Below are 40,932 nucleotides of genomic sequence, written 5' to 3'. Positions count from 1 at the left end.
AGATCGAACCGTCGCCGCTATGTCCGAATTCCGCCAATTGTTCGGCGGCATACAGGGCCGACGGCGTACAGGGGCGAGCAAACCACGCAGCCTTGTTTGCGGGAGCATCGAAACGGAGGACGAAATCACGGCCGAGTTCGGACGGATCGAGCGCGCCATTATTCACGGTAGCCACTAGCGTTCGCAGTCTTTCCGGAATGGGAATGCTCGAAGAAAAGGCGAGATCCGGTTTTAGTTTTTGTGTCATCACGATCGTCGTACGCAACATTGCTTTTTCAGTAGTTTAACTGCAGTGGGGCGGTGTTACGATGCGCGGGGCCTGATTAAAATTCAGAAAGCAGGCATTAACCAACCCATAGTGAACTGTACGAGGGGAAAATGAAGCCGAACGGTTCATTGCCGACCTCGCGGCGATTCTCGGGTATCAGGAGGTTGCAAGTGCACCGAACGCTGACGGGATTTTCAGGAAAGTCTGACGCCAATGCCCCTAGGGTGATGGCCGGTCTGCAACGTACACTAAGCTGGTCTCGTTACCTTGCGCTTTCATGGCGAAGCGCTCACGGTCACCGTTCGTCCGACTCTCAGTCGCTGGATTCCTCCCCGGATCCAGAGGCCTTGCCGCGTCATGCTTGCGTGACGCGGCCTTTTCTGCATCGGAACGGCACCTTCTGTACGGCGCAGATGGGCAAAGCTGCTTCACTGTGGCCGTCCAATATGCGCATCGATCTGCGATGACTACAAGACCCTCAGATTCCGAATCTTTCCGATCTGAGGCGACTGGCTCAGAATTATCTCGGTGATGAATTCCGGAAGCAACGCTCGCGGGATGTTCGCTGGTACGTCTTCCACAACTTGCGCCGAAACATTCACGACAAAGTCATCTGGGGCGATCTTCAGGCTGTGCTCGTAGGCAACGTCCGCGGCCTGGCTCTCTGCTTCGAACAGCGAGTCCTCGTCGGCAAGCGGACCTTCATATAGCACAGACCAGAGCGGCTCACCGACTACACTGTACGAGGACTGGAATCGCCCGTTCTCGAACGAAATTTTGTTTTTGAGAGGGAGGAAATTGCTTTCGCGAAATCGTCGACATCCACAAACCGCATGTCGAGGCGCCGCTGGAAGCCAACCTGAAAAATGCGCGAGGCGCAAGCCGGTGCTCGTAGTACGGCCGCTCCCAAGAGCCGCGTCCGTATCGCCTACACCACTTTCAGGAAATCCTTACCTAAATTGAACCTTACGGCAGCCGTCAATCAGATTACAGATCCCAGTGGTGGCTCAGCGTGCATTTGTGGGCCACGAATCAATCGGCCCACCTTTTCAAACGAATTCCGCGCGAAGAACCCCATGGTGCAACGTTTCCTCCGCCTCAACATTTCAGCACAGCTCCTTGTCTCGTTCGTCGCTGGCATTCTATTGACGATCGGCTTGGGTGCCTTCGCGATCTTGCAATTGGACGTCGTCAATCAAATTTCGACCGAGATGGAAGTCAACTGGATGCCGAGCGTCCGCCTTTCTTCGGCACTCAATACGAACGTCTCCGATTTTCGCATCGCAGAGCTTCAGCACATCCTGTCTAGCGACGACGGCGAAATGGCCAAGTACGAAAAGGATATGCACGACGTATTGGCCGATTTCGAGAAAAACCGCTCGGCGTATGCCAAACTGATTTCATCTCCCGACGAGCAGCGCCGCTACGACAAATTCAAGGCCGAGTGGGACGACTACATGGTGCGGCACCAAAAGGTGCTGGAACTGTCGCGTCAGAACAAGAACACCGAAGCGAGAGATCTCATTCGCGGGGCCTCGCAGAAACTCTATGATCAGGCCGGCGATGATTTGCAGAATATCGTCGATCTCAATGTGCGTGGTGGAGAGGAGGCGAGCAAGCGTGGCGATACCATTTACGACACCGCACGCTATAAGGTCATCGCCCTTTTGGCGGGAACAACGTTGATAAATCTGACTATCGCCCTTTTGCTCGCCAAATTGATCCTCAAGCAGTTGGGCGGCGAACCGCGGTACGCAGTACGTGTGGCCGAGCAGATTGCCGGCGGCGACCTCACGGTTCCCATCAACGTCAACAACGGGGACACGAGGAGCTTAGTTTATTCAATGAGCAAGATGCGCGACCAGTTGACGACGTCTATTCGTCAGATCCACGGTTGCACGGACAACATAACGATCGGCTCCAGCGAAATCGCAGGCGGAAATACCGATTTGTCAGCCCGCACTGAAGAGCAAGCTGCGTCGCTCGAACAAACCGCGTCCAGCATGACCCAGCTGACTGAAACCGTGAAGCAGAATGCCGACAATGCGCGGCAGGCTAACGCGCTGGCGACTCGCACATCGGAAATGGCCGACGCCGGCAACGACGCGATGCAGGGAATGGTTCAAACGATCGGGCAGATCAGCGGCAGCTCCGCCAAGATCTCCGAGATCACCGGCGTCATTGAAGGCATCGCATTCCAGACGAACATCCTCGCACTCAACGCGGCGGTGGAAGCGGCTCGCGCGGGAGAGCAGGGCCGCGGCTTTGCAGTCGTAGCCAGCGAAGTTCGTAGTCTTGCTCAGCGCTCCGCTGGGGCGGCTAAGGAGATCAAGGAGCTGATTGGGTCGTCGGTGGCAATCATCCACAGTGGGGCGCAGCAGGCTGCGCAGGTTGGAATGACCATGGACGAGGTGAAGCGAGCTATCAAGCAGGTTTCGGATATCGTCGGCGAAATCGCAGCGGCTTCCGAAGAACAAAGTCGCGGTATCGAGCAGGTGAATCAGGCCATCATGCAGATGGACGCGGTGACGCAACAGAACGCATCACTCGTTGAAGAGGCCGCCGCCGCTGCGCAATCGCTCGAGGAACAGGCGGGCGGGCTCAAGAATGCAGTGGCCGTGTTCAAAATCGGCAATCCCGGCAACGTCGTATCGAGCGAGGCGATGCAGTAAGTAGTGTAGCAGTACCCATGAGCTGAGATTTCCCGCCCGACCGGACAAGCCTCTGCGGGCGGTGGGAAGTGTCCCGTGAGAATTTGAGAACCGTAACGTGAGACTTGTCGTGTGGCGGGCGTTCGTGATCCCGCTGCCAGCCACTGCTTACGAACGTGCCGGAGGAGCCGTAGAGCCGCGAATGACGAGCTCGGGCGGCGAGGTATGGATGACCGTTTTGTCCGTGGCCTCGCCGTTCATGAGCGCAATCAGGAGATCGATTCCTTTCTCTGCCAGTTCAGCCGTAGGAATGGCTACTGTGGTCAGTCCCGGCCGCGATTGGCTGGCCGGAACGATGTTGGTAATGCTGACGACCGACAGGTCCTGAGGCACGGCGTAGCCGAGGTCCGAAGCCGCATTCAGCACCCCGAGCGCCGGAAGGTCATTGGAAACGAACAAGGCCGTCAGATCGGGGCGTGACGATAGCAACTCCGTAGCGGCACGGTACCCGCCTTCATAGGAGTCTTCGGTGAACCGTTCGTCAGCGGCTACCCGACGGATCTTGGCCTCGCGCATGACTTCCTGATATCCGGCGAAGCGCGCACCATGGATACCTTGCTTCGGACTGCCGATGATGGCGCCGATTCGCCGATGCCCGAGTTCGATGAGATGCCCGACGGCCAGTTTCGCCGCGCCCTTGGCATCGAACGTCACGCAGGCAATGCCGGGTGGTTCGTCCGGCCGTTCCCATACGGAGATGACGACCGGAATGCCGCGCTGCTCGAGCGCCCGTAGATCCTCGATCGGCAAATCCCCATAGTTCGCCACCAGCACGCCATCGGAAAGCGAGCCGGCTACTTGCTGCAGAAACGATGTGCCGCGGTCCGCCTCGTGATCGGTGTTGCACACCAGCAGATGACGCTCATGCTTAAGCGCCGACAGATTCGCAGCGAGCGTGAATTCAGGATAGAACGGGTTCGTGATGCAACTGAGCATCAACGCAAGCGTCGGCGCTTTGCGCTCGACGAGTGCGCGTGCCGTCAAGTTGGGCCGATAGCCTTGTCGCTCCACGGCAGCGAGCACACGCCGGCGCGTTTCTTCACCCACACGCCCCCGGCCCCGCAGCACGTTCGAGACCGTCATGACGGATACGCCGGCTTCTTCCGCAACCTCTCTAATGGTGACGGCCGGGGCGAAATGTTTGCTGCTCATGACAGAGTGGAGTGGAGATATCGAGCATGAATGGATCGTGACGCAACATTCAATAGGCGCGGGGAGCGCTTGTCAACTCGTCATCGGAAGAAAACCTATTGCGTCGACAAAAAATCCGGCGTAGAGTCCGTCGAAACAGTAGCTGGATGACACTCCGACAGGCCCCGCGGCCTTTTTTTAGAGTCGGTTGATGTAACGTTAAATCAAGCTGGATGGAGACGATTCGGACATGGCTGCGATCACCTTGAAAGGCGTGACGAAGGCATACGGCGACCACGCGCCAGTGCTACGCGGAATCGACCTGGATATCGGGAAGAACGAGTTCTGCGTATTCCTGGGGCCCTCGGGATGCGGGAAGTCCACGCTGCTTCGAATCATCGCCGGCCTTGAAGATGCGACCTCGGGCGACGTGCAAATCGGCGGGCGCCTCGTTAACGAAGTGCCTCCGGCCAAGCGGGGCGTAGCGATGGTCTTTCAGAGCTATGCGTTGTTCCCGCATATGACGGTTGAGCAAAACATGGGGTTCGGCCTGAAGCTGTCGGGACTGCCCACCCATGAGATCGCTCAGCGGGTTCAAACGGCGGCGAAGACGTTGCAGCTCGATGCGCTGCTGAAACGAAAGCCGTCGGCGTTGTCTGGCGGGCAGCGGCAGCGCGTGGCAATTGGGCGTGCGATCGTGCGAGAGCCCGGCGTGTTCTTGTTCGACGAACCGCTATCGAATCTCGACGCCATGCTGCGGAGCCAGACTCGAATCGAAATTGCCAGGCTTCATCGGCAGTTCGCCCAGGCCAGTACGGTGTATGTGACGCATGACCAGGTTGAAGCGATGACACTCGGCGACAAGATCGTACTGTTACGCGCGGGCGCGGAAGCCGAACGTCACGGAAGCATTGCGCAAATCGGTTCGCCGCTCGATCTCTATCATCGTCCGAACAGCCGCTTCGTGGCGGAGTTCATTGGCAGCCCCAAAATGAATTTCATCGGGGCGATGGTTCAGTCCTCGAATGACGAAGAGGTGGTCGTGAAACTCGACAGGTCGGACGATCTTGTGCGGGTCGATGCCAACGGCGCGTCACTGGATGTCGGCCAGACCGTGCAGCTGGGGATTCGGCCAGAGCATTTCGATCGCGTGACCGATGCCGGCACGCACGGAGCCGATGGCGTGAACCCCGGCATGCAAACGCTCTGCCGCAAGATCGCTCTCGTCGAGCGCCTGGGCGAGCACAGCTATCTCCACCTGGACGATCTTACCGGCACCACGATTGTCGCCAAGCAACTTGGCGACGCGGCTTACCGACCCGGCGCGCACGTCAAGGTGCAATTCAATTCCAGCGCTTGCCACTTGTTCGTGGCGGACGGCAGTGCGGTACCGAAGCTTCATTAAAAACGACATACGGAGACATCCATGAAACGAATCATCGCGCTCTCAGTGCTCAGTGCCGCACTTTCCGTCGCCACGGCGGCGAGTGCAGGAACGCTGCGGTTAAACATCGCTTTCAAGGGCGCCGAGACGCGCGCGGTATGGGAGAACCTGATCAAGCAGTTCGAGCAGGCCAATCCGGGCGTCACGACGAAAGTGGCGTTCGTCGAAGAGGAAACGTACAAGGTGCAATTGCCGGCATGGCTCACGTCGGTGGCTCCGGACGTCGTGAATTGGCACGAAGGGGAGCGCATGGCCTACTACGCGAAGCGCGGCTTGCTCGAGGATCTATCGGCCGACTGGCGCAAGAACGGCTGGGATGATCAGTTCGCTTCACTGAAGGCACCATCCTCATACAACGGCAAGCAGTACGCGATGCCGACGCAGTACTTCGCCTGGGGCGTGTACTACCGGAAGGATCTATTCGAGAAAGCGGGCATCACAAAAGAGCCGACGACCTGGCAAGAGTTTCTCGACGATTGCAAGAAGCTCAAGGCCGCCGGCATCGCGCCGATTGCGGTGGGCGGCCGCGATTCGTGGACCCTTGCCGCGTGGTTCGACTACCTCGATCTGCGAATGAATGGCTACGCCTTCCACATGTCGCTCATGAACGGCGAGATTCCCTATACCGACGCGCGTGTGAAGAACGTGTATCTGGCCTGGAAGACGCTGATCGACAATAAGTACTTTATCGACAATCCGCTTTCCTACAGCCTCGATTCTGTTCAGCCGCTCTATATTCAAGGGCAGGCCGCCATGATGCTCATGGGCACGTTCCTTTCGCCGGGCCTGCCTCCGGCGACAAAGGCGCAGACGGGATTCTTCAAGTTCCCCACGGTCGACCCGAAGGTAACCGCGGCCGAGGACGGATCCGCCGAATGTCTCAACATCCCCGTGCGAGCCAACAACAAGGCAGATGCCGGCAAATTCCTCGCCTTCATCGGGCAGCCCGACAACGATGCAGCGTTGGCCAAAGGCGTCGGTACCTTGCCGGCGAACAACAAAGCTGCGATGCCTGACGATCCGATCGCCAAAATTGGCTTCCAGATCCTGTCGCACACGACGGGGGGTGTCGCGCAGTTTTACGATCGCGACATGACGAAAGAGATGGCCGACGAAGGCATGAAGGGGATGCAGCGGTTCATCAGCGATCCCTCGAAGCTCGACGCCATCCTCAGCGACCTCGAAAAGACGCGCAAGCGCATTTATCACAAGTCCTGACTACGCGAGGGTTCCGATGACCACAGCCGAAACGAGAACATCGGTGAGCGCGGGCTCACCCTCAGATTCTGCCAGCCCGACCAGCCGCTCGCGAGGTGTTCGGGTATCGGCGCCCCTTGCGCAACAGCGCAAGCGTGCAGCGTTGCTGTTTCTTCTGCCCGCTTGCGTGATGTTTTGCGTCTACGTGATCTATCCGATTCTAAGCAGCATCGCGTTGAGTTTTTATAGTTGGGACGGCATGAGCGACAAGGTATTCGTCGGGCTCGCGAACTACAACGAGCTGATCCATACGGATACCTTTTACGTCGCACTGAAGAACAATCTTTTGTGGCTCGTGCTGTTCTTGCTGGCTCCGCCGATCGGGTTGGCCTTCGCGCTCTATTTGAACCAAAGCGTGCGCGGCATGCGATTGGTCAAGTCACTGTTCTTTTCGCCGTTCGTGCTGTCGGGCGTGGTGGTCGGTCTGGTATTCAGCTGGTTCTACGATCCGGCATTCGGCTTGTTGAAGGTGATCGTGGGGCATGGGAGTCCTGTGTTGGGCGATGAGCATTACGCCACATTCGGTGTGATCGCCGCCGCGCTGTGGCCGCAAATCCCGTTTTGCATGCTGCTCTATCTCACGAATCTTACGGGTATCAACCCGGAGGTTATCGAAGCGGGCCGCATGGAAGGCGCGACTGGCTGGGCGCTGCTTTGGCATGTCGTGCTTCCGCAATTGCGGCCTGCGACGTTCATGTCGGTCGTGCTGACGATCATCGGTGCACTTCGTAGCTTCGACTTGATTGCCGTGATGACAGGCGGAGGCCCATTCGATAGTTCCACCGTATTGGCCTATTTCATGTACGACCAGGCCATCAAGTACTTCAGGTACGGCTATTCGGCTGCGATCGCGGTCGTGCTGTTCCTGATCATGCTGGTGTTCATCGTGTATCAGTTGCGCCGGCTCCTGCGCACTGACCGATAACAGAGGACGAACCTATGTATCCCACTCCGGTACACCGTTGGAGCCCGATGGGCCGTGGCGTCTATAAAGCTTCGCTGCCGCTCGCCCTCGTGATCTGGTTGCTTCCGTTGATTGCCGTTTTTATTACGTCCATGAGATCGACGGACGAGCTCATGCGCGGCAACTACTGGGGCTGGCCCGAGCGGCTGGCGCTCTTGGAGAACTACCGCACGGTTCTGGTCAGTTCTCCGATGCTTCACTATTTCCTGAATAGCTGCCTCATTACCGTGCCTTCCGTGATCGGATCGATCGCGCTCGCTGCAATGGCGGGCTTTGCGCTTGCCACATACCCGTTCAAGGGCAACAACGGCATCTTGGGCGTGTTCGTCGCCGGCAATTTCGTGCCGATCCAGGTGCTGATGATTCCTGTCCGCCAACTGACACTTCATCTCGGGCTGTTCAACACGGTTGAAGGGCTGATCCTCTTTCACATCTCGTTCCAGACCGGGTTTTGCACGTTGTTCCTTCGCAATTTCATCAAGGAACTGCCTTACGAACTCATCGAAGCGGCGCGCATCGAGGGCGCCAGCGAATGGCAGTTGTTCTGCCGGATCATCCTGCCGCTGATCGCGCCGGCATTGGCCGCGCTCGCCATTCTCGTCTTCACGTTCGTTTGGAACGATTACTTTTGGGCGCTTTGCTTGACGCAAGGCGACGATGCAGCGCCCATCACCGTTGGCGTGGCCGCGCTGAAGGGACAGTGGACGACCGCGTGGAACCTCGTATCGGCAGGTTCGCTCCTCGCGGCGCTGCCGTCCGTCGTCATTTTCTTCGCGATGCAAAAGCACTTCATCGCCGGCCTGACGTTCGGCGCAACGAAAGGCTGAACGCTTGCCCATCATCGACCGGATGCGAGCGCGGCCTCGCAGGGCGCAGTGCATCCCTCATATTGATAAAGGAATCTCTCCATGAAGGTAGGTGTCGACTACTATCCCGAGCACTGGGACGTTTCGCTGTGGGAGCAAGATGCCCGGCAGATGCGCGATGCGGGAATCGGCATTGTTCGCCTGGCCGAATTTGCATGGTCGCGGCTCGAGCCCGTCGAGGGCCAGTTCGATTTCGCGTGGCTCGACCAAGCCATTGATTTGCTGGCGCGGCACGATATTGACATCGTGCTCGGCACACCGACTGCAACGCCGCCTGTCTGGCTTACGCATCGCTACCCTGATGTGCTTCCCGTCGACAACAAGGGCAATGCGGTCTTCGCGGGCGTGCGGCTGCACCGCTGCTACAACAGCCCTTCGCTGCGCACGTTCGGCGAACGCATCATCGAACAGATGACGCGGCGGTATGCGTCTCATCCGGCCGTCATTGGTTGGCAGACCGACAACGAACTCGCCGCGAACGACTGTCACTGCGAGTACTGCACACGGTCGTTCCGTGGCTGGTTGCAGAACAAGTACGGTTCGCTGGAAAAGCTCAATCGTGAATGGGGCACGGTGGTCTGGAGCGGGGAATATAGCGATTGGAATCAGGTGAAGACGCCGCTGGGCGGCTCGCCTTATCTGAATCCTTCGTTCCTGCTCGATTTCCGGCGCTTTTCGTCGGATGCGGTGGCGGACTTCAACCGCTTTCAAGCGGCGTTGATCCGGAAGCACAGCCCGGGCAAGTTCATCACGCACAACCTGTGGGGTTACCCGACCACCGCCGACTATTACGACATGTTCGACAGCATGGACTTCGCGTCTGTCGACTACTATCCGGCTACCGATTTTCTCGATGATTCGAAATCGAGGATGTATCACGGTGCGCTGACGCTCGATCTGACGCGGGGCGTCAAGCGCCGTAATTTCTGGGTGATGGAGCAACTGAGCGGAACACCGGGTTGCTGGTATCCGATGTCGCGTACGCCGTTTCCGGGCATGATCCGCGCGTATGCGTGGCAGAGCGTGTCGCGCGGCGCCGACACGATTGTGCAATTCCGCTGGCGTTCGGCCCGTGTCGGCGCTGAGCAATTCTGGCACGGTCTGCTCGATCATCATGGGCAGCCGGGCCGCCGGTTCAACGAGTTCGTCCAGTTCAGCAGCGAGATGAAACGGCTTGCGCCGCTGCTGGACGGCACGGAGCTCGAGCATGACGTGGCGATGCTCTTTTCGCATGAACAACTCAATGCATTCCAGATTCAACCGCAGGCCGACGGGTTTGACTATCTCGGCAACTTCAAGCGTCTTCATTCCGCTTTGCTACGCTTGGGGGTGGGCGCCGACGTCATCAATTGGAAGGAGCCGTTGGACGGTTACAAACTGGTGATCGCGCCGATGCTGTACCTGATAGATGACGAGATGGCCGCGAAGCTGAAGCAGTATGTAGAGAATGGCGGACGACTCGTGCTAACGACGCGGTCCGGCGTCAAGAACATGAACAACGTCTGTTTGCCGGATCGTCTGCCGAATCTGTTGACGGAACTTGCTGGTGCGTATGTCGAAGAATACGATCCCGTCGGCAAGGATGCGCAGACTCTGACGCTCGACAGTGGCGAAGTCCTATCGAGTAGTCAATGGTGCGACATCCTTACGCCTGTGACGGCGGACAGTATCGTCACCTATGCGAGCGAGTACTTCGCGGGCAGTGCGGCGGCGACGCGAAATGCGTACGGTCAGGGTATCGTTTATTACATCGGTACCGTTCTCGACGAAGCGGCGAGTCGCGTGCTCATGCGTCGCATCGTCCGCGATGCAGGTATCGATTGTGACTTTGAACTTCCTGACGGCGTGGAAGTGGCGACGAGACGCGCAAGCGATAGGCGAGTCACGTTCGTGCTGAATCTGGGCAAGCAAGCGAGGCAAGCTTCGCTGCCGATCGGCGACTATACGAGTGCGTTGACGAATCGGCGCTTTGGGGGAGGTAGCCTCGAACTTGAGCCGGGCGGCGTGGAGATCTTGGTGGAGCGAAGCGTTGCGGCGCGGGATACGGGTAGGGCGAGCGGCGAGGCAAATGTGCATTGAGTCGGCGGTGGCTCCCGGGTACCGCAGGACGAACCGCGCGGCCTGTTCCGCATCATTCTTGCGCGCCCGCCGCCGCAGCCACGAAGCGGGGCGCGCGCTTTTCCAGGTTAGCCGCCACCGCTTCGCGCTGGTTCGCGCCTCCGATCAGCATCTGCTGCTCGACGGATTCGGCTTGCAGCGTCGCTGCCGCATCGCCGCGCGAGGCAACCCGCATCAGGCGCTTCACGGCGCGAATCGCGTCGGGACTCTTCTGCGCGATTTCGCGTGCAGTCGTGTAGGCGAGGGTAAGCGGATCATCGGTCACGCGCGTGGCGAGCCCCAGTTCGACGGCTTCCGCACCCCCGACGATTCGTGCGGTATAGATCAGTTCGCGTAACCGGTCGTCGCGGATCAGATCGCGCGTGAGCACCATGCCGCCCATATCCGGGACGATGCCCCATTTCGTTTCCATCATTGAAAGGCGCGCGTCGGGCGCCACATAACGCAAATCGGCACCCAGCGCGAGTTGCAGCCCTGCGCCGAACGCCACGCCGCGTACCGCGGCGATAACGGGCACGGGCAGTTCGCGCCATAGCGTACACAGGTACTGGAAATCGTTGCTGACGCCGCGCGTTCGTTCAACTAGCGGCGTTTTGCCGCTCGCTTGTGCGAGTGCGGCCATGCTCTCCAGGTCGAGGCCTGCACAGAAGGCTTTGCCATTTCCCGAAAGCACGATCGCGCGCAGATCGGCGGCCTTCGCAAGCTGTTGACCTGCCGCGATGATTGCGTCAAACATGGCGGGGTTCAGCGCATTCATCTTTTCAGGGCGGTTCAGGCGCACATGGGCTACGCTATCCGCGATCGTGATATTGATCAATGCGCTGCTACCGATACTGCTGATGCTCATGGCGTGGCTCCTGATGGCTCACCGATGTTGGATGTCTAAATCAACTGCGCCGCGTCGTGAAGCTTGAAGACGCCGATGGCTTCGTACAGTTTTCTGGCTTGATCCTCGAGCAATCGCGCGGAGGCTGTAGACTCCTCGACCAGCGCGGCATTTTGCTGGGTCATTCTGTCCATCTGTGCGACCGCTTGCCCAATCTGATCGATGCCGCGGCTCTGCTCGCTGGAAGCGGCGGCGATCTCGTGCATGATCTCGGTCACGTGAGATATTGAAACGCTGAGTTCCTGCATCGTTACACCGGCACCGCTGGCCAACTCGGCGCCCGCACTGACCTGGCTGACAGACGCATCGATCAACTCCGCGATCTGCTTCGACGCGCTAGCTGAATGCTGCGCGAGCGCGCGAACCTCTCCGGCCACCACCGCGAAGCCACGCCCCTGCTCGCCGGCGCGCGCGGCTTCCACTGCTGCATTCAACGCAAGAATATTGGTCTGAAACGCAATCCCTTCGATGATCCGAATGATTTCCGAAATTTTGGACGACCCGGCGTTGATCTCAGTCATTGTGCCGACCACGTTTGAGACGACGCAGGTGCCACGAGTCGCCGTATCCACTGCTTTGGCGGAAAGTTCGACAGCGTACCCCGCATTTTCTGCATTGTGGCGCACGGTGCCGGTCAACTCTTCCATGCTGGCGGCGGTTTCCTGCAGCGATGCCGCCTGTGATTCTGTGCGTGCTGACAGATCCATACTCCCAACGGAGAGCTTGCCCGAAACCGAGCTTAAAGATTCCACCGTTGCGGACACCACTAACATTGCCTCGGCGATACGATCCATCAACGCGTTAAACGCGCTCGCCGTCAGGCTGATTTCGTCGTTTCCCATGACTGGAACTCGCACGGTCAAGTCGCGGTGGTCGCTCGAATTCTGCAGTGCCTGTTGAAACTGACCAAGCGGCAGTTGAATCGAGCGGGATAGGGCGAGGATCCACGGTACGATAACAACGGTCATCGATAGGACGATTGAAGCAACGGTCCAGATAGCGAGGCTGCCTGCTCGATTCGCGTGCTCCGTCGCATCGTCGCTGCGCGTTTTCGCAGTGACAAGCATTGCCTCGAGCACTTCGTACATCGAGCCGAACACTTCATGACGAAGCTGCGCGGCCTGAACGCGGGCCCCGTCCTCACCCTGGATTGACGACGAGTGCAACGCGCGCAACGTTCGGTCATATTTGTCCCAAAGCTCACGAAGTGATGTCCATCGTTGCCGCTGGTCCGCGGAATCGAATAGCACAGAAATACCTTCCTCGTTCGCGGCAAGGTTCTTTTCCGCGATTTTGATGATTTCGTTTGCCTGGTCGGACTGCGCGTCCAGCGCAGCCGTCGATAATATGCTGGCCTTGATATCCATAAGCGCCCGGATTTGCAGCTCCCGGCGGTGCGCATCGGCGTGTGCGTCCTTGACCGCGTTAAATCCGAATGTCGTGATGCCTAGCGCGAGAGGGACGGTGAGCAGGGTCGCCAGAACAACGAAGCGAAGCTTGAACCTGATTGTCATTTTGGGGCACCGGTGAGGTCGGTATGCAGCACGAAACCTACGCAGCTTGGCTGGCCGTTACTGAGGCGATGCGGTGCGTCGGGTCATTGATGCCGGGCTCAGATAATGGCGGAGACGCCGCCGTCGATCGCCAGCACTTGGCCGGTAATGTGCTTGCCGGCATCCGACGCAAAGAGGGCGGTCGCACCCTTCAGGTCTTCTTCATCGCCGAGCCGCTGGAGCGGCGCGCGCGCCAGCAGTGAACCGTGCTCGCTATCTTCGAGAAAGGCGTGGGTGAGCTTGGTGGGAAAAAAGCCAGGCGCCAGTGCATTGACGGTGATGCCATATTGGCCCCATTCGCCTGCCAACGTGCGGGTGAAGTTGATCAGCGCACCCTTCGACGTGTTATAGGCAAGCGTTTGCATTGTCCCCGGTGCATTGCCGCCAAAACCGGTAATGGAGGCGACGTTGATGACGCGTCCATACTTTCGGGGAATCATCGTGCGCTTTCCGATCTCCTTGGACAGCAGAAAGACGCTGCGCAGGTTGAGGTTCATCACCTTGTCCCACGCCTCGGGAGGATAGTCTTGCGCCGGGGCATTCCAGGTGGCGCCGGCGTTGTTGACCAGAACGTCGACGTGCCCGAGTTGTGCGAGCACGTCATCGACCAGCGGCGTAATCGATGCCTCATCGCTCAGATTCGAGGAGATCGAGCTGGCGTGAATGCCCTTCTCCGTGAGATGTGCCACCGCTTCGTCGAGGTCTGCTTGTTTGCGTGACGTCACGACAACCCGTGCGCCTTGCTCCCCGAGCGCTTCGGCAATTTGAAGCCCTAGGCCGCGCGATCCACCCGTCACTAACGCTGTCTTACCGGTCAAATCAAACAGCTGCTGCACTGCTCTCATGCTGGAGCTCCACTCGGTGTATCGTATCTGTAGATGGGAAGGAACGTCTTCTACCTGTAGCGGCCGGGGATCAGGACCGTCCTGGCAGGCACAAACCGTATCTGCTTTCGCGTCAGAACCATTCGATTGCCATGGCGAGCGGTGTCGTTTCCACGGGATCGAGGACGGCAAGCCAAGATTCGACCTTTGGTATCTCCCAGCCAAAGTGGTAGCCGCAACTGGCAAGCTTTCCGCGATAAAAGTCACTGTTGGGGGTGTCGTCCATAAGTTGTTCGGCGACGATAGCCTGGTCGAGTAAAAGCCATCCGACTACGACGTGGCCATATGCTTCGAGATAAGGCGCGGCATTCGCCAACTTCAGGTCGATGTCTTCGAGGCGATTAAGCTTCTCGGTGACTTCACCAAGCCGATTCCATGTTGCTCGCAGCTTTTCGGCGTGTGCTTTAAGCGATGCCGTTGACGCGGCAGCGGCGATCGTCTCGAGTACGCGTGCTTCGAGCAGACGGACGGCAGCGCCATCGCGAATCTGTGTTTTTCGCCCGAGCAGGTCGAGCGCCTGGACGCCGAAGGTGCCCTCGTGAATAGGGTTGAGGCGGTTATCGCGATAGAACTGTTCGACGTTGTATTCGCGCGTGTAGCCGTAACCGCCATGGACCTGGATTGCGAGGTCGTTGGCGACCAAGCCCCATTCGGAGGACCAGCTTTTCACGATCGGCGTGAGCAGATCCAACAGCAACTGCGCATCTTCACGGGCCTTGGCATCGTCCAGCGAATGGATGTCGTCGCTCAGTTTTGCCGCATACAGGCACAACGCGAGCGCGCCGGACGCGTATGCCTTCTGTGCAAGCAGCATCCGGCGGACGTCGGCATGCTGCACGATCGCCACTGGCTTCGTGGCCGGATCGCGTTCACTGCGAAGACGGCCCTGAAGGCGCGTTTTGGCGTAGTCGAGCGCGTGAAGAAAGCCTGTATAGCCGAGTGCTGCTGCGCCCAGGCCGACGGAAATCCGTGCCTCGTTCATCATGTGGAACATATAGGCCAGTCCACGGCCCGGTTCTCCCACAAGCTCGCCGATCGCCCCTGCCTCGCCATCGGGTTGATAACGGCCTTCGCCGAAGTTCAGGAGACAGTTGACTGTGCCCCGGTACCCCATTTTGTGGTTGATGCCGGCCAGGGTGACGTCGTTGCGTTGGCCCAGCGTGCCGTCCGCATGGAGAAGACGGCGCGGAACGGTGAAGAGCGAAATACCTTGCACGCCTGGCGGTAGTTTCCCGTCTTCATCGGGGATCTTCGCCAGCACGAGATGGATGATGTTCTCCGAAATCTGATGATCGCCACCGGAGATCCACATCTTGTTGCCGAAGAGCCGGTAGCGACCGTCAGCGGGCGGGACCGCCTTCGTGCGGATATCGGCAAGGCTGGAGCCCGCTTGCGGCTCGGAGAGACACATCGTACCGAAGAATCGCCCCTCGGCCATGCCGTGGATGTAGGGCGCCACTTTGTGACGATCTCCATACGCCATGAGCAGATTGGCGTTGGCGATCGTCAGAAACGCGTACCCGGCCGTACCGGGATTGGCGGCCATCAGATAGGCCATGCCCGCACGTTCGACAACGGAAGGCAGGCTCATGCCGTTCCACTCCGACGGAAAACCCGCCGAAACGAGGCCGGCTTCAGCGAAAGCCTTCAGCGCCGCACCAACTTCGGCATTGACGGTGACGTGCTCGCCGTCAAACGAGGGTTCGACGTGGTCATTCTTCTTGTTATGCGGCGCGAAAAGTTCGGAAGCCAGCTTGCTGTAGACGTCGAGAACCGATTCGTAATCGAAGCGGTCCTGCCCCGCGTACAGGGCTCGCTGGCTGAGCGAATCGATACGCAGCCAGTCGAACAGAATGAAATCGAGGTCTCGACGCGAGAGAATCAGATCGCTTGACATGATGTCCAATGATGGAAGTTCATGCGGGGCCGCGGCCGATGCCGTTGCCGTGAGACTGCTGTCCCAAGGCGGCCGTCGACCCCGCAATCGGCTTAGACGTTGGCGATAATCACCCACTCGCCGACGAGTGCGGGTTTTACTTTCTGCTCGATTTCCACGGAGACGCTTACAGTCAGCTGATAGCTGTTTTCGCTGCGACGGGTGATCGCTTTTAGACCGAATCGGCCTCTGACGTGTTCGCCGCTCCTCACGGGGCTGACGAACCGCAGGCTGTTGAAGCCGTAGTTCACGGACGAGGTTGTACCCGCAAGCGTGGGAATGACCCCAGCGGACATAGCCGATAACAACGACAAGGTCAGAAACCCGTGCGCGATCGTCCCGCCGAACGGGCCATTGCGGGCAGCCTTTTCGTCCACGTGGATGTACTGCCAATCCCGTGTTGCGTCAGCAAAGGCATTGATGCTCTCCTGGCTGACCAGTATCCATTCGGATACGCCCAGTTCCTTTCCCTCCAACGCGGAGAACGCTTCCAGAGTCAGTGTGTTCATCGCCGGTCCCCCAATTGCAGTGCGACAAGGCGCGGATAAGCGCCGTGAAAGCGTTTATGTGCGAACAAGATCCGCTCCAGCGTTCTGCATATTGAAGCCCGCCTTGGAGAGTTCGACATCGCCCTGAACAGAGCCCGCCGCGGGGACCGTTTCACCGTGACGATCAACGATTTCCGGCAGGCGTTGCGCGAGTTGGTGAGTGACATCGTCACCCATGCCGAGATAAATGCCCGGTGTCAGCGTGATATTGGCGGTTTCGAAGCTGCCAGCGCCGGCGCAAAGGATCATACGCGTGGGTGCGTCTTCGCCGACGAGAACCCCGATAGCCGGGCTGACCGCGGCAGGCGAGAGGGTGTCGAGCATCGCCTGCGGCATGAGGCCCTCGAGCATGCGCGTGCCGGCGGTGGGCGCGACGCAGTTGACGCGGATGTCGTACTTTGCGCCTTCGAGCGCAAGTGTCTGCATGAGGCCGACGAGCGCGAGCTTTGCCGCGCCGTAGTTCGCCTGACCGAAATTGCCATACAGACCCGACGAGGAAGTCGTCATGACAATGCGCCCGTATTTCTGTTGACGCATCAGATCCCAGACGGCTTTAGTGCAATTGACGGCCCCCATCAGGTGAACTTCCAGCACATCGCGGAAATCCGACAGCTCCATCTTGCTGAAGGTCTTGTCGCGCAGGATGCCGGCATTGTTGACCAAAATGTCGACACGGCCCCAGCGCTCGACGGTGTCGTCGACCATTTTCCGAACGGCTTCGAAGTCAGTGACCGACGCGCCGTTGGCAATCGCTTCGCCCCCGAGCGCCTTGATCTCTTCCACTACCTTCTGAGCAGCCGATCCGGAGCCGCCCTTGCCATGGACATCACTGCCCAAATCATTGACCACGACTTTGGCGCCCAGGCGCGCCAGCAACAGCGCATGTTCACGTCCAAGGCCTGCACCAGCGCCGGTAACGATGGCGACCCGATTGGTCAAATTGATTGTCATGGTACGAACCTATGGTGAGAAGTCGACGTGAACTGGCCTGAAGATTGGCCAGTTCCCAATATCCATCCGATCTTCGAGCCATTGAGTCAGGTAATGAGGTCAGCGCGAGGCCAGCTCTCGTTCGGAGAGTCGAACTCAGCGAAAACTGCTCGTTTGTACCAATTTCAAGTGATAGATGACCGGTGAACGACAGCGCGCAAAGACATGCGCCGATGCATGAATCCTAGGCGCTCCTCGAACGACGGTCAACAAGTTTTTGATCGTTTGTGCAAATTCAAGAGACGCCCGGATGGTCTACCTGGGGATGCGGCTGAAGCGCCCGCCAGAATTCCGATCGAACCTGGGCGATCGCTAGAGAGTCCGCGCCGGTGGAGAGCAGTCGAATCGCTATGCCGTTGTAGAGTGCGCATGCCATGAGGGCATCCGCCGGTTGCGTGCGGACATCGGTATGCGAGAGCAGGCGAAGCCAACCGCGGGTCCTGTCGATGAACCATTTGCCGACCATACTTCGATGTGCCGGCTGGCGGGCGGCTTCAACCTCGACAGACAGCGTTGCGATGTTGAGTTCGCTGTATTGCGTGACCTCTCGCACAAGAACCGCCGCGCTGAGGTCGACCATTTGCTCGAACGACATGGAGCGCGGATCGATTTCCGACACCCCCTCCCGATATCGCGCCTTGGCCGCCTCATAGAGCTGCTCTCTGGCGGCGTCAAGGAGCGTCGATATGGGCTTGAAGTAGTTTGCGGGCGTGCCCGGCGCGAGCCCGGCCTCGGCGGCTACCGCGCGGCCGGTCACCGCGGCGGCGCCGTGCGTCGCCATGATGCGCTTCGCGGCATCGAGCAGTTGCTGTCTTGTCTCGCGGGCCTTCCGGCTTTCAGTGGCGGGCGCAATGGGCGGCGCGAGTGGTAATGAATCGATCAGGGCGGGGTCGAGGCCTGCCGTCAGTGCCGCTTCGGCCTGCTCCGGAGGCAAGCCAAGCGGGACCATGATAAACAGCAGCCCAACGGTGCGATCGATCGCGGTCTGCACGTCAAGCGGATCGGTGCTTGCGCCCAGCACCGCAAAGATCTCGGTCCAGATCTCTTGAAGATTGGCGTACCAGGTTCGCGCGAGCGCCCGCGTTTGGGCGTGGCGGGCACACGCAAGCATGATTTCGCACCAAGCGATCGTAAGCAGCCGGTCCTTGCCGGTCGCACGACGCAACAGACGTGCGAAAAACGCCTGCACGGAGACACGTCCCTCGACTTGCGCAAGTTGTCTTGCCGCGAACTGGTGGAATCGGTCCACATAGTTCGTCAAAAGCGATGCGGACGCATCGGCAAGCAAACTGTCTTTCGAATCGTAGTAGTAGGTGGTGGAGGCAAGAGAAACGTTGCCGCGCTCGGCAACGGCACGATGAGTCACACCCGCTTCGCCCACCTCGCCGAGCAGTTGTATCGTAGCTTCGGCAAGCCTTTCCTTGGTTGCGAAAGAGCGTTGTTGCTTCGGGGTCTTGGACGTTGAACCGGTGGGGGGCATGTCGGCGAGGCAGTGTAAATAGGGCGCTTGCTGCTGACAGATTGTACCTTGGCAAGCCCGCGCGCCTTGCCGAGGGTTGGGAGGGCGGAAAACCAGGAAACGTAGGGAAAGCCCGCGATTGACGCAAAGGTGTCAGGGGGCCTAATCTCCTTGGATCTTAGCATTGATAAGATTGAAGATAAACCGCTGGATGCCGGGTGAGGGAAGACCTCAGAAGCAGGGCTGGCTCCATAGAGATCATGCAATCAGATAAGGATCACCATGAGCAAGGACATCGTTATTTGCGCGCCCGTTCGTACGGCTATCGGCAGTTTCGGAGGTTCGCTGAAGAGCACCTCGGCCGCGATGCTGGGTGCGCATGCCATTGCCGCGACGCTGCGCCGCGCTCGACTCGATCCCGAGCGTGTGGACGCGGTCGTGATCGGCAATGTCGTGCAAGCAGGCAACGGTATGAATATCGCTCGGCAAGCCGCCATTCATGGCGGCTTGCCCGTGACTGCTCCCGCGCTGACGGTCAATCGGGTGTGCGGTTCGGGCGTGCAGGCCGTGGCGACGGCTTATGCCGAAATCGCAAGTGGTCTTTCGCGTCTGGTTATCGCTGGCGGAACCGAGAACATGGAGCGGGCGCCGTACTTGTTGCCCGGACTGCGTTCCGGGGCGCGCATGGGCAACACGGAGGCCGTGGATTCGATACTGTTCGACGGACTGAACGATGCATTTTCTGGCAAGCATTCGGGCTGGCACACCGAGGATCTTGTGCTGAAATTCGCGATCACGCGCGAGGCCCAAGATGCATTCGCGGCGCAAAGCCAGCAGCGTTTCGCCACAGCCAAGGCCGCCGGCTGGTTCGAAGCCGAGATCGAACCCCTGACGGTGAAGGGGCTGAAGGGGGCTGTGATTCAGTTCTCGGAGGATGAAGCCAACCGGCCGGAAACGACGGCCGAGACGCTTGCCAAGCTTAAGCCGGCCTTCCGTCCGGATGGGACGATTACCGCGGGCAATTCTCCCGGCGTGAACGCGGGTGCTGCCGCGATGATCGTTTGCGACGAGGCCATGGCTCGCGAGCACGCGTTACAGCCCATGCTCGCGATTCGCGGTATCGGCATTGCAGGAGTCGAACCGGGCTTCTTTGGACTTGGGCCACTTCCCGCCGTGCGGCAGGCACTCGGCCGGGCAGGGTGGAATGCGCAGGACGTTGATCGTTATGAGGTCAATGAAGCCTTTGCCGCCGTCGGGATCGCCGTGCGTGACGAGCTCGGCATCGATCCGTCGAAATTCAATGTCGACGGCGGCGCGATTGCACACGGACATCCGATCGGCGCCACCGGCGCGATCCTCATCACGAAGGTTGCGCACGCGCTCGAGCGCACCGGCGCGCACAAAGCGGTGGTTTCGCTATGCATTGGCGGTGGACAGGGGATCGCCCTGTGCCTGGAGCGCTGCTGACTTCAAACGTATTAGCTGCGCATTGGCTGCAGCCTTCGGTGCGGCTGCAGCGGCTGGGGCTTGGCGTCGTCTGCCGGAATGCTAACCAACAGGAATTTCTCATGAAGACACGTATCACCGAACTCTTCGGCATTGCCTATCCGATCATCCAGGGCGGCATGCACTATGTCGGGTTTGCGGAACTCGCTGCCGCCGTCTCCAATGCAGGTGGCCTTGGGCTTATCACGGGATTGACGCAGAAGACGCCTGAACTGCTCGCCAAGGAGATTGCCAGATGCCGGGATATGACCGATAAGCCGTTCGGCGTGAACCTGACCTTTCTGCCTTCCTTTTCCGCGCCGCCGTACCCCGAGTACATTGCCGCCATCGCGGAGAGTGGCGTGCGGATCGTCGAGACGGCTGGGCGCAGCCCCGAGGAGCATATGCCGGCCATGAAGGCGGCCGGCATCAAAGTGATTCACAAGTGCACGTCGGTTCGACATGCCTTGAAGGCTGAACGCATCGGCTGCGACGCCGTGAGCGTGGACGGCTTCGAGTGCGGCGGGCATCCGGGGGAAGACGACATACCCAACATGATTCTGTTGCCGCGGGCCGCTCAGGAACTCAAAGTCCCGTTCGTGGCTTCAGGGGGCGTGGCGGACGGACGGGGCCTTGTCGCGGCACTGGCGTTGGGCGCCGACGGGATCAACATGGGTACGCGTTTTGTTGCCACCAAGGAAGCGCCTGTCCATGAAAGCGTCAAGCAGGCGATTGTCGGGGCGACTGAACTCGATACGAGACTGGTCATGCGCGGCATGAAGAACACTGAGCGCGTGCTCAAGAATGCCGGTGTCGATCGCTTGCTGGAAATCGAGCGGGAGAAGGGTGACAAGCTCGTCATCGGCGATATCTACGAGCAGGTGGCGGGCGTCTACCCGAAAGTGATGGTCGAAGGGCAGATGGATGCGGGCGCGTGGAGCTGCGGCTTGGTTGCGGGCCTCATCAACGATATACCAACGGTCAAAGAACTCATCCAGCGGATCGTGTCGGAGGCGGAGCAGTTGATCCACGGCCGGCTGACGAGCGTGCTCCCCCGGTCGTCAGAAGCAGGCGCGGTGGCGACGCTTTGATGGTATGCGCTGGAGCGGCCGTGCAAGGGCCGCTCTCATTTCAGCAAGCTCCCCCTCACCCTTCACCCTGAACCGCATCTCGCGGGATAACCCCGATTGTTCTTAATCTTAACGGTGATAAGATTAAGTTACGTTGCTCCTACTCAGATGTCGTCGGAGCGTGGCCTTCAGAGAGTGGTTGCGGTGAAGGGGAATACCGTGGATAAAGGCGAGCGGTCGTTGCGCCTGCTGGTTCAGAAGTGGTTGGCGCTGGCTTCGGCGAAGCCAGCGAGAGTGACCAGAGGCAATTGTTCAGGTCGCGAGGGCGGCCGGTATGTGTCGGTCGAGGTGCACCGCCCGTCGGGACCCTTGGTGATCCTCTTTTTTCAAGCACCTGATGGCACGTGGAGCGTGGTGCCGCCTCAGCCGCAATACCAATGTCTTAAAGCCGCGTAATGCCAATTGCGCGGCGTCTAGAGCCGAAGCACTCTTGGCGATGCGGGCGTGGGCGCCATCCCTCGCGGTGCCTCATCGAAAAACACCCGTTTCCGTTGCGTGAGGCCGCCTCGTTACCGAGTCTTTCGGTTGGTGGGGTCGCGGTCAAGAAGCCGTTTCCCGGCCGGCCCGAGCTGGCTTGCGATGGTGGCCAGGCTCGTCGGGCCAGCGGTGATGCCGTTCAGCAAGAGCGAAATAGAGAACGGGAGCGCCATTTTTTTGATATCCATCTTGTATCCCCAAGTGGGAATGCGATCGTTCAGCAGCAGCATCGCGAGGCCATGCTCGACGGACCACGCGGCGTGAACTACCAGATCCAAGTCGTTTTGCGCCCATCCCTGGGTGCGCGCGTAGTCGCAGACTGCAGACGCAAACAGGTCAAACGACGACATGACCGACTCCACCAGCTCTTTAGCGTCTTCCCGTTCGAGGATTCGCGGCCCGACCATCAGGTTGAAGAGTCCCTTGTGCCGCTCGGCGAAGTCGACATAGCACTCCATCGTTCGGTACATCCGTTGCATCGGATCCGCCGTGGATGCGGCAATTGCGCTGCGTAACGCAGCCAGTTCGGTGAAGCCATTCGCGGCGATCGCCGCGAGCAAGCCTTCCTTATCCCCGAAGTGATGAAACGGTGCGGCGACCGACACCCCCACCGAGCGCGCTACCTCGCGCAGGCTCAAACCTTGAAGCCCTACCTCCTCGAGTACGCGGCGGCCCTCGGTGATCAACGCGTTGCGCAAGTCGCCGTGGTGATACGTAGGCGCAGGCGCTTTGGGCTGGCGCGCCGTTTTCCTGACGGCACCTGCCGCGCGTTTCGCGGGGGAATCGGTCGCGTCGTGTGCCGCCGCAGCGGTTGTCTTTTTCTGCGATTTTTCCATGACCAACGATGTCTGGGCATTCTTGCCGAAGGAGGGCGCATCGTGACCGACAGCATGCGGTGAACGCTGGTTGTCAGTCGAGCGGATGGGCTAGATCTTAGCATCGGTAAGACCTCCGGACCAATGCCCGTGGCTTTCCGTGTGAGCAAATAAAACAAATACAGGCGCGGCCATTTAGGGAAAGCCCGCGGTTGACGTCGACGTACCTGGAACCTAATCTTCATTCAATCTTAGCGGTGATAAGATTTTCGGAAAACAAGGAGAGATGGAGTGAGCGAAGACGTTGTCCTTAAGGAAAAGCACGGGTACGTGACCGTGCTGTCCCTGAACTACCTCCCGTATAACCTGATGAATGAGACGCTGCTCGTCCCCTTGATGGCGGCGATGCGCGAGGCGGTCGAAACAGGTAGCCGCGCCATCGTGCTTCGCAGCAACTTGAGGCACTTCTGCGCCGGTGCGGACGTCGACCAATTCAAAGGTCTCATTCAAGCGGCCAAAGGGCTTCAGCCGGGCGGCGAGGCAGTCAGTGCCGGGAAGGCGATGACGCCCATTGATGTCCTGAGCGCGTTCGAATCGTTGCCGATCCCGATCGTGGCGAGCGTCAACGGCGCCTGTTTGGGCGGAGGGCTCGAATTGGCGCTCGCTTCCGACTACGTGATCGCGGCTCGATCGGCCAAGCTCGGTTCGGTCGAAAGCGCGCTGGGATTGAATCCGCTGATGGGCGCTATTCAGCGGCAGGTACAGCGCGTCGGTCTCGCACGTGCCAAGGAGATGTCGATGCTCGGACGCCGATACGACGCCGAAACACTCGAGCGGTGGGGCCTCATCAATCTGGTCGTTGCGGACGATGATCTGGAATCGGCAACCCTTTCGGTGGCTCAGGAGTTTGCAAACGGACCGACGGTTGCGCACAAAGTGACCAAGCAGATTGCCGCCATTGCAGCCAACGAGGGGGTGCAGGCGGGCGACCTGGCCATGGGTGAATTGCAAAAGGCGGTTTGGGCATCCCGGGACGTCGAGGTCGGGCTCAAGTCCTTCCTGGCGGAAGGGCCCGGCATGGCTAAATTCGAGGGGCGCTGATCATGGCCGGACCACTGCAAGGGCTGAAGGTCGTCGATCTGTCGCGCGTACTGGCGGGGCCGCTGTGTGCACGCACGTTGGCCGACCTGGGCGCGGAAGTCGTCAAAGTCGAACCGCCGCGGCCGGATGTTTCCCGCTTTTCCTTTCCCTGCACGGACGGCATGTCGGGCTACTATGCGCAGCAGAATGTCGGCAAGCGCAACGTCAGCATCGATCTCAATGTGCGCGGCGCGCGCGAACTGGTGCTGAAGCTTTGCGAGGATGCGGACATCTTCGTGGAGAACTTCCGCGCGGGCACCCTGAAATTCTTCGGACTCGACTACGAGGAGATTTCGAAGATCAACCCGAGGTTGATCTACGTGTCGATCTCCGGGTACGGCCAGGGCGGACCCTGGGCTTCACGCATGGCCTACGCGCCCACCGTGCAGGCAGAGATCGGCTTCACGCACAACACATTGCGTCATTATGGCGATGCGCTCGCCAAGCTGCGACCCGACCCGCTATCGCATGCCGATGTCTATGCGGGCCTGCAGGCCACCATTGCTGTGCTGGCCGCCGTGCATCGGCGGGAGGTCACCGGGCGCGGTCAGTACATCGACGTCGCAATGGCCGCAGTCATGATGGCGATCAATGAGCGCGCACACGTGGACATTGCGGGCATCGATACGGGCGCGGAACCGGCCATCCTCGGCGCCACCGACGGCGCATTCTTTGTCGGCCCGAAGGGCGAGCGTTTCCTCACGCCGGCAAGCCTTGTGGGTAGCCTGACGTTCCCGCAGTATCTGCGTGCGATGCGCCGTAACGATCTCGGAAGCGATCCCCGTTTCGCCACCGCGGCACTTCGTGCTCAGAACTATGACACGCTTCATGCCATCGTCCAAACATGGATGTTGACCTTTCGCGACATGGCCTCGCTTGATGCCCAGCTGGACGAGTCGAAGATCGCGATCGGTGAGATCCGCACCATGCAGGACGCGGCGGAAACCGAATGGGCGGAGTACTGGGGCGCCGTCATCGACGTGCCTGACCGCCACGGCGGCACCTATCGCCTGCACGGGCGGCCATGGCGATTCTCCTCGGACACGCTGGATGCGCCGTCCGCTCCTGCGTTTCGCGGCGAACACAACGCCGATGTATTCGCTGAACTGGGCATGAGCATGTCGGAGATCGATGCCTTGGTCGAGGCGGGGGCCCTGGTCGAGCACCCGCATCAACGTCCGAGTGTGGAGAGCCACGTATCGCCAGCCACGTTAGCGGCCGATGCGGCTGCCGGCACCGTCGCGGCATGCGCTCAATAGGCAACGTCATGAATCAAGCGATCGATCATACCCACGACCCGGCTGCATCCAGTTGGGTCGATGGCGCTAATTCGCCGAATGCGGAATTCCCGATTCAGAATCTGCCGCTCGGCGTCTTCGAGTACGGCCAGTCGACGCAGCGGCGGATCGGTGTGGCAATCGGCGACCACGTTCTGGATATCGCCGCTGCCCTGGATAGCAACGTGTTACCCGAGCTGGCCGAGTTCGCAATCGAGTTGCGCATGACGGACCTCAATGCGCTGATGCGGCACGGCCGCCGCGCGAGCGGCGCACTGCGGCACGCCGTGTTCGGGCTGTTGCGGGCGGATAGTCAGCATCAAGAGGCGGCCGCCACGTGCCTGCGTCCCATGCGCGAGGTGCGCATGCGGCTGCCGGTGCAGATCGGCGACTTCACAGATTTTTTCACGTCGATTCACCATGCGCGTCGCGCTGGCGAACTGATGCGGGCCGATATGCCCGTGGCGCCGAACTTCAGGAACATGCCGATCGCCTATCACGGCCGTGCGTCCAGCGTGGTCGAGAGCGGAGTCCCGTGCATACGGCCTCGCGGACAAACCGCGCCTGCCGACGCGGCGGTGACGGTGCAGGGGTACGTGCCCACCCAATCGCTCGACTTCGAACTTGAAGTGGGGTGTCTGATCGGGCGCGGCAACGCTCTGGGATCGACGATTTCAATCGACGAGGCCGAGGACCACATGTTCGGGCTCTGCCTCGTCAACGACTGGTCGGCGCGCGATATTCAGTTCTGGGAAAGCTACCCCTTGGGGCCGTTCCTGGCCAAAAGCTTCATGACGACGGTGTCACCGTGGCTGGTCACCCTGGAGGCACTGGCGCCTTTCCGCGTAGCCGCGCCGGCTCGCGGCCCGGAAGACCCACCGCTGTCGTCTGCGCTCACTTCGCCGAGGCATGCGGCCGAAGGGGGGATTTCGATTTCGCTCGAGGTGCATCTACAGACTGCTGCGATGCGGAAAAATGGTTTGGAGCCGGTGGTGTTAACGCGTCCGCAGTTCAGTGAGCAGTACTGGACGCTGGCGCAGATGATCACCCACCACGCCAGCAATGGATGCAACCTGCGCACGGCGGACTTGCTGTCCAGTGGAACCGTCTCTGGCGTCGAACGTGAGAACAGCGGATGCATGTTGGAACTCACCGACGTGGGCAAGACGCCGCTGCGCTTGCCGTCGGGGGAAACGCGCCGCTTTCTTGAAGACGGCGACATCGTTTGGCTGCGCGGCGTCTGCGGTCGCGACGGCTACAAGTCGATCGGTTTCGGTGCATCGACCGCGCAAATTGAGGGGGCGAGATGACACGACAACCAGTCACCATTACGGTCAACGGCGCACCGATAAGCGCAGTCATCGAACCGCGAGAACTGCTTGTGCATTTTCTGCGCGACCACGCGCGCATGACGGGAACGCACATCGGCTGCGACACGTCGCAATGCGGTGCCTGCACGGTTCGAATGGACGGTAAGACAGTCAAGTCGTGCACGGTCCTGGCGGTTCAGGCGCAGGGGCACAGCGTGACCACCATCGAGGGTCTGGGCACGCCGAAGAACATGACGCCGCTCCAACAAGCTTTCACCGAGATGCACGGGCTGCAATGCGGCTTCTGCACGCCCGGGATGATCTTCGCCGCACAGGCGCTGTTGGACCGGGTTCCCAACCCGACCGAAGCTCAGGTACGCGACGCATTGCACGGCAATCTGTGTCGCTGCACGGGGTATCAAAACATCGTGGATGCGGTTCTGCTGGCCGCGAGCCGTCGCAATGAGGCGGTCGGCGCATCCGGCAAGCCGGAAGAGGGGACGCTATGACCACGTTCGATCATGCAGCGACACCGACACGCTTTGTCGGGCAACCGGTGATCCGCCGAGAGGATCCGCGGTTGCTAACCGGCCGCGGGCGATTTACCGACGACATCGCGATCGACGGGCTGACCTGCGCAATGGTTTTGCGCTCGCCCCATGGACACGCACGGATCAAATCGATCGATACCTCGCCGGCGCTCGCCATGGAAGGCGTGATAGGCGTGTTGACCTATGCGGATCTGCGCGGCAAGGTCGGCGACATCCGACCGAATTGGGTTGTGGGGGACGCGAAGGTTCCACCGCATCCTCCGCTTGCCGATGAACGCGTGCGTTACGTCGGCGAAGCGGTGGCATTCGTGGTGGCTGAAACACGCCAGCAAGCGGCTGATGCGCTCGAAGCCATCATTGTCGATTACGACGTGCTGCCCGCCGTGGTCGACGAAGAGGCCGCGCTCGAGCCGCAGGCGCCCCAACTGCACGACAACGTGCCGGGCAATCTGATCAGTGTCTATCGAGCGGGCGGCGGCAATTATGCTGCGGCGGCCGCCTCGGCCGACAAGCTGGTCAAGGTACGGCTAGTCAACAACCGGCTGATTCCGAGCCCGATCGAGCCACGCGCGGTCCGCGCGGTGTTCGACACGAACGACGACAGGCTCACGATCTACCTGCCGTCGCAGGTGCCGCATATGTCCCGGCGCTGGCTGGCTGAAACCCTGGACTGGCCGGAGCATAAGATTCATCTTGTTGCGCCCGACATCGGCGGCGGGTTCGGGGCAAAGATGCACTTTTACGCCGAGGAGATTCTTGTTGCGTTCGCCGCGAGGCATTTCGGTCGGCCCGTGGGCTGGACCGAGACGCGCAGCGAGGCGCACGTGGCGACTACCCACGGCCGGGCACACATCGAATATATCGAAGCGGCCGTCAGGAAAGATGGGCGCGTGCTCGGCATCAAGATGCGTTCGTTGGCCAACCTCGGTGCCTATCTGTCGAATATGGGAACGGGCATTCCGACCATCAACACGGTGTCGTTCGCGTGTGGCAACTACGACATACCGGCGTTGGACGGAGAAATGCGCCTGGTGACGACGAACACGACGCCGGTGGATGCGTACCGCGGCGCCGGTCGGCCGGAGGCCAGCTATCTCATCGAACGAACGATGGATGCGGTCGCAGCCGAGCTCGGCATCGATCCGGTCGAGTTGCGCCAGATCAATCTGATCCGAAAGCATCAGTTTCCGTATCACCCCTACGAGCATCCCGTCTTCACGTGGGACACCGGTAACTACGAGGGCTGTCTCGAAGCCGCCGTGAAAGCGATCGGCTACGGCGAATGGCGTGAGCGACAGGCCGCTTTGCGTGCGCAGGGGCGCTATGTGGGCATTGCCGTCACCTGCTACATGGAAATGGTCGGCATGGGCAATTCTATCGCGCTCAAGTGGATCGGATTCGATCGTGGCGGATGGGAAAGCGCGCTGTTGCGGGTCCATTCCGACGGCAAGGCGACGCTATTCACAGGCTCGATGCCGCAAGGGCACGGGCATGCCACGTCATACGCCCAGATCGTGGGCGACGCGCTGGAGTTGCCGATGGATCACATCGACGTCGTCTACGGTGACACGGATCGCGTCCCGGCCGGGCACGGCACGTTCAATTCGAGGTCTATGCCGGTTGGCGGCTCCGCAGCGCACATGGCGGCTAAGAAGGTGATCACCAAGGCTACTGCGATCGCGGCTGAAATGCTGGACGCCAAGCCCGAAGAGGTGGGTTATACCGCAGGCACCTTCTTTGTGAGCTCACAACCCGAGCGGTGCGTCGAGTTCGCCCAGGTCGCGCGCATGGCCTACGTGGGCTCCGCTCTGCCGCATGGCATGGCCCCGGGCTTGGAAGAAACGGTGTTCTACCAGCCGGAAAACGGTGTCACGCCGTTCGGCAGTCATGCCGCCGTAGTGGAAGTCGACATCGAAACCGGTGTCGTGAGCATTCTCGACTACGTCGCCGTCGACGATATCGGAAACGTCATCAATCCCTTGCTGTGCGATGGCCAAATGCACGGCGGTATCGCACAGGGCATTGGCCAGGCGTTGTATGAAGGCGCCGAATACGACGAAAACGGGCAACTGCTGACAGGCTCGCTACTTGACTACGCGGTGCCCAAGAGCGAGCAGATTCCACGAATGCGCACCCGCTACCAAGTCACCACGACGCCATTGAACCCGCTTGGTGTCAAGGGCGTGGGCGAAGCCGGCTGTGTGGGCGCGCCGACCGTCATCGTCGGCGCGGTTTGCGACGCGCTCAGCGGATTCGGCATCACCCACATCGATATGCCGTTGACACCGCCTAAGGTGTGGCGCGCCATCCGCGCCGCATCGGTCGAACAAAGGAGGCCAGCGTGATTCCGCGTGCATTTGAGTACGTGCGTCCGAGCAGCTTGTCGGAGGCGATTGCCCTGCTGGCCCAAGGGGGCGAGGGCGCAAAGTTGCTGAGTGGCGGGCATTCGCTGCTCCCGATGATGAAGCTGCGCCTCGCGGATCCGAGCACGCTGATCGACGTCAGTGAGTTGACCGATCTTCGTGGCATCACGATCGGCACGAACGAAATCGTCGTCGGCGCCGCGACCACGCATGCCGAGCTCGAACACCATGCCGAATTGGCCAGCGTCGCACCGATGTTTGCGGTTGTCGGCCACCAGATCGCAGATCCGACGGTGCGCAACCGCGGCACTATCGGCGGCTCACTCGCGCACGCCGATCCTTCCGCAGATTGGCCGGCCGCCATGCTGGCCCTCGACGCGACGATCGACATCGTCGGTGCAAACGGACCACGTTCGATCGCGGCAGATTCCTTCTTCAAGGGTCTCTTCGAAACCGATCTGGCATCAGACGAAATCATCGTGCGCTTGCGCATTCCGATGGGCCCCGGCCAGCGTGTGGCCTATCGCAAATTTCGCCATCCTGCGTCCGGCTACGCGGTCGTCGGCGTGGCGGTTGCACTCGGCGTGCAGGCGGGGCGATGCACAGGAGGGCGCATTGCGGTGACAGGGTTTGCCGATCACGTCTACCGCGCGAAAGCGGCTGAGGCAGCGTTGGCTGGATACACCGGTCAGCCGGAGCAGACCGGGCATTTGCTCGATTTGGCGTTCGATGGGATCGCCGCGCTCGAGGATCGCTTCGCGGATGCGGACTACCGGACACAGCTTGGCCGAACGATGCTGCGGCGAGCGCTGGCCGATGCGATGTCGACGGATGGATCTCATTGATTCCCGCTGGAGAAACAAATGGAACTGACTGGGGAAAGACTGATCCCTGCACCGATTGCCTCGACGTGGGAGGCATTGAACGACCCGGAGGTGCTGAAGTCGTGCATTGCCGGATGCGAATCGCTGGAGCGAGTCGAGCCGGACGTGATGACGGCGGTGCTGGCGGCGCGGATCGGGCCCGTTAGCGCACGCTTCAAGGGCACGGTGAAATTAAGCGACGTGCAGGCACCGCATCGCTATGTGTTGTCCTTCGAGGGACAAGGCGGCATCGCCGGCTTCGGCCGAGGCTCGGCAGACGTCTTTCTTGCGGAACGCGGCGATCATACGCTGCTGCGTTACTCGTCGCGGGCGCAAGTCGGGGGCCGCCTGGCACAGGTTGGCTCGCGTCTGATCAATGCCGCCGCATCGAAGATCACGGAAGACTTCTTTTCCGCGTTCGAAGCGCGCCTGGGGCCTGCAGCGGCGAAGGCGACCGCCGACGAGATCCTTGCCGGCCGCGAGAGCGGCGAGCCCAAGAAGTTGCGGCTGCTCGCGACTACCGCAGCGGCGCAGCCGGTTAACTTCCCGTCGGTGCGCGAGGCTGGAATAGACCCGAAACTGATCGAGCAAAGGGTCACGCGCATCGGGCTGAACGTTGAGCCGGTGCGCGAGGCGGGTTCCGCGAAACCGCGTGCCGTCGAGGCCGGCACAGTGGTCGAACTTGCCGGAGAACAATGGATTGCCGCGCCGATCCTGGCGACCTTCAACTCGCTGACCGATCACGAAGTGCTCAAGGCATGCATTCCCGGGTGTCAGTCCTTGGATCGGGTACGGTTGGATACGTTGGCTGTCGTCCTCGCGCCGATGGGACCGCTGGGTATGCGGTTCAGAAGCACGCTTCGAGTCAGTAACGTCCATATGCCGACACGCTACACCGTGTCGTTTGCCGGGCAGCGGGGGACAACGGGCTCGGCCACCGTCTCCCTGATCGATGAAGGCGCGCGGACGCGTGTGCGATACCAGTTGCGCGCCGAAGTCCGCGGTTACGTCGCGAAGGCCGGATCAAGGGTGATCGAGACGATCGCATTGAAGATCGGCAAGGTCTTTTTTGCGGCGATCGAGGCGCGGTTGCGGGCGTCGGTCGAGCGCATGACGGAGGATCGCTCTGACGCTCCTGGCGAACATCGATCGCCGGAAGCGAAAAAGTTGTGGGCTGTGGTGGCGCTAAGCGCGGCCGCAGCGACTGCATTCGCGCTGTGGGTTCATTGATCATGGACGCGGACGATCTGCACGTCCTGCGGACCTGCGCCGCCTGGCTGGAAGAAGCGCACGCAGTCTTGCTGGTTACCGTCGTACGCACGTGGGGATCGTCGCCGCGTCCGATCGGCGCAATGATGGCGTTACGCGATGACGGCCGTGTGGCGGGATCGGTATCGGGCGGTTGCATAGAGGACCACCTGATCGCCACGGTGCAGGAAAGCGGTTTCGGTTCATTGGTCCCTGATGGCTTGCCGTGTTCCATCAGCTTCGGTGTCGCCGCCGAAGAAGCCCACAAGTTCGGTCTGCCATGCGGCGGAACGCTGCAACTCGTGCTTGAGCCATTGGCGGAGCGCAGTGCGGTCGCGCAATTGCTGAGTCGGGTGTCGGCGCGACAGCTGACGCGTCGGCGGCACGACATAACGACCGGCGCAGTGGAGGTGACTACCCCGAGCCACGTGGCCGAGCTCAGCTTCGATGGCCGCTATCTGGACCAGGTACTAGGGCCTGCCTTTCGGCTGCTTGTCATTGGAGCAGGGCAGTTGTCGCAGTACCTCTGCGAATCGGCGATTGGCCTCGGCTTCGACGTCACAATCTGCGATCCGCGCGCCGAATACGCCGACGGCTTCGAGGTGGCTGGCGCAACGCTATTGCGTTGCATGCCCGATGACGCAGTACAGGAGATGCAGCTCGACGAGCGATGCGCCGTCGTCGCCTTGACTCATGACCCGAAGCTGGACGATCTGGCGTTGATGGACGCCTTGAAAACGCCCGCGTTTTATGTGGGTGCGCTGGGCTCGCGAGCCAATAACGCGTTACGGCGCGCACGCCTCAAAGAGTACTTCGATTTGGCCGACGAAGTGTTGGACCGGCTGCGCGGTCCCGCCGGGATTTACATCGGCAGCCGTACCCCGCCGGAGATCGCGCTATCGATTCTTGCGGAAATCGTAGCAGTCAAGAATGGCGTCGCGGTGCCGAGCCTACTTCTGGTGGCCGGTGCAAAAGAGGCTAAGACCTTGCCGGCGTCCCCCCAGGTTTGCGCCCCTCGCCGCGATGCGGCTTAGCGCGACACGACGGCCGACTTAAGGCCGTAACTCGAGGAAGCTGCCCGGACAAGGCATGGAAGCATGCCTTGCGGTCAGTCACATAAATAGACGGAGAGAGGTGGAGACACATGATGGAACGCAGCCAGAAAATCACGGCCCTGATTACGGGATTATCGATTGCTTGCGCATGCGTCAGCGCGCGAGCCGAAGAATCGGCAAACGCCCCAACCGATGAATTTTCGAATACGGTGAAGCTGGGCGGGGCCACCGCCCGTTTCAATACGCAATCGGGAGATCTGACGGGGCCGCCGGGCACCACCCCACCCGGTCTTCAGGCCGGTTTAAAGAACCTAACCATGGGTGCGTTCAGCTATCAACGGTTGCTGTGGAATCATTGGTCGATCATGTTTCAAGGGGGAATTCCGCCGACCGTACACATGCAAGGGGCCGGCGTCGCTGCGGGGACCGGAGATATTGTCACTGCCAAGGTCTGGTTCCCGGCGTTGTTTGCGACGTATACCTTCACAGACTTCCATGGAATTCGGCCTTACGTGGGGCTGGGTGTGCACTACACATTCTTCACGAACGGCAGCGTCACCTCCACTTACACAAACACATTCCAAGGGACGTCCACCTCCGTCAAGATTAAAGATGCCTGGGGGCCTGTCGCGCGGCTGGGAGTGGAATATCTGATCACGAAGCGTTGGGTTCTCGATCTCTCGTATATCCATTACTGGATGAAAACGACAGCCACGCTGACCACCGCTACCCCCGGTTTCGGCAACATTTCCCGGTCCATCGACGTCAAGGCCAATCCCGACGTGTTTGGTTTGATGATCGGATACCGGTTCTGACGACGCCTACCTCACCTACTTGACGCGGGGCCAACGAAATAGAAATGACTCAATCAGATCGAGGATCACCATGAGCAAGGACAGCGTCGTCTGCTCCCCCGCCGACACCATGTCGCCTTATCCAAAGAGCCCGGTAATGGGCCTGATGATGAGCCAGCCGCTGCTCATCTCCAACATCATCCGGCACGCGGACCGCTATTTTGGTGGTAACGTCATCGCATCTCGGCCGCCCGGAGGCGATTTTCATCGGTACACCTATCGCGACTGCCACAGGCGTTCGCGCCAGATGGCCAATGCGCTCGGGAGTCTGGGCGTAAGCATGGGAGATCGCGTGGCCACGTTGGCGTGGAACGGATACCGGCATCTGGAGTTGTATTACGCGATTTCCGGCTCGGGGGCGGTGATGCATACCGTCAACCCGCGCCTGCACGCTGACCAGATTGCGTACATTGCGAATCATGCGGAAGATCAGTATCTGTTCTTCGATGTCACCTTCCTGCCGCTGGTCGAAACGTTCGCTGCGCAATGCAAGACGGTCAAGGCTTTCGTGATGATGTGCGAGCGCGAGCGCATGCCGGTGCAAAGCAAGATTGCCAACCTGCTGTGTTACGAAGATCTGATCGAGCAGAGCTCCGATCGGTACGAATGGCCGCAGTTCGACGAGCACTCCGCCTCGAGCTTGTGCTACACGTCGGGCACGACAGGCAATCCGAAGGGGGTGTTGTACTCCCATCGGTCGACTATCCTGCATTCCTACGCCTCGGCGATGCCCGACGCATTGTGCGTCTCCTCGCGCGATGTCGTCGCACCGATCGTACCGATGTTTCATGTCAACGCCTGGGGCCTTGCGTATTCGGTGCCGATGGCGGGGGCGAAGCTTGTCCTTCCCGGTGCCGCGCTCGACGGAAAGTCGATCTATGAGCTTTTCGAACGGGAGCGCGTCACGTTTTCCACCGGCGTGCCGACTGTTTGGCTCAGCCTGCTGACCTACATGAGTGAGAACAAGTTGAAGTTCTCCTCGCTCGCCCGCGTCAATATTGGCGGTGCGGCTTGTCCTTCCGCCATGATCACGACGTTTCGCGAGCAATTCGGTGTCGAAGTCTGGCACGGATGGGGGATGACCGAAATGTCGCCGTGCGGCACGATGTCCACGCTGCAGAACCATCATCTGCCTCTTTCGGCGCAGGAAAAGGACGCTGTTATCGCCAAGCAGGGCCATGTGCTGTTCGGCGTCGACATGAAAGTGATGGACGACGAGGGCAGCGAATTGCCTTGGGACGGAAAAAGTTCCGGCCATCTATTGGTCAAGGGGCCATGGGTCGTCGACAGCTACTTCAAGGGCGAGGGCGGCAACGTATTGGCGGATGGATGGTTCCCTACAGGCGATGTCGCGACGATCGATCCGGACGGCTACATGCAGATTACCGACCGCAGCAAGGATGTCATCAAGTCGGGTGGCGAGTGGATCGGCTCCCTCGACTTGGAGAACATTGCGATGGCGCACCCGGCGGTGTATCAGGCGGCATGCATCGGTGTGGCCCATCCCAAGTGGGAGGAGCGCCCGCTACTCGTCGTGGTGAAAAAGCCCGGCATGGAGATCAGCAAGGAAGATCTGATCCGATTTTACGAAGGCAAGATCGCCAAATGGTGGACGCCGGACGATGTCGTCTTCGTCGACGCACTGCCGATCGGCGCGACCGGAAAAGTGCTGAAGAACCGCATTCGGGAGCAGTTCAGCGCAATGGCGCTACCGACGGCGCAAGCGCCGTCCAGATAAAGCGTGCAATAGGACTGTTGCCGCTACGAAATCAGATCGCCGATGGCGTGGCCGGCGGTTGACCAAATCACGTATGCATCAGCGATAGTAAATTAGGAGTGCTAAATGAAAGAAGCAGTGATTGTATCGACGGCGCGTACCCCTATCGGTAAAGCGTTTCGCGGTTCGTTAAACAACATCAAATCGCCGACGATGCTCGGCCACGCCATCCGCCATGCGGTAAGCCGGGCGGGCGTCGATAGTGACGAGATCGACGATATCATTATCGGCTCTGCGTTGCCTGCCGGCACCGCCGGGATGAATCTGGCGCGTATCGCCGGGGTGGCGGCAGGGCTCGGCGTCGGTGTGGCTGGGCAGACCATGGATCGTCAATGCGCGTCCGGATTAATGGCCATCGCTACCGCGGCCAAGCAGGTCATGGTCGACGGCATGGATGTCGTGGTCGCCGGCGGACAAGAGAACATCTCGGCACTGAATAGCCCCTTTATCGAGTGGGCATATAAGGAACGGGACGAGAACGTCATTCGCCGGGCGGAGCATATGTATATGGCGATGCTGCAAACGGCCGAGGTCGTTTCGATCAAGTACGCGATAACGCGCGAAAGCCAGGACGAGTATTCATTGCAGTCTCAGCAGCGCACGGCGGCCGCCAAGGCAGCGGGGAAATTCGACGACGAGATCGTCCCCATCGCGACCACGATGAAACTCGTGGATAAGGCGACGGGTGCGGTGTCGTACAAAGAAGTGACGCTATCGGCAGACGAAGGAAACCGGCCTGATACGACGCTGGGGGGGCTTGCAGGACTGAAACCCGTGATGGACGGCGGCGTTATCACCGCGGGCAATGCGAGCCAGCTATCGGATGGCGCATCGGCGTGCGTCGTCATGGATGCGCAGCTTGCGGAGCGACGCGGACTTCAGCCGCTGGGAATCTACCGCGGTATCGCGGTGGCGGGCCTTTCGCCTGAGGAGATGGGCATCGGCCCGATCTACGCCGTACCGAAGCTGCTCAAGCATCACGGCTTGAAAGTCTCGGATATCGGGCTGTGGGAGCTCAACGAAGCCTACGCATGCCAGGCGCTTTATTGCCGCGATGCGCTCGGCATCGATCCCGATACCTTCAATGTCAACGGAGGCGGGATTTCGCTCGGACATCCTTACGGGATGACGGGGTCTCGGCTCGTTGGGCATGCGCTGATCGAAGGGAAGCGGCGCGGCGTGAAATATGTGGTCGTGACCATGTGCGTCGGCGGCGGCATGGGCGCCGCCGGCTTGTTTGAGGTCGCGTAACAGTTGCCGGCGCATCATGTAAAGCCCCGCGATTCTGACGGGGCTTTCAACGACATCGGCGTCGCACCTTGGCGAGCGCAGAAATGAACAAGGCCTCAGGGGTAAGTCGTGTCAATCAACCCCGTGCGTTCCTGCGCCCCCCACCGCTTGCGGCGGCCGAGGACGTGCAGCCAGCCCAGCGCGGCGCCAGTGTGACGCAGCACTTGGAAGCTGAACGGCTCAAATACCGATGCGATGAATGCCGAGACAAGGCTTGAATTTCGCCTATCGCCGGTCCAGCGCCGGTAAAGGTGTACTGACCACAGGTGGAAAGCGAAGTCGACGATGATTTTCGCGACGATTACGCCCGATACCGATAGGGCGACGCCGAGCCTGCCCTGCACGAGGAACATCAACAGCAGCCCGATCGCGGTGAGGCCATAAATGGGCTGTAGCGTATCGAACGCCTTGACGGGCAGCATGAGAAGACCGAGTTGTCCGTAGCGACCGTTGGCAATCATGTCGCGGTTCCAGTATTGCGTCTGCAGGAAGCCTGCGAACCAACGGCGGCGTTGACGCAAAAAGCTGCGGACGGTGCCCGGTGCGTCGGTGTAGGCGTGCGCGTCGCCGATCACCCGCACCCGCCAGGTCGTGCCGTGCTCGACTGCATAGCGGTGCAGCCGGTGAATCAACTCGTAATCTTCGACGTGGCAGTGTCCGTCGAATCCGCCGACCGTCAGCACCGCATCGCGCCGGAAACAGGCGAATGCGCCCGACACGAGCAGCAGGCTTTCCGCGCGCATCCACGCGAATCGGGAGATGAAGTTGCGGATGTATTCGTAGGTTTGAAACCACTGGAAGAAACGGCCCATCGTGTCGCGTGCGCACATCGGCGTGATGATGCCGGTGGCGGCGACCAGTTCCGGTTCCTTCGCGAACGCGCGTTGCATTGCGGCGCAGGCATCGGGCGCGATCCGCGTGTCGGCATCGACCGTTAGGACCGTTTCGGTCTCGACATGTGTGAGCGCTGCATTCAGCGCGGCCGCCTTGCCGCCGTGCGGCACGCGCAGCCATCGCAACGTGGGGTACAGCGTGCTCGGTGCGCTCAGTTCACCATCGGGTGCCTGCACGAGGCCGTACCGCTGCGTCAGCACCTCGATTGTCGCGTCAGTAGAGCCGTCGTCGGCGAACACGATCTGCTGCAGGGGCTCGCTTTGCTTCAGCAGCCCATCGAGCGTCACAGGGATGACGGCCGCTTCGTTGTACGCGGCCACCACCGCGCCGAGTGTTGGCGATGGCCCGCCATTCGGTACCGGCGACGCGCCTTGCCGCGCGATCGAGCCGGCGAGCGGCAGCGTTTTCCACGCGACGAAGCAGAGCAGCAGCGTGTCGTAGGCGATATACGCGACACCAATGGACCATGAAACCAAGCCGCGCAGCAGGAAGGCGCGGGCAAATAGCACGAACCATAGCGCGAAGATGCCGCCGTGAATGAGCACGCTTGCGAGCGGCGTTCCGCGCGGTGCGAGGCGCGGCGAGGCGTGCGCAAGGGCCTTGGCCAGCGCCTCAGGCGTCGTGGCGCGTAAGGCTTGGACGCCGCCTGTGCCAGCTGGCGACATGCGTCGCGAGCTGGAATTCGTAACCGGCACGCCCTGCTCGGTCGAACTATGCGTTGGGGTAGTGCTCATGGGAGCATTCTGCTCAACGCCGACTCGCGGTCGATCAGCTTATGCTTCAGCGCGCCCAGGATGTGCAGTGCGAGCACGACGTAGAGCATGTATGCAAATGACGTGTGGATCGCACCGAACACGTCGTGCAGGTGTTCCTTCTGTGCCGGTGGTAGATCCATGATGAAGTTGATCCGAAACCATGGCACTACGTGGAACAGTGACATCGGATGCGTGGCCGCGTCCTTCCATGCAGAGTCGTGAAGCCAGCCGGAGATCGGTAGCGCGAAAATCAGCACGTACAGCAACACGTGCGCGACATGCGCGGCAGCGCGCTCCCATCGGGGGGCGTCTTGGGGCGGCTCGGGCGGGCGGTGCGATATGCGCCACAGGATGCGCAGCACTGCAAGCCCCAGGACCGTGATCCCAATGGACTTATGGGTGTCTATGACGGGGCGGATCCAGTCGTCTGGCAGATAGTCGACGGTTAGTGCGAGCGCGACGTTGCAGATCATGCCGAGCGCGGTCAGCCAGTGAAGCGTCATTGCCGTGCGCGTATAGCGGGTGACAGGCTGCGTGGCGGTCGGGTTCGTTGTCATCGGGGGGCTTGTGCGCGTGCTCATGTAGCAAGAGAAGCGTTACGAGGTTGGGGGAAAGTCATATCGCAATGGGGCCAGACCGAGGGTAACAGGGTGTGGGTGGGAAGCGTCAGTCGTATCGACGGTTGAAGCCCGAAAGTTCGCCGGACTATGGCTGTGAGTGCGCCTTGTCGTCCCGGAAGTTGCGGGCGTTAAATGAAAAAGGCCAGCGAACCTCCAAGGAGTTGCCGGCGAGTTCCGGACTGAAACGGTCCGATTTTACAGAGCGGTTCGATCACAGCCGCGAATTTGCGGTGGGATGCAAATCATAGGAGGATGGATATTACTCTCCGAGTTTTTGAATCAATGCCCGCGTACAAGTCACAACAGGATATAGCGCGCGCCTTGCTGGAGGCGCAGGGAATATCGTGCGCCTTTCTGAGTTCCGGGGGCGGGCGTTACTGCCGCGACCGTGAGATGTCGATGACGGCGTCGCCTTCGATGTCAACACACTTCGAGTGGATCGGATTCGTGCAGGCTGTTCGACTAACCGGGCAGCCGCCCGCAGCCGTATAAAAATTCCGCCGGTACACGGAACGGGTACACCGCGCTTCGACTGATCGGGCGGATCAGGTCGTAGGGATCCAGGGATTAATAACCTGCAGTCCGCCCGCTTCGTAGGGCGAGGTATCGCGGGACGCGACGATGAATCCTCGCGAGGCGGCAATGGCGGCGATATAGCCGTCCGGTGTCGGGAAGCCGTGCCCGCTCTTTCTTGCCGTCGCTGCCAGTTCGGCATAGTGCTGTGCAGCGTTGACGTCAAACGGCAGCACACGTCCCTCGAACAGGCCGAATAAGCCATCCACTGAATGAGTCAGGGCGCTTTTACGCTTACCGGTCGGCAGCACCGCGATACCAAACCGCAATTCGGCTAGCGTCACGCTCGACAAGTAGAGGGTTTCGGCGGTCTGCTCGTTGAGCCATGCTCGAACGGTTGCGTCCGGCTCAGGTTTCATCGCTTCGGAAACCACGTTGGTATCCAGAACGATCATTCAAACCTCATCGGCTCAGCCGGTGTCTTATCCCGTGTTTGGTCAAAGATCGCCAAGTCCTCATTTGTTAGACCGACCTTGCGGCCTAAGGCCGCCAAAGCATCGCCCAAGCGCACACGCTTTTCTGGCTTTACCGCGCTTGAAAGAATCGCTCGAACCTCGGCCTCGGTGCTATGCCCGTGCTGCGCAGCACGAAGCCTTAAGGCACGATGCACCTCGTCCGGCACGTTGCGTACAGTCAGAACAGCCATTGTCAAATCTCCATCCGTGCTTTCAGTGACGTCAATTATAGCACTTTGCTGTCATCTGTCGTTTATGCCGTCGGTCATGCGCTTGGACGAGGTCACGTGCGGTTCCTGGCTGCTCGCTCGGCCCGGGCGAGGTTGCGCCTGGCACGTGTAACGCGTTGCGGCCGAGGCCCCGCTGCGGGATCGGTGTGAATTTGTCCTAGGGCAACACGTGGTGTGCTATGCGCACTCATCGGAGCGTACAAGGGTGGGCAGTGGGCGATCCGTTGTGTCGGCTTAGGCCGACCAGGCGACCACTGTCGTGAAAGACAGCGGCTGTCCGGCCCATTGTTCCCGGCGAAGCCGGCGACGCTCAAGGCGGGCTATCTGTATTGGGAATGATATGACCGGTCAGGTGACCGGCTTTGCGCCACACGCTTGCGAGCCAGGGCTGCTGCTCACGCGGTAGGCCAGCGGGCCGGTAATAGTGCTCGAGTTCGACGAAGCCCGCGTCCGCCATATATCGGCGCCACGCTTCGAGATCATGGAAAGCGCCGTAACGGCCGAGGCTCCAGCCCTCTTGATTCGCGCCTCTCGGGTTCGAGCTGAATAGCACACCGCCGGGCTTCAGCGTCGAGTACAACTGCCGAAGTACGCGCGGCAAGTCCTGACTCGGTACATGAAACAAGGCGGCGTTAGCGAAAATGCCGTCAAATTGTGCGTCCGGTAAGTCGAGGCGCAGAAAATCCTGCTGCCACACGTCGCAGCCGGTCTCGGCGCGCGCCATTGCAACGAAGCGCTCGGCCCCATCGAGCCCG

35 protein-coding genes are annotated in these 40,932 nt (G+C 60.4%); 19 read left to right on the top strand and 16 right to left on the bottom strand.

The genetic code is table 11. From position 1 onward, the window contains the following. Positions 1-268, bottom strand: a 268-nt coding sequence (locus ACTHL0_RS09105) for a hypothetical protein (RefSeq protein ID WP_440566402.1), incomplete at its 3' end; no start/stop codon positions are given. A 467-nt stretch (positions 269-735) separates the two neighbouring features. Beyond that, positions 736-945, bottom strand: coding sequence for a hypothetical protein (locus tag ACTHL0_RS09100; protein ID WP_440566405.1), 210 nt, complete (start codon positions 943-945; stop codon positions 736-738). Between the two features lie 399 nt (positions 946-1,344). Between ACTHL0_RS09100 and ACTHL0_RS09095 the strand changes: the two genes are divergently transcribed. Beyond that, positions 1,345-2,940, top strand: a complete 1,596-nt coding sequence (locus tag ACTHL0_RS09095; protein WP_440566401.1) for a methyl-accepting chemotaxis protein — start codon at positions 1,345-1,347, stop codon at positions 2,938-2,940. Positions 2,941-3,087: 147 nt separating this feature from the next. Here ACTHL0_RS09095 and ACTHL0_RS09090 read toward each other — a convergent pair whose 3' ends face one another. Continuing rightward, positions 3,088-4,131, bottom strand: a complete 1,044-nt coding sequence (locus ACTHL0_RS09090) for a LacI family DNA-binding transcriptional regulator (protein ID WP_440566400.1) — start codon at positions 4,129-4,131, stop codon at positions 3,088-3,090. A gap of 229 nt (positions 4,132-4,360) precedes the next feature. On the opposite strand from ACTHL0_RS09090, the gene ACTHL0_RS09085 reads away from it, so the two are divergent. From ACTHL0_RS09085 to ACTHL0_RS09065, 5 genes are all read left to right on the top strand, one after another. Next, positions 4,361-5,515, top strand: a complete 1,155-nt coding sequence (locus ACTHL0_RS09085; RefSeq protein ID WP_440566399.1) for an ABC transporter ATP-binding protein — start codon at positions 4,361-4,363, stop codon at positions 5,513-5,515. Positions 5,516-5,536: 21 nt separating this feature from the next. Next, positions 5,537-6,772: an ABC transporter substrate-binding protein gene (locus ACTHL0_RS09080; RefSeq protein WP_440566398.1), complete on the top strand. Its 1,236-nt coding sequence runs from the start codon at positions 5,537-5,539 to the stop codon at positions 6,770-6,772. A gap of 16 nt (positions 6,773-6,788) precedes the next feature. Then, a complete protein-coding gene (locus ACTHL0_RS09075; protein WP_440566397.1) occupies positions 6,789-7,736 on the top strand; it encodes a carbohydrate ABC transporter permease in 948 nt (315 codons plus the stop codon). Between the two features lie 14 nt (positions 7,737-7,750). Next, positions 7,751-8,602: a carbohydrate ABC transporter permease gene (locus ACTHL0_RS09070; RefSeq protein WP_440566396.1), complete on the top strand. Its 852-nt coding sequence runs from the start codon at positions 7,751-7,753 to the stop codon at positions 8,600-8,602. Positions 8,603-8,683: 81 nt separating this feature from the next. Continuing rightward, complete coding sequence (locus ACTHL0_RS09065) at positions 8,684-10,720, top strand: beta-galactosidase (RefSeq protein ID WP_440566395.1); 2,037 nt, start codon at positions 8,684-8,686, stop codon at positions 10,718-10,720. A gap of 52 nt (positions 10,721-10,772) precedes the next feature. Here the strand turns inward: ACTHL0_RS09065 and ACTHL0_RS09060 are convergent, their stop codons facing one another. From ACTHL0_RS09060 to ACTHL0_RS09030, 7 genes are all read right to left on the bottom strand, one after another. Next, on the bottom strand, positions 10,773-11,606 hold the full coding sequence (locus ACTHL0_RS09060) for a crotonase/enoyl-CoA hydratase family protein (RefSeq protein WP_440566394.1): 834 nt from the start codon (positions 11,604-11,606) through the stop codon (positions 10,773-10,775). Between the two features lie 35 nt (positions 11,607-11,641). After that, the gene (locus tag ACTHL0_RS09055; protein ID WP_440566393.1) at positions 11,642-13,159 is read right to left on the bottom strand and encodes a methyl-accepting chemotaxis protein; all 1,518 of its coding nucleotides are present in this window, start codon (positions 13,157-13,159) and stop codon (positions 11,642-11,644) included. Between the two features lie 98 nt (positions 13,160-13,257). Next, positions 13,258-14,043, bottom strand: coding sequence for an SDR family oxidoreductase (locus tag ACTHL0_RS09050; RefSeq protein WP_440566392.1), 786 nt, complete (start codon positions 14,041-14,043; stop codon positions 13,258-13,260). 112 nt (positions 14,044-14,155) lie between these two features. Further along, the gene (locus tag ACTHL0_RS09045) at positions 14,156-15,979 is read right to left on the bottom strand and encodes an acyl-CoA dehydrogenase (RefSeq protein ID WP_440566391.1); all 1,824 of its coding nucleotides are present in this window, start codon (positions 15,977-15,979) and stop codon (positions 14,156-14,158) included. 92 nt (positions 15,980-16,071) lie between these two features. Continuing rightward, complete coding sequence (locus ACTHL0_RS09040; RefSeq protein ID WP_440566390.1) at positions 16,072-16,527, bottom strand: MaoC family dehydratase; 456 nt, start codon at positions 16,525-16,527, stop codon at positions 16,072-16,074. Between the two features lie 54 nt (positions 16,528-16,581). Next, positions 16,582-17,517 (bottom strand): SDR family NAD(P)-dependent oxidoreductase, encoded by a 936-nt coding sequence (locus tag ACTHL0_RS09035; RefSeq protein ID WP_440566389.1) that lies wholly within the window; start codon positions 17,515-17,517, stop codon positions 16,582-16,584. A gap of 274 nt (positions 17,518-17,791) precedes the next feature. Further along, positions 17,792-19,036 (bottom strand): TetR/AcrR family transcriptional regulator, encoded by a 1,245-nt coding sequence (locus ACTHL0_RS09030; RefSeq protein WP_440566388.1) that lies wholly within the window; start codon positions 19,034-19,036, stop codon positions 17,792-17,794. Between the two features lie 261 nt (positions 19,037-19,297). Between ACTHL0_RS09030 and ACTHL0_RS09025 the strand changes: the two genes are divergently transcribed. Together ACTHL0_RS09025 and ACTHL0_RS09020 are read left to right on the top strand one after the other, a co-directional pair. Next, entirely contained in the window at positions 19,298-20,482 is a 1,185-nt protein-coding gene (locus ACTHL0_RS09025) for a thiolase family protein (protein WP_440566387.1), read from the top strand. A gap of 101 nt (positions 20,483-20,583) precedes the next feature. Further along, the gene (locus ACTHL0_RS09020) at positions 20,584-21,591 is read left to right on the top strand and encodes an NAD(P)H-dependent flavin oxidoreductase (protein WP_440566386.1); all 1,008 of its coding nucleotides are present in this window, start codon (positions 20,584-20,586) and stop codon (positions 21,589-21,591) included. 548 nt (positions 21,592-22,139) lie between these two features. On the opposite strand, the gene ACTHL0_RS09015 is transcribed toward ACTHL0_RS09020, so the two are convergent. Then, the gene (locus tag ACTHL0_RS09015; protein ID WP_440566385.1) at positions 22,140-22,805 is read right to left on the bottom strand and encodes a TetR/AcrR family transcriptional regulator; all 666 of its coding nucleotides are present in this window, start codon (positions 22,803-22,805) and stop codon (positions 22,140-22,142) included. A 408-nt stretch (positions 22,806-23,213) separates the two neighbouring features. Between ACTHL0_RS09015 and ACTHL0_RS09010 the strand changes: the two genes are divergently transcribed. The 11 genes from ACTHL0_RS09010 (at position 23,214) to ACTHL0_RS08960 (ending at position 36,611) form a co-directional block, all read left to right on the top strand. Next, on the top strand, positions 23,214-24,023 hold the full coding sequence (locus ACTHL0_RS09010; RefSeq protein WP_440566384.1) for an enoyl-CoA hydratase/isomerase family protein: 810 nt from the start codon (positions 23,214-23,216) through the stop codon (positions 24,021-24,023). Between the two features lie 2 nt (positions 24,024-24,025). Continuing rightward, positions 24,026-25,321, top strand: a complete 1,296-nt coding sequence (locus ACTHL0_RS09005) for a CaiB/BaiF CoA transferase family protein (RefSeq protein WP_440566383.1) — start codon at positions 24,026-24,028, stop codon at positions 25,319-25,321. Between the two features lie 8 nt (positions 25,322-25,329). Beyond that, positions 25,330-26,649, top strand: a complete 1,320-nt coding sequence (gene fahA / locus ACTHL0_RS09000) for a fumarylacetoacetase (RefSeq protein ID WP_440566382.1) — start codon at positions 25,330-25,332, stop codon at positions 26,647-26,649. After that, positions 26,646-27,158 (top strand): (2Fe-2S)-binding protein, encoded by a 513-nt coding sequence (locus ACTHL0_RS08995; RefSeq protein ID WP_440566381.1) that lies wholly within the window; start codon positions 26,646-26,648, stop codon positions 27,156-27,158. The genes fahA and ACTHL0_RS08995 overlap by 4 nt, the downstream gene beginning before the upstream one ends. After that, a complete protein-coding gene (locus ACTHL0_RS08990) occupies positions 27,155-29,545 on the top strand; it encodes a xanthine dehydrogenase family protein molybdopterin-binding subunit (protein ID WP_440566380.1) in 2,391 nt (796 codons plus the stop codon). The genes ACTHL0_RS08995 and ACTHL0_RS08990 overlap by 4 nt, the downstream gene beginning before the upstream one ends. After that, positions 29,542-30,408, top strand: coding sequence for an FAD binding domain-containing protein (locus tag ACTHL0_RS08985; RefSeq protein WP_440566379.1), 867 nt, complete (start codon positions 29,542-29,544; stop codon positions 30,406-30,408). The genes ACTHL0_RS08990 and ACTHL0_RS08985 overlap by 4 nt, the downstream gene beginning before the upstream one ends. An 18-nt stretch (positions 30,409-30,426) precedes the next feature. Beyond that, entirely contained in the window at positions 30,427-31,656 is a 1,230-nt protein-coding gene (locus ACTHL0_RS08980) for a CoxG family protein (protein WP_440566378.1), read from the top strand. Positions 31,657-31,658: 2 nt separating this feature from the next. Beyond that, the gene (locus ACTHL0_RS08975; protein ID WP_440566404.1) at positions 31,659-32,708 is read left to right on the top strand and encodes an XdhC family protein; all 1,050 of its coding nucleotides are present in this window, start codon (positions 31,659-31,661) and stop codon (positions 32,706-32,708) included. 110 nt (positions 32,709-32,818) lie between these two features. Then, positions 32,819-33,544, top strand: coding sequence for an OmpW/AlkL family protein (locus ACTHL0_RS08970; RefSeq protein WP_440566377.1), 726 nt, complete (start codon positions 32,819-32,821; stop codon positions 33,542-33,544). Between the two features lie 109 nt (positions 33,545-33,653). After that, positions 33,654-35,321 carry a 3-(methylthio)propionyl-CoA ligase gene (locus ACTHL0_RS08965; RefSeq protein ID WP_440566403.1) on the top strand — a complete coding sequence of 556 codons (1,668 nt, stop codon included), beginning with the start codon at positions 33,654-33,656 and terminating at the stop codon, positions 35,319-35,321. Between the two features lie 105 nt (positions 35,322-35,426). Next, complete coding sequence (locus tag ACTHL0_RS08960) at positions 35,427-36,611, top strand: acetyl-CoA C-acyltransferase (RefSeq protein ID WP_440566376.1); 1,185 nt, start codon at positions 35,427-35,429, stop codon at positions 36,609-36,611. A gap of 95 nt (positions 36,612-36,706) precedes the next feature. Here ACTHL0_RS08960 and ACTHL0_RS08955 read toward each other — a convergent pair whose 3' ends face one another. The 5 genes from ACTHL0_RS08955 to ACTHL0_RS08935 all read right to left on the bottom strand — a co-directional run. Next, the gene (locus ACTHL0_RS08955; RefSeq protein ID WP_440566375.1) at positions 36,707-38,278 is read right to left on the bottom strand and encodes a glycosyltransferase family 2 protein; all 1,572 of its coding nucleotides are present in this window, start codon (positions 38,276-38,278) and stop codon (positions 36,707-36,709) included. Next, positions 38,275-38,856, bottom strand: a complete 582-nt coding sequence (locus tag ACTHL0_RS08950) for a cytochrome b (RefSeq protein ID WP_440566374.1) — start codon at positions 38,854-38,856, stop codon at positions 38,275-38,277. The genes ACTHL0_RS08955 and ACTHL0_RS08950 overlap by 4 nt, the downstream gene beginning before the upstream one ends. 608 nt (positions 38,857-39,464) lie before the next feature. After that, positions 39,465-39,887: a type II toxin-antitoxin system VapC family toxin gene (locus tag ACTHL0_RS08945; RefSeq protein WP_440566373.1), complete on the bottom strand. Its 423-nt coding sequence runs from the start codon at positions 39,885-39,887 to the stop codon at positions 39,465-39,467. After that, positions 39,884-40,138, bottom strand: coding sequence for a FitA-like ribbon-helix-helix domain-containing protein (locus ACTHL0_RS08940; RefSeq protein ID WP_440566372.1), 255 nt, complete (start codon positions 40,136-40,138; stop codon positions 39,884-39,886). The genes ACTHL0_RS08945 and ACTHL0_RS08940 overlap by 4 nt, the downstream gene beginning before the upstream one ends. 349 nt (positions 40,139-40,487) lie before the next feature. Next, positions 40,488-40,932 (bottom strand): class I SAM-dependent methyltransferase (locus tag ACTHL0_RS08935; RefSeq protein ID WP_440566371.1); only part of this gene is annotated, 445 nt, incomplete at its 5' end.

The organism is Trinickia sp., assembly GCF_051961175.1.
GTDB lineage: Bacteria > Pseudomonadota > Gammaproteobacteria > Burkholderiales > Burkholderiaceae > Trinickia.
This window is presented reverse-complemented; position numbering and strand designations above follow the sequence as displayed.

What these genes read in the sequence shown, in the direction of transcription:
- ACTHL0_RS08945 (WP_440566373.1), bottom strand. Translation starts at nt 39,887, where the DNA reads ATGATCGTTCTGGATACCAACGTGGTTTCCGAAGCGATGAAACCTGAG.
- ACTHL0_RS09085 (WP_440566399.1), top strand. Translation starts at nt 4,361, where the DNA reads ATGGCTGCGATCACCTTGAAAGGCGTGACGAAGGCATACGGCGACCAC.
- ACTHL0_RS09025 (WP_440566387.1), top strand. Translation starts at nt 19,298, where the DNA reads ATGAGCAAGGACATCGTTATTTGCGCGCCCGTTCGTACGGCTATCGGC.
- ACTHL0_RS09045 (WP_440566391.1), bottom strand. Translation starts at nt 15,979, where the DNA reads ATGTCAAGCGATCTGATTCTCTCGCGTCGAGACCTCGATTTCATTCTG.
- ACTHL0_RS09005 (WP_440566383.1), top strand. Translation starts at nt 24,026, where the DNA reads ATGGCCGGACCACTGCAAGGGCTGAAGGTCGTCGATCTGTCGCGCGTA.
- ACTHL0_RS09040 (WP_440566390.1), bottom strand. Translation starts at nt 16,527, where the DNA reads ATGAACACACTGACTCTGGAAGCGTTCTCCGCGTTGGAGGGAAAGGAA.
- ACTHL0_RS09075 (WP_440566397.1), top strand. Translation starts at nt 6,789, where the DNA reads ATGACCACAGCCGAAACGAGAACATCGGTGAGCGCGGGCTCACCCTCA.
- ACTHL0_RS09035 (WP_440566389.1), bottom strand. Translation starts at nt 17,517, where the DNA reads ATGACAATCAATTTGACCAATCGGGTCGCCATCGTTACCGGCGCTGGT.
- ACTHL0_RS09050 (WP_440566392.1), bottom strand. Translation starts at nt 14,043, where the DNA reads ATGAGAGCAGTGCAGCAGCTGTTTGATTTGACCGGTAAGACAGCGTTA.
- ACTHL0_RS09090 (WP_440566400.1), bottom strand. Translation starts at nt 4,131, where the DNA reads ATGAGCAGCAAACATTTCGCCCCGGCCGTCACCATTAGAGAGGTTGCG.
- ACTHL0_RS08995 (WP_440566381.1), top strand. Translation starts at nt 26,646, where the DNA reads ATGACACGACAACCAGTCACCATTACGGTCAACGGCGCACCGATAAGC.
- ACTHL0_RS08980 (WP_440566378.1), top strand. Translation starts at nt 30,427, where the DNA reads ATGGAACTGACTGGGGAAAGACTGATCCCTGCACCGATTGCCTCGACG.
- ACTHL0_RS09065 (WP_440566395.1), top strand. Translation starts at nt 8,684, where the DNA reads ATGAAGGTAGGTGTCGACTACTATCCCGAGCACTGGGACGTTTCGCTG.
- ACTHL0_RS08955 (WP_440566375.1), bottom strand. Translation starts at nt 38,278, where the DNA reads ATGAGCACTACCCCAACGCATAGTTCGACCGAGCAGGGCGTGCCGGTT.
- ACTHL0_RS08990 (WP_440566380.1), top strand. Translation starts at nt 27,155, where the DNA reads ATGACCACGTTCGATCATGCAGCGACACCGACACGCTTTGTCGGGCAA.
- ACTHL0_RS09055 (WP_440566393.1), bottom strand. Translation starts at nt 13,159, where the DNA reads ATGACAATCAGGTTCAAGCTTCGCTTCGTTGTTCTGGCGACCCTGCTC.
- ACTHL0_RS09060 (WP_440566394.1), bottom strand. Translation starts at nt 11,606, where the DNA reads ATGAGCATCAGCAGTATCGGTAGCAGCGCATTGATCAATATCACGATC.
- ACTHL0_RS08940 (WP_440566372.1), bottom strand. Translation starts at nt 40,138, where the DNA reads ATGGCTGTTCTGACTGTACGCAACGTGCCGGACGAGGTGCATCGTGCC.
- ACTHL0_RS09095 (WP_440566401.1), top strand. Translation starts at nt 1,345, where the DNA reads ATGGTGCAACGTTTCCTCCGCCTCAACATTTCAGCACAGCTCCTTGTC.
- ACTHL0_RS08950 (WP_440566374.1), bottom strand. Translation starts at nt 38,856, where the DNA reads ATGACAACGAACCCGACCGCCACGCAGCCTGTCACCCGCTATACGCGC.
- ACTHL0_RS09020 (WP_440566386.1), top strand. Translation starts at nt 20,584, where the DNA reads ATGAAGACACGTATCACCGAACTCTTCGGCATTGCCTATCCGATCATC.
- ACTHL0_RS08965 (WP_440566403.1), top strand. Translation starts at nt 33,654, where the DNA reads ATGTCGCCTTATCCAAAGAGCCCGGTAATGGGCCTGATGATGAGCCAG.
- ACTHL0_RS08960 (WP_440566376.1), top strand. Translation starts at nt 35,427, where the DNA reads ATGAAAGAAGCAGTGATTGTATCGACGGCGCGTACCCCTATCGGTAAA.
- ACTHL0_RS09070 (WP_440566396.1), top strand. Translation starts at nt 7,751, where the DNA reads ATGTATCCCACTCCGGTACACCGTTGGAGCCCGATGGGCCGTGGCGTC.
- ACTHL0_RS08970 (WP_440566377.1), top strand. Translation starts at nt 32,819, where the DNA reads ATGATGGAACGCAGCCAGAAAATCACGGCCCTGATTACGGGATTATCG.
- ACTHL0_RS09080 (WP_440566398.1), top strand. Translation starts at nt 5,537, where the DNA reads ATGAAACGAATCATCGCGCTCTCAGTGCTCAGTGCCGCACTTTCCGTC.
- ACTHL0_RS09030 (WP_440566388.1), bottom strand. Translation starts at nt 19,036, where the DNA reads ATGCCCCCCACCGGTTCAACGTCCAAGACCCCGAAGCAACAACGCTCT.
- ACTHL0_RS08975 (WP_440566404.1), top strand. Translation starts at nt 31,659, where the DNA reads ATGGACGCGGACGATCTGCACGTCCTGCGGACCTGCGCCGCCTGGCTG.
- fahA (WP_440566382.1), top strand. Translation starts at nt 25,330, where the DNA reads ATGAATCAAGCGATCGATCATACCCACGACCCGGCTGCATCCAGTTGG.